This window comes from Delftia sp. CH05 (assembly GCF_009827015.1).
GTDB classification, from domain to species: Bacteria; Pseudomonadota; Gammaproteobacteria; order Burkholderiales; family Burkholderiaceae_C; genus Comamonas; species Comamonas tsuruhatensis.
In genome coordinates this window covers 170,597-228,267 of record NZ_WUMG01000004.1, presented here as the reverse complement: position 1 = coordinate 228,267, position 57,671 = coordinate 170,597, and the positions used below count along the sequence as shown (strand labels likewise).

Below are 57,671 nucleotides of genomic sequence, written 5' to 3'. Positions count from 1 at the left end.
CAGCATTGGCGTTGCGACAGCCCACGCACTGGCCCAGGTCGGGCACGAGGTCACCGTCTACGAGCGCCATGGCACGGTGGCCGAGGAAGCCAGCTTCGGACATGCCGGCTGGCTGGGCCCCAGCCTGCTCCAACCGTGGAGCGTCCCCGGTCTCTCCACCACAGAACGCTCACCCACGCTTCCCGGCCGGCAGGCTTTGCCACGCCCCGGCTCCGGAAACCTCGCAGCCCAGCTGCGCTGGCTATGGCAATGGCGCCAGGCTGGGCGGCGCCTGCGCAAAGCCGGCGAACCCACAGCCACGATGGCGGCACTGGAGACACTCACCCAGCGCAGCCAGCAGTTCCAGCAATCGCTGTGGCGGCAGTGGGAGCTGGACCCGGAATATGTCTCCGGCAGCCTGGTGCTGCTGGGCAGCGAGGCCGACCATGAGCAACTGAAACCTGCACTGGCAGCGCTGGCCGAGGCCGGCACGCGCTGCGAGGCACTGGATGCCGCCCAGACCCGCCTGCGTGAGCCCGCGCTGGGCGAGGAGACCGCACTCGCAGGCTCCTTGTATTTCCCGCAGGCTGGCGCCGCCAACGGCCGCCTGGCCACGCTGATGCAAAGGCAGGCCGCACAGTCCGCAGGAGCACGATTCGAGACGCAACGCCTTGTGCAGCGACTGCAGCCCGGCGGCGCCGGGCGCACCGCTCGCCTGCAGCTGCAAGGCGAAGACACGCCCCGGTCGCACGATGCCATCGTCGTCTGCGCTGGCGCCGAGGCCGCAAACCTGCTCGCGCCGCTGAGCCTGCGCCTGCCCATGGTCGCCCTGCGCGGCTATGGCATCAGTGCTCCGCTGCGCGAACAAGGCTACGCGCCCCGCCACGCCATCGTCGACTGGAGCGAGCAGATGACCCTGGTGCGCCTTGGCCAGCGCATGCGGGTCGTGGCCGGCGCTGAACTGGGCAGCCACGGCCCCATGCACGAGGCCACGCTGCAGCGCATGTACCACCGACTCAACATGGTCTTTCCCGGCAGCGCCGTGCTGACCTCTGGCGTTCAGATCTGGCATGGCACACGCATGTGCACAGCCGATGGACTGCCGTTGCTGGGCGCCAGCGGTTTGCCCGGAATCTGGCTCAACCTGGGCCATGGCAGCTGTGGTGCCGCCATTGCCCAAGGCTGCGCCAGCATGCTGAGCGACCTGATGGACAACCGCACCAGTTTCCTGGACAGCGCATTGCTGGATCCGCGCCGCTTCGGCTGACCGCTGCGGACACCCCGCCCTGCGGCTGGCGGCTATGCTCAGGCCATGCTGCGCATTCCCACATCCACCGCATTGCCACTGTTCGATACAGTGGCCACACGCACCCTGGAACAGCAGGCCGCGGCCCGACTGCCCGAACACTGCCTCATGCAGCGCGCAGGCATGGGGCTGGCACGCCTGGCACGCGCCATCGCCCCTCACGCCAACCGCATCTGGATCGCCTGCGGCCCTGGGAACAACGGCGGAGATGGCTTGCAGGCAGCCGCCTGGCTTCAACAGCACCTGAACACGATGCCGGCACGATCCTGCAATTGCCGCATCCTGGTCAGCTGCGTGCGCGAACGCGACCGCATGCCCGCCGACGCGCGTGCCGCATGGGATGCAGCCCACAAGGCCGGCGTGCAATGGATCGCCCACATGCCCCCTGACATGGGGCCTCAGGATCTGTGCATTGATGCCTTGCTCGGCATCGGCCTGCGCCGACCCGACACGGCAAGCCCACCCACCCGAAAAGATGACCGATTGCTGCCGCTGCTGCGCAGCCTGCAGTCCGGCATCAGCCCCGTCCTTTGCGTGGACATCGCATCCGGCCTGGATGCCGACACCGGGCAATACCTGTCTGGATTCGAGCCCATGAACCTCCCGGTCAGCGCACGGCATACGCTGGCTCTGCTGACACTGCATCCCGGCCTGTTCACAGGAAGCGGCCGCGACGCCTGCGGCCAGATATGGTGGGACGATCTGGACACAGGACTGGCAAGCAGCGCGCCACCCTTCGCCATCTCACCGTGCGCACAACTTTTCTCCCCGGAAGCCCGCGCCCCGCGTCCGCATGCCAGCCATAAGGGGAGCTTTGGCGACGTGGCCATTCTGGGCGGAGAGGGGCTGGAATACCGCGGCCTGTCCATGACCGGCGCCGCCTGGCTGGCCGCACTGGCAGCCTTGCACGGCGGGGCGGGACGCGTGATGCTGGCACTGCTCGATGCCTCGCACGGGTCAGGCCAGGCCATCTCCCCCTGGCCCGAAATCATGTTGCGCAGCCCCGAAGCACAAGACTGGCGCGGCGCCACCGTCGTGTGCGGATGTGGCGGCGGCATGGCGGTGCGCGCCTGGCTGCCCCAAATTCTGGATCAGGCGCCCAGGCTGGTACTGGACGCAGACGCACTGAACGCGGTTGCCGAAGATGAGTCGCTGGCCCTGCTTCTGAAAGAACGCAGCCGACGCAGCCAGCACACGGTGCTGACACCGCACCCGCTGGAGGCCGCCCGCCTGCTGAACATGAGCACTGCCCAGGTCCAGGCCCTGCGACTTTCAGCAGCCAGGCAACTGGCGCTGCAATTCCACTGCACTGCGTTGCTGAAGGGCTCGGGCACCGTGATCGCCGGACCGCAGGGCGACGGCAATGCATCGCCGCCCTGCTGGATCAACCCCACAGGCAACGCCCGGCTGTCCACCGGAGGAACCGGAGATGTTCTCGCCGGGCTGATTGCCGCGCTATGGGCGCAAGGGCTGGACCCCGCGCAGGCCGCAACACTGGCGGCCTGGCGCCACGGCCATGCGGCAGACCAATGGCCTTCGCAAATGCCGTTCAGCGCCAGCGCGCTGGCCCAGCGGCTGGGCCAATAGACGCCCTCAGGGCTTGCGCCGGGGCTTGGATGTCTTGCCTGCCACCTTGGACTTGACGGCCCCCAAGGCCTTCTTACCCAAGGCGCGCAGCGCCTGCACCGGCGATGGCGGCGGCAACTGCGGCAGACCGTGGTCAGCATCGACGGCGACAGACTTGCGCGCTTCAGCCGCCCTGCCCCTGCGGGAGGCGCGTGCCGCAGGTGCGGACGAACCTGGCACCACGGCCGGCTCACTCACGTCGCTTTGACGCACTGGCGCGGCCGGGCGGGACTGGGCACTCGCATATTCAGCCTCCAGCGCGGCCAGGTTCACGCCCTTGACCATGGCCTTCTTGGACGCCTTGCGCCCCTGCTTGCCGGAAGACACCGCGCCGTCGGATTCAGACCGGGCTCCGCCGGCACCACCGGAGTTACGCTGCGCACGCTTTTCCTTGGCGTCGCGGCGCCCCCATTTTTCGCCCTGATGGGCTTCCGTGCGCGCCGGCGCCCTGCCGGAACGACCCGAAGCCGGCTGCTCTTCGCCGTCGCGCACCAGGCGGAAATCGATGCGCCGGCCATCCAGGTCCACACGGCTGACCTGAACGCGCAGCCGCGTACCTATGCCGTAGCGGATGCCCGAGCGCTCGCCCCGCAGTTCCTGGCGCGCCTCATCAAAGCGGAAGTAGTCCCCCCCCAGCTCGGTGATGTGGACCAGACCCTCCACATACATGGCATCGAGCGTGACGAAGATGCCGAAGGTGGTGACCGCAGAGACCACGCCTGCGAACTCCTCCCCCAGATGCTCACGCATGTACTTGCACTTGAGCCAAGCCTCGACATCTCGGCTGGCCTCATCGGCGCGGCGCTCGTTCGCGCTGCAGTGCAGGCCTGCAGCCTCCCAGGCCTGGACCTCGGCGGCGGGCGCGCGCTTGCGCGGCTTCTGGCCGGGTGCACTGACACGCGAGGCCAGACGCTTGGCCAGCTTGGCTTCGGCCTCTCCAGGCGTGGGCAGCTCGGGCAGGCGATAGTGCGTGCCTTCAAGCTCGGCCTTGATCACGCGGTGCACGAGCAAGTCGGGATAGCGGCGAATCGGACTGGTGAAGTGCGTATAGGCATCGAAGGCCAGCCCGAAGTGGCCCGAATTTTCAGGCGTGTAGAAGGCCTGCATCATCGAGCGCAGCAGCATGGTGTGGATCTGCTGGGCATCAGGCCGGTCCTTGGTGGCATTGGCAATGGCCTGGAATTCGGACGTGGCCGGATTCTCGCCAAGCGCCATACCCACTCCCATGGCCTTGAGGTAGTTGCGCAGGATGTCCTGCTTCTCCAGCGAGGGCTTGTCGTGCACGCGGAACAGGCCAACGCGGCCGCTGTGCTCGATGAAGTCCGCGCTGCAGACGTTGGCGGCCAGCATGGCCTCCTCGATCAGCTTGTGCGCCTCGTTGCGCGTGCGCGGCACGATCTTCTCGATGCGGCCGTTCTCGTCACAGACGATCTGCGTCTCCGTGGTCTCGAAGTCCACGGCGCCGCGTGCTTCGCGCGACTTGAGCAGCGCCTGGTACACCCCATGCAGATTCAGCAAGTCGCCCACGCGATCGGAGCGCTTGGCAGCCTCCGGGCCACGCGTATTGGCCAGGATGGCAGCCACCTCGTTATAGGTGAAGCGCGCATGGCTGTGCATCACCGCGGGGTAGAACTGATAGGCATGGATATCGCCCTTTGCAGTGATCAGCATGTCGCAGACCATGCACAGGCGATCCACATCGGGATTGAGCGAGCACAGGCCATTGCTGAGCTTCTCGGGCAGCATGGGGATCACGCGGCGCGGGAAATAGACGCTGGTGGCACGGTCATAGGCATCGATATCGATGGCACTGCCCGTGGTCACGTAGTGACTCACATCGGCAATCGCCACCAGCAGGCGCCAGCCCTTGCCGCGCCCGACCTTGGCAGGCTCGCAGTAGACGGCGTCGTCGAAGTCGCGCGCATCCTCGCCATCGATGGTGACCAGGGGCACATCGGTCAGATCGATGCGATTCTTGCGATCGGCAGGCCGCACCCTGTCCGGCAGGGCCTTGGCCTGTGCCAGGCAGGCATCGGAAAACACATGGGGCACGCCGTACTTGCGCACCGCAATCTCGATCTCCATGCCGGGATCGTCGACCTCACCGAGCACTTCAATGATGCGCCCCACGGGCTGGCCGAACAGTGCAGGCGCCTCGGTCAACTCCACCACGACCACCTGCCCGATCTTGGCCGAACCCGTCGCGTTGGCAGGGATCAGGATGTCCTGGCCATAGCGCTTGTCTTCGGGAGCGACCAGATACACGCCGCTTTCCTGCAAGAAGCGGCCAATGATGTTGTGCGCAGGCCGCTCGATGATCTCGACCACGCGGCCTTCAGGCCTGCCGCGGCGGTCCTGCCGCACGATGCGAACCTTGACACGGTCCTTGTGCAGCACCGCACGCATTTCATTGGGAGGAAGGAAGATGTCGCCTTCGCCGTCATCACGGATGACGAAGCCATGTCCGTCGCGGTGCCCCTGCACACTGCCCCCGATTTCGTCGTTCGCGTCGGCACTTTTTGCGTGAGGGTTCATTTTCTTGGTATACAATCTAAATCTTTCCTGAGATGCCCAGGTGGCGGAATTGGTAGACGCACTAGTTTCAGGTACTAGCGGGTAACTCCGTGGAGGTTCGAGTCCTCTCCTGGGCACCAAGTTTAACGACAACCTGCAGAGGTTGCGGTGAACTGAGGAACTATCTTCACAAGAAGGTGGCTCCCTGGCTTCATGACTTGGCCGATCACAGTCTCAAGAAAAAAATCGAAGATCAGGACTTCGCTGCAAAAAAATGCAGTAGAATTTCAGCTTCAGCAAGCCCAGGTGGCGGAATTGGTAGACGCACTAGTTTCAGGTACTAGCGGGTAACTCCGTGGAGGTTCGAGTCCTCTCCTGGGCACCAAACATGAAAAGGCCGTTGCACATGCAACGGCCTTTTTCTTTGCCGTTTCCGAAAAGCGACGTCACGCGCCTCTCGCCAGAAAAATTTCACGAAAATCTTTGCAAGCCTGCCCGGCACATCGCTTTCGCGCTATATAATTTGCGTACTCTGAAATGCCCAGGTGGCGGAATTGGTAGACGCACTAGTTTCAGGTACTAGCGGGTAACTCCGTGGAGGTTCGAGTCCTCTCCTGGGCACCAAACATGAAAAGGCCGTTGCACATGCAACGGCCTTTTTCTTTTTCGATCCCGATAGTCGACGGACCCGCGCTTCACACCGCAAAAAGTTCACGAAAATCTTTGCAAGCCGGCCCGGCACGTCGCTTTCGCGCTATATAATTTGCGTACTCTGAAATGCCCAGGTGGCGGAATTGGTAGACGCACTAGTTTCAGGTACTAGCGGGTAACTCCGTGGAGGTTCGAGTCCTCTCCTGGGCACCAAACATGAAAAGGCCGTTGCACATGCAACGGCCTTTTTGCTTGGGTGCGTACACGGATGCCTCCATCCCAAGCACCATCAGGTATCGGCAGGGTCAAAAAAAGGGAGCCGACGGCTCCCTTTCTTGACGATGAGGGTCTCAACCCCACCCCGTCACTTGCGCAGCAGTTGCTTGAGCACGTTCTGCAGGCGGCGTGCGGTGGCGTCATCGCGTGCCGATGCCAGCACCCGCGCGGCATCGCTGCCCCAGGTTTCCTGCGGGGCCGGATCGTTGCGGCGCGTCAGCAGTTGCAGCTGCAGGGCACGGCGGGCGCTCAGATGCTCTGCAGGCGTGGGCACGTCGGCAGCCATTTCAAGGCGCAGCAGGGCTTCACCCGCATCACCCTTGGGCGCCTGGGCCAGTGCCTGCGACCAGGCGCTGCGCACTTGCGCAGACACGCGACCGCCGAGCTGCTGGGCCGCCGGAATCTGCGTAGCGTCACGCGATTCCCAGGCTGCCATCAGCTGGGTCAGCGCTTCGCCATGGGCCTGGGCCGCGAGCTTGCGCAGAGCGTCCTGCGCATGCTCCATGGCTTCACGCTGGGCACGGAAGGCCGGATCGGCCAGGCGCGGACCGCGCTCTTCACGCGGTTCGCGGCCAAAGCGGCCATTGTCACGGTTGTCGCGTCCGTCCCTTCCATCGCGGCCACGGCCACCGTCGCGGCGGTCGCCAGGACGGGCAGCGCGCGCACCACCCTCTTCCTTCTTCATGCCGGGACGATCATCCCCGCGCACGGCAATCACGGGGCGCACCGGCGCCGGCTTCGCTTGCGATTCTTCCGAGCCGGCCGCAGCCACTGGCGCCTGTTCCGGCTGGGCAGCGTTGACGGAGGCATCGGCACGGCCGCGCAGCGCCTGCTCCAGAGCCTCCACCGCAGCGCGGATTTGCTGCACGTCACCCGATGTGTTGGCAGCTTCCACGGCCTGCGAAGCCTCCAGTACGCGGCGGTCATGGTCGCTGAGCTGCACGGCTGCGGCCCGGGAACCACGCTCGCTGCCCTTGCGGTTGAAAGCCTCGTCCAGGGGCTTGCGGAAGGCGTCCCACAGCTTTTGCTCGTGCTTGCGATCCAGCGGCACGGCCTGCGCCTCGGCCTGCCAGCGCTGCTGCAGTGCCTTGACGGCATCGATGCGCAGGCTGGGTGCGGCGCCCAGCGCCGTGGCCTCGTCGATCATGGCGTGGCGGCGCTGCAGGCTGGCCTTTTGCGCAGCATGCAGCGGAGCCTCGGCCAGGGCCATGGCCTGCTTGAACTGGGGCTGCAGCTCGGCAAACAGTTTCTCACCGATATGACCGCTCTCGCGCCAGCGTTCAGCGAACTGGCGCAATGCGCGGGCCGCACCCTTGAGATCTTCGCTGGCGGCCTGCTGCGCTGCCCAGGCCTTGATCTCTTCGATCAGCGCCAGGCGCTGTGCCTTGGACTGGGTGGTTTCCGTGCGCAGCTTGTCGTGCCAGGACTCGACCACCTTGTGGGCCGCGTTGCAGGCTTCGTCAAACTTCTTCCAGAGAGCGTGGTTGGCCGCGCTGCCCTGGTCGGCCAGCTTCCACTGCTCACGCAGGCTGCGCAGGGATTCCTGGATCTTGCGACCGCCCAGCGCCTGGCCTTCGGGACGGTTCAGCAGAGCTTCCGCCTTGGCAACCAGCTCCTCACGCAGCTTGTCTGCGTTCTGGCGCGGCCAGCCTTCGGCTTCGCCTGCTGCCAAGAGGGCCTCGTGCACCTTGGTGACCAGTGCGTCGTCCACCAGACGACCATGGGCCTTGATGGCGGCACGCACGGCTTGCACGGCAGCGGAGCCAGCCTTGCTTTCGCCAGCAGCCGTCTCGGCCTGGAGCTGTTCCAGCGCCTGGGTCAGGGCAGCGCTGGCGGCAGCCACCTGCTCAGGCGACGTCTTGGCCTTGGGCTGCGCTGCGCTGCGGCCGGCAGGCGCTGGCTTGGACGGCTCGGCGGCCGCTGCCTCGGGAGGCAGGCCACGCGCCACACGCAGTTCATCGGCCCACACGGGCACGGTGGGCAGCGGGGCTGCTTCGTCCGCTGCGGCGGCCTCGGTCAGCGCAAGGGCAGACTGGAACGCATCCCAGACAAGGATCAGCTGTGCGCTGGCGGCTTCCAGCTGGGGCGGGAAGCGTCCATCCACGCTGGCCCAGTTGGCATCGCCGGTGAGCTCGCCAGCCTGCTCCTGCCAGCGGGCCACGTCGGCGCGCAGGTTGTCGAGCACAGCCTGGGCGTCGCGCCATGGCTTGGTGGACAGGACTTCGATGCGCTGGGCCAGCAAGACAGCCACTTCGCGCTGGACCTGCACGCGATGCTGCAGTTCCTCGATGGCCTTGACGCGCTCGGCCAGTTGGGCCTTGTACTGCGACAGCGGCTCACGCGACAGCGGGGCGCCTGCCTTGGCGGCGTCGCGCTGCCAGGCGATGGCGTCGGCGGCATTGAAGGGCGATGCGACCAGCAGTGCCTGGGCCTTTTCAGCCCATTCCACTGCGATCTTTTCCTGGTCCTTGGTGCGGCGGATTTCATCCAGACGCTCACGCACGGCGCGGGCCGCGCTCTTGTCGCGCGCGCTCAGCTCCTTGAGGACGTCCTGCAATTGCTCGACCGAAGGCTGGGTTGCCAGCCAGTCGCGGATGCGCGAGGCGCGATCACCCGAGGTTTCGGCGGAGAAGGCACCGCCCGTGAGCACATCCAAGGGGTGTTGTTCAGGATTCTTGGCAGAAGCAGGGCTCACTTCAGGTGCATCGGACATGGTGCTGCGGGGGGAAAGAGAAGACATGAATCAATCGTTGAATGCCTGGCTGCCGCGGGCCGCCAGACGCGGCCGGCCGGGCTGCATGCGGGCATGCTAGCCGGGCCGGGAAAACCATATTCTCGCCGTTATTTGAAGCGGAGCCAAAACCGGGCTACTGTGCGGACAGGCTGAGCTGGGCGCGCGGGCTCCATTCCTGGTCGTCGGAATCCAGTTTCGGGGCCCCGAGAAACAGGCGCTCGAGCGGCAACTGCTGCTGCGCCAGATAGTCGCGAACGGCCACACCGCGCGCCAGCGCCAGCTCGCGCATGGCATCGTCGGGCACGGTGATCTGCTCCAGCAGCAGGCTGCGCATCTGGTCGGTGGGCAAGTCCTTGGCCATGCCGATGACATTGCGCGGCTTGGCAAAGTCGGCACGGCTGTAAAGCGCCTTGGTCAAAGCCGGCACTTCGGCAGCAGGCAACTCGGTCACCGATTCTGCCGATTTGCCCTCGCGCAGCACCTGGCGGCGTTTCTGGGCCAGCAACAGGCGGTCGAGTTCGGCCTGCTTCCAGGCCTCCTTGTCCTGGGCCTCGCGCGCCTCGCCGATCACGGTGAGCCTGAGGGCCGGGCGCTCCTTGAGGGAGGCGACCACCTTGTCCAGGCTTTCGCGGGCCTTGGCATCGATCTGGGATCGGCCCGGCGCAAAGGCCACCACGCCCGACTCGCTGCTGCCGCCAAATGCGCCCGACAGCAGCGAGAACGGCGAGGTGACGGCCTTCATGATCAGGTTGCCGATGATCTTGAAGATGACTGGCGCCAACCTGAATTGCGGGTCGTTGAGCGAGCCGCTGACCGGCAGGTCCAGGTCGATGACGCCGTTGCGGTCGGCCAGCAATGCCACGGCCAGGCGCACGGGCAGCGAGGCCGGCGCACCTTCGACGGCTTCGCCGAAGGTGAGCTGGTGCAGCACCAGCTTGTTGCGCGCCGTGAGCTGGCCATCGGGCTCGATCTTGTAGCTGACATCCATGCTGAGCTTGCCGCGCTCGATGCCATGGCCCGCGTACTTGATGGAGTACGGCGATAGCGGCGGCAGCTCCAGATCGCGCATCTGGGCGCGTATGTCCAGGGCCAGCGGCTTGGCCAGCGGATTGACCTGGCCGGTGATCTCCAGCGAAGCCGTGCCCTGGGCGCGGCCGCGCAGCTCCACATCCGCCAGTTGCGGCCCCTGCTCCCCGGCCGGCTGTTCGGACGAGAAGGCGCTCAGGCGGCCGGCCAGCTCGCTGAGGTCAGCCGAGTAGTTGGGCTGGATGAAGTAGTCGGAGAACTGCACCTTGCCGCCCGTCAGCACGATGGGGCCGATCTTGATGACCGGTGCAGGCCCGGAAGCGGCCTTCGGCGGGACGGGCTCGGCAGGAGCCGCCGCGCCATCCGCAGCCGGCGCGGTGTTTTGCTCCAGGGACTGCTGAGACTGGGCCGACTTGACGATGTCCTGCAGATTGATGCGGCCATTGCGCTGCACGATCACGCGTGCGAAGAAGTCGCTGAGCGCCGTCTCGCGCACGCTCAGGCGCAGCGGCTGGGCGGGCTGCATCTGCAGGTCCAGGCCACGCACGGCCAAGGTTTTCCAGGCGACGAGTTCATCGCGCAGGCCCAGGCCCAAGGCAGCCGATCGAGCCTTGGCCCGGTCGGCCGTGGATTCGCTGAGCACGGCTGCCACGGCGCCTGCGGCCGTGCTGGGTGCGCCCTGCCCCGCAGCCTCACCCCCGGCTTGCACGGGCGAGGCCAGCGCGGAACGCATGCGCAGATCCACCAGTTCGACATCGCCCTGCACCATCAGCTCGGGGCCGGCAGGCTGGCTGGCAAAGCGCAGCTGACCCAGGAAATTGCCATCGGCACGCACCAGCTCCACATTGAGCATGTCGGCAAAGTAGGGCTCCAGCGCGTGCAGCGGCAGGCTGCGCGCCTGCAGCCTGCCCTGAAGCGACAGTGGCGCCAGTCCCAGATCGCCGCGCAGGCTCAGCGAGCCTGCCTGGACACGCCGGCCCGAGCCGACCTGGGCGGACAGCTCCAACGGCGTGGGAGCGGACTTGGCCGCCAGCGGCTCGATGGCGCCCAAGCGCAGGCGCAGTGAACTCAGATCCAGGGATACGGTGCGCGCCGAATCGGCGTTGCGCACGGGCGCTTCGTCACGCAGCGCAACGGCACCACCGTCCACTTCCACGGCCTGCAGCCTCAGACCCCAGGGCCTGGGCTTGTCCTTGGCGGGGTCCGGCGTCGCAGGTGCCGAGGATGCGGGTGGCAGCCATTGCTCATACATCCACCGGCCCTGGGCGTCGCGCGACACGCCCAGCTGCGGCTTTTGCAGCGCCAGGCGCCCCACGGAAACCTGCTGGCTGGCCAGATTGACCTGTACCTGCTCCAGCTGCAGGCGCGCGATGTCGACCGGCGCGGCCTTGTCCTTGAGGCTCAACTGCTCCACGCCCAGCTCGGCCACCTGCACCACCATGGCGGAGCCGCTCCAGCCCAGGCCGGCGTCGGTGCTCAGCAGACCGGTCAGCTCCGGCTTGAGATGGGCAGACAGATACGGCGCCGCCAGTTGCAGAGGCAACTGCCGCGCGGAGACGGCCAGTTGCCCCTGCCTGTCGGTCATGGCGCCGCTCAGCCTCAGTTCGGCAGGTTTTGCACCCTCTCCTGCCGCTGCAGACTGCACCTGCATGCCAGCATCAAATTGCAAAGGCTGCTCCAGCGGCCAGCGGACATCACGCACTTCCAATGACAGCTGGCGCGCCTGAAGCGCCGCACCCGACTGGCCTGCGCCGGGCGACGCATCGCGCCAATGCACCGTGGCATCGGCAATGGCCAGCCTGTCCAGGCTCACCTTCCAGGGCTGGGGCGCATCGGAGGCAGGCTTTTCCACTGCCGGACTGGAATCGGAGGCAGAGCGACTGCCCATCGCCATCCAGTTGATGCGGCCTTGCGCATCACGGGCCGCGAAAATCTCTGGAGCGCTCCACTGCACGGACTCCAGCTCCACCACCGACTGCAGGGGCTGCACGTTCTTGAGCACGGCCGCCAGGCGCTCGAAACGCAGCAGGGGCGCCTCATCGCGGTCAAGCAACTCGGCACCGGACAGGCTGACCTCGCCGGTGATCCGCACCACGGCCTGCTCGGCCTGCTCAAAGGAGATGTGCAGATTGGTATCCAGCACGCCGGAGCGCGGCTTGACGGGAGCATTGGCGGGCACATAGCCCAGGTAAGGCGTCAGGTCCACGCCCTGCCAGCTCAGATCGACGGCCGTCTGGCGCTGGTCGGTGAAAGGCGTGCTCTGGGCACTGGATTCAAAGCGGCTGCCGTTGAGTGCGAAGGACAGGTGCGGCAGCACCTTGATCTCGCGCTTGGACTCCAGATTGCTGATGAACGGCAGCTTCAGCTGCAGCTGATCCAGCATGTGCTCACGCTGCTGGACATCGTCCTGCAATTGCACGCGGCCGTCGCGCAGCGCAATGTTGTACAGCGCAAAGCCCAAGGGCTTGGCCGGCGGCGTATCGCTGGGCTCGGCCAGCCGGGCCAGCACATCATCCACATCGAAGTGCCCCAGGCTCTGCTGCGTGAGGCGCAGCACCGGCGCATCGACCTCGATGGCATCCAGGACAGGCGCCAGCCTGAAGAGGGACTGGATACTGGCATTCACATAGATGCGGTCGACCTGCAGCTGTGGCGACGACGGCGCGGGTTCTGCCTGCCCTGCGCCCGCCGACTGGCTTTTGGCAATGCGCAGATCACGCAGGGTCAGCTCCAGCGACCAGGGCCGGAACTCCACTGCCCCCACATGGACCTGGCGACCCAGCTTGGCCGATGCCTGCTTTTCCAGCTGGCTTTTGGCGACAACGGGCACCAGCGCCCACAGCAGCAGCCACAGCAAAAGAAACGCTGCAAAGGCGATGGCCAGCCTGCGCAGCCAGCGGTGCTTGAAGAGAAGTTGCATGGGGCTCTAATAACTAGTACGGCGCCATCCTGGACAGAGGACGCAGCGGTGGCTGCATTGCATCAGAAATTGGGCTGGCAGCAAGGCCTCAACCCGCATCACCGCACATTTCTTGACGTTGCAGTCACCCTGGAACGACAAAGCCCGGAAGCCTTGAACCGGCTTCCGGGCTTTACGGCAGGCACAAGTCCTGGCCGTTTTCCGCAGTCAAGGAGAGGATGGTCCTTGCTGCTCGGAAGCAAGAGATTGCTTCCAGGAAGGCCGCGGAAGAAGACTTGAACGACTGTGCCCGAACCATCGAACACCACTTTTACCCGTCTTCCACCTTGGCGAGACGACTGCAGGAGCAGTCGCCTCCAATATAGAAGGACGCAGGCCAGGCCTGCCAGTGCTTTTGCATTTCATTGCAATTTCATGAAGCCCTGTACAACCGCCGCAAGCGCCCCACATCGGTAGCACGCAACCTGCTCTCAAACACTCAGAAACTGTGTTTGCATCCATGGTTTGTTATTATTCATCGATCTAACAAACGCACTTCATAGTGTTGACCGTGTATTTGGTGAACTCCTAGAATCCGCCAGCGCTCGAATAGAGCGTTTTTTGTTTCTGCTGCCTCACGACTGAGCAGATCCCGCAGGCCTACAACGCAATGGTGCACCAAGCGCCAGCCTCCCGGATCCGCAGCACCCAATCCAGGGTGTCAGCCTCACCGGCCTTCGCTTCGGCGAAGGCCGTTTCGGGTTGGTGCCCCTAGAAAGGAAAAAGCTATGCCAGCGTCAGGAAAATTTTTCGCCGCCGCGCGAACGTTCGCCATCGATGTGGCCAACGGTTTTCTTGCCATCATCCACAACAGCTTCGCCCTTCTGGGCCTGGCTGTGGCCTTCCTGGCCATTACCTTGTTCGCCCGCCCCGACCTGCGCGATGCCGGAGAGAGCCAGCTGCGCTCCTGGCTGACCGCTCGCCAGATGGCCGAGCTGGGTGCGCCCGTCGAACTCGCGGCCAGCGACCGCGCGACGGCGACCAACCCGAAGAACCTGCCCAAGGATCAGGCGGCCGTGGCCTTCTGGCTCAGCAAGAAGTACCGCGTGGCGCCCGAGCCCATCGCGGCACTGGTCAGCGAGGCCTACGACCTGGGCAAGGTCAACCGCCTGGACCCGACGCTGATCCTGGCCATCATGGCCATCGAGTCCAGCTTCAATCCGTTCGCGCAAAGTGCTGTCGGCGCGCAGGGCCTGATGCAGGTGATGACCACGGTGCATACCGACAAGTACGAGAACTTCGGCGGCCAGAACGCCGCGTTCGACCCCGTCAGCAATCTGCGCGTGGGCGTGCGCGTGCTCAAGGAGTGCATTGAGCGCGCCGGCTCCATCGAAGGTGGCCTGCGCTACTACGTGGGCGCGGCCAACCTGCCCACCGACGGCGGCTATGCCGCCAAGGTGCTGGCCGAGCACCAGCGCCTGCGCATGGCCGCCGGCCTGCGTGCCGTGCCGCTGATGACCGCCAAGATCGAGCAGCCCAAGCAGGCCGTCCAGATCGCAGCCACCAAGCCGGCCACATCCACGGCCGAGGCAGCCGGACCTGCGGCCTCGGCAGCGTCCGCTGGCAACCCGGCAGTGCCGGTCAGCTCGAGCAGCATGTCCGCGCGCACCGAACAGGTGGCCCTGCAGACACAGGAGCCGGCGCTGTAGCCGGAACCACCGACATGGCGCACGAAGCTGGCTAAGGCCAGCTTTTTTCATGCCTGCCTGCACCCGCTGATCTGCCAGGCAGGCGGCTTCGCCAACGCCCCTCGCCTGTCTTCGGCTCCATCAGCTCAGCTACACTAGCGGGGTACGCAACTGGCGATAGGCGCAGCCGCTTCACGCACCGCTGCCGCTGACGTGGAAACCAGCAGAAGGCCTGAAAAGAACCACCTTCTGTGAACCACCGGGGAGCGTACCGCCCAGCCTCCATGCGCACGCGGGATCTGGAGTGTTCCGCCGTTCGCCTGGGCAGCCCTTGGCCTCAAGGGAATTTCAAGTTCACAGGACTGCCATGTTTCAACGCACCAATACCGTCGAGAAGGTCGACGCCGAAGTCTTTGCCGCCATCCAGGCCGAGAACCTGCGTCAACAAGAACATATCGAGCTGATCGCCAGCGAGAACTACTGCTCGCCCGCCGTGATGGAAGCCCAGGGCTCCCAGCTCACCAACAAGTACGCAGAAGGCTATCCGGGCAAGCGCTACTACGGCGGCTGCGAGAACGTCGATGTGGTCGAGCAGCTTGCCATCGACCGTGTCAAGAAGCTGTTCGGCGCCGAGGCAGCCAACGTTCAGCCCAACTCCGGCTCCCAGGCCAACCAGGCCGTGCTGATGGCCTTTGCCAAGCCCGGCGACACCATCATGGGCATGAGCCTGGCCGAAGGCGGCCACCTGACGCACGGCATGCCGCTGAACATGTCGGGCAAGTGGTTCAACGTGGTCTCCTACGGCCTGAACGCCGAAGAAGCCATCGACTACGACAAGATGGAAGCGCTGGCGCGCGAGCACAAGCCCCGCATCATCGTGGCCGGCGCATCGGCCTACGCCCTGGCCATCGACTTCGAGCGCTTCGCCAAGATCGCAAAGGAAGTCGGCGCCATCTTCTGGGTGGACATGGCCCACTACGCCGGCCTGATCGCCGCGGGCGTGTACCCCAACCCCGTGCCCCACGCCGACGTGGTCACCACCACCACGCACAAGAGCCTGCGCGGCCCGCGCGGCGGCGTGATCCTGATGAAGGCCGAGCATGAGAAGGCCATCAACAGCGCCATCTTCCCCGGCCTGCAAGGCGGCCCGCTCATGCACGTCATCGCCGGCAAGGCCGTGGCCTTCAAGGAAGCACTGTCTCCCGAGTTCAAGGTTTACCAGGAGCAGGTCGTGAAGAATGCCAAGGTCGTCGCCGAAACGCTGACGGCCCGCGGCCTGCGCATCGTCTCCGGCCGCACGGAAAGCCACGTCATGCTGGTGGACCTGCGCGCCAAGGGCATTACCGGCAAGGCGGCAGAAGCCGCACTGGGTGCCGCCCACATGACGATCAACAAGAACTCCATCCCCAACGACCCCGAAAAGCCGATGGTGACCAGCGGCATCCGCGTGGGCACGCCCGCCATGACCACGCGCGGCTTCAAGGAAGAGGAAGCCCGCCTGACGGCCAACCTGCTGGCCGACGTGCTGGAGAACCCCAGCGACGAAGCCAACCTGGCTCGCGTGCGCGCCCAGGTGGCCGAGCTGACGGCCCGCTTCCCGGTCTACGGCGCCTGATTTGAGCGCATAGAGGCCTGCCATGAAGTGCCCGTTCTGCAGCCACCCGGACACCCAGGTCGTGGAGACCCGTGAGGCCGAGGATGGGGGCTTCATTCGCCGCCGCCGCCAATGCGGCGGCTGCGACAAGCGCTTCACCACCTATGAGCGGCCCGAGGTCAGCTTCCCCGCCATCGTCAAGAAGGACGGGCGGCGCATCGAGTACGAGCGCGCCAAGCTGCTGGGTTCGTTCAAGATTGCGCTGCGCAAGCGTCCCGTGAGCACGGAGCAGATCGATGCCGCCATCGAGCGCATCGAGGAACGGCTGCGCAACCTGGGCGAGCGCGAAGTGCTCTCCAGCCGCCTGGGCGAGATGGTGATGCGCGAGCTCAAGCTGCTCGACAAGGTCGGCTACATCCGCTACGCCAGCGTCTACCGCAGCTTCGAGGACGTGGACGACTTCAAGAACGTCATGGATGAAGTCCGCAATCCCGGCTGATCAGGCCGGCAGGACACAAGAAAGCCGCCCTTGGGCGGCTTTCTCTTTGGCGTCCTGGCAGCGCTTTCAGGGCGCCGCGGCAGGAATCGGCGCCAGGCCTGAATCGACGTCGCCGCACTGGGCGCGGTGGCGCAGGGCGTGGTCCATCACCACCAGGGCCAGCAACGCTTCGGCGATGGGCGCGGCGCGGATGCCCACGCAGGGGTCATGGCGACCCTTGGTGATGACTTCGGTGCTCTGGCCCTGGGTGTCGATGGACTCGCGCGGCGTGATGATGGAGCTGGTGGGCTTGATGGCGATGCGCACCTCCAGATCCTGGCCCGTGCTGATGCCGCCCACGATGCCACCGGCGTTGTTGCTGCGAAAGCCTTCAGGACTCAGCGAGTCGCCGTGCGTGGTGCCGCGCTGGACCACGCTGTCGAAGCCCGCGCCGATCTCCACGGCCTTGACGGCGTTCAGGCCCATCATGGCGTAGGCGACGTCGGCATCGAGGCGGTCATACAGCGGCTGGCCCAGGCCCACCGGCATGCCACTGGCCTGCACGCGCAGCGCGGCGCCGCAGGAGTCGCCCGACTTGCGCAGCGCATCCATGTATTCCTCGTAGCGGGACACATCGGCCACCGGCGCAAAGAAGGGATTGTTGCGCACATGCTCCCAGCTCTCGAAGGGCAGCGACAGCTCGCCCACCTGGGTCATGCAGGCGCGGAACTCGGTGCCGAATTTTTCCTTGAGCCACTTCTTGGCCACGGCGCCGGCCGCCACCGTGGGCGCCGTCAGCCGTGCGGAGGAGCGGCCGCCGCCGCGCGGATCACGGATGCCGTACTTCTGGAAGTAGGCGTAGTCGGCATGGCCGGGACGAAAGCTTTGCGCAATGTTGGAGTAGTCCTTGCTGCGCTGGTCGGTATTGCGGATCAGCAAAGCGATCGGCGTGCCCGTGGTGCGGCCTTCGTAGACACCCGAGAGGATTTCCACCGCGTCCGGCTCGTTGCGCTGCGTCACGAACTTGCTGGTGCCGGGGCGGCGGCGGTCCAGGTCGTGCTGGATGTCCGCCTCGCTCAGTGCCATGCCAGGCGGGCAACCGTCGATGACGCAGCCGATGGCCGGGCCATGCGATTCGCCGAAGTTGGTGACAGTGAATAGGGTTCCGAAGGTGTTGCCGCTCATAGGCCGATGATTATGCCCGGGTCGCCCCCAGGCGCCGCTCCCGCTGCAGCGGTGCATTGCGCAGGCTGCCATCTCCTGCAAAGAAACAATAAAACTATCAAATTACAAATATTGATAGCTAGAATTACAGAACATTGTTCTTCAACCGCCTGCGGACCATCCCTCAGGCACCAGCCGCAACTTGCGGGAGATTCGTGAAATGCAGACCTCTTCCGGCTCAACGCAACGCCAGGATCGCAGCGATCCTGCGAGCAGCACTCCACCGCCCTCACCCATCCTTCAACAGGATGCCGGTGACCAGAATCTTCACCCCACCCTGATGACCATGCTGCTGGTCTCAGCCAGGCCCGATGATTTCAGAACCCGCAACCGGCTTGCCCAGGCCAAGCAGTACATGCGGGCCCGGCTGGATGACCCCGAGCTCAAGCCCCTGCAGGTGGCCCAGGGCCTGGGCATGTCGCTGCGCAGCCTGGCGCGTCTGTTCGCCACCGAGGGACTGACTCCCAGCCGCTGGCTCTGGAACGAGCGCCTGGCCCAGGCCCACCTGCTGCTGCAGGCCGACAATGCGCGGCGCGTGACCGATGTGGCGATGGCCTGCGGCTTCACCAGCTTCTCGCACTTCAGCCGCGTCTTCAGGCAGGCCTATGCCGTGCCGCCCAGCGCCTTGCTCAAGCCCCGGCGCAGCAGCGTGCATTGAACGGGCTTGCGCCCGGCCGTAAAAAGCCAAGGCCTGCGCCGCGTTCTGCGGTCGCAGGCCTTGCTGCATGGGCAGGGACGGTCTTGCCGCGACCGGATGATCAGTCCGCGCCCTGGCGCTCGCCTTCGGGCCAGTCGCGGATATAGGCCTTGAGCATGCGGTTCTCGAAGTTCTGGCTGTCCACCACGGCCTTGGCCACGTCGTACAGGCTGATCACGCCCATCAGCATGCGCTTGTCCATCACCGGCATGTAGCGCGCATGGCGGTCCAGCATCATGCGGCGCACCTCGTCCATGTCGGTTTCCATGGTGCAGGTCATGGGAGCGTCGTCCATGGCCGAGCGCACTAGCGTCTCGCCCACGCCGCCGTGCTTGACAAAGCCCTGGATCACTTCGCGGAAGGTCAGCATGCCGACCACGTCGCCGTGCTCCATGACCACGAGGGAGCCGATATCGCGCTCGGACATCACCTGCACCGCGCTGGCCAGGCTTTCGTCCGGCGACACCGTGTAGAGGGTGTTGCCCTTGACGCGCAGGATGTCACTTACTTTCATGCCGTATCTCCAAGATTGTCTGTGTCGCCGTGGTTGCGGCAAGCCCATGTCTGTCGGGAAATATAGCCCACAATGCCCGCTTGCCTTGACAACCATGGAGACAGGAATGCCCGGCTACTCGGATCCCGGCTTTGACACTCTGGCGCTGCACGCGGGCGCACAGCCCGACCCCGCCACCGGTGCGCGCGCGACGCCCATCCACCTCACGACCTCGTTCGTCTTCGAGTCCAGCGACCATGCGGCCTCTTTGTTCAATCTGGAGCGCCCCGGCCACGTCTACAGCCGCATCTCCAATCCCACGAACGCCGTACTGGAGCAGCGCGTCTCGGCCCTGGAAGGGGGCGTGGGCGCCATCGCCGTGGCCAGCGGCCAGGCGGCGCTGCACCTGTCGGTGGCCACGCTCATGGGCGCGGGCAGCCACATCGTGGCCAGCACGGCACTGTACGGCGGCTCGCAGAACCTGCTGCACTACACGCTGGCGCGCTTCGGCATAGAGACCACCTTCGTCAAGCCCGGCGACATCGACGGCTGGCGCGCCGCCGTGCGGCCCAATACCAAGCTGTTCTTCGGCGAGACCGTGGGCAACCCGGGCCTGGATGTGCTCGACATTCCCACCATCAGCGCCATCGCGCATGAGGCCGGCGTGCCGCTGCTGGTGGACTCCACGCTGACATCGCCCTGGCTGATGAAGCCGTTGGAGCATGGCGCGGACATCGTCTACCACTCGGCCACCAAGTTCCTGTCGGGCCACGGCACCGTGGTCGGGGGCATCGTGGTGGATGGCGGCAGCTTCGACTGGGAAAAGTCGGGACGCTTCCCGGAGCTGACCGAGCCCTACGACGGCTTCCACAACATGGTGTTCAGCGAGGAAAGCAGCACTGGCGCCTTCCTTCTGCGCGCACGCCGCGAAGGCCTGCGCGACTTCGGCGCCTGCATGAGCCCGCACACGGCCTGGCTGATCCTGCAGGGCATAGAGACGCTTCCGCTGCGCATGGAGCGCCATATCCGCAACACCGAGAAGGTGGTGCAATTCCTGGCCAGCCATCCGCTGGTGGGCCGCGTGGGCCACCCGCTGCTCGATACCCATCCCTCGCACCAGCTCGCCAAGAAGCTGCTGCCGCGCGGCGCAGGCTCGGTGTTCAGCTTCGACATCAAGGGCAACCGCAACCAGGGCCGCAAGTTCATCGAGACGCTCAAGGTCTTCAGCCACCTGGCCAATGTGGGCGACTGCCGCAGCCTGGTCATCCACCCTGCCAGCACCACGCACTTCCGCATGAGCGACGAGGCGCTGGCCCAGGCCGGCATCGGCCAGGGCACGATCCGCCTGTCCATCGGGCTGGAAGACGCAGACGACCTGATCGACGACCTCAAGCGCGCCCTCAAGGCGGCCGAGAAGGCCGCGTGAATCGGCAAGGGAGACACCAACAATGAAGATCGATGTTCACGGCCACGCCATCTACGCCTATACCGGCGGCAAGGCCTTCAATCCCGCACAGCCTACGGCCATCCTCATCCACGGCGTGCTGTGCGACCACAGCGTCTGGGCACTGCAAAGCCGTTACCTGGCCAACCACGGCTGGAACGTGCTGGCCATAGACCTGCCGGGCCACTGCCGCAGCGCAGGCGATGCGCCGGCCAGCGTGGAGGCGGCGGCGGATTTCATCGGCCAGCTCATGGATGCGGCAGGCATCGAGAAGGCTGCGCTGGTAGGCCACAGCTGGGGCAGCCTGATCGCCATGGAAGCGGCCGCGCGGCTGGGCGCGCGCGTCAGCCACCTGGTGCTGGTGGGCACGGCCTACCCGATGAAGGTCTCGCCCGCCCTGCTGGACTCCGCACTGAGCGCGCCAGAGCAGGCCATCCGCATGGTCAATGTGTTCTCGCGCGCCACGCTGGCGCCACCCAGCGGCGCAGGCAGCTGGGTGTTCGGCGCCGGCATGGCGCTGGGCCGGCGCGTGCTGGCCAGCAATGACCGCACCAACCTGCTGCACGCCGGCTTCAAGGCCTGCGACAGCTATGCGGGCGGCGAGGCGGCCATGGCGGCGCTGCAATGTCCGGTCCTGTTCGCCCTGGGCGAGCAGGACCAGATGACGCCGCCCAAGGCCGCCAAGGGCCTGATCGAGGCGGCCCGGGGCGCGCAGCGCCAGGTCAGCATCGTGCACCTGCCCAGCGGCCACAACCAGATGACCGAGGCGCCCGACCAGACGCTGTTCGCCATCCGGGATTTCCTGGCGCGCTGAGACCGGCCGGGTCCTGCCCGCAGGGCAGGCACGCACTCACTCACGCACTCACGCCCCGCGCGCGGGGAAGATGCTCTTTTTCACGAGCGCGTGCACGCCCCAGTTGCCATCCACCACCTGGGTGATGCCGAAGTCCACGGCGATCGACATCAGCGAGATGGCCTCGTCCTCTCCCAGCCCCTGGGTGGTCATGAGGAAGTGGCGCATCTTGTGATAGGCATCGCGCAGAGCCAGGTCCACGGAAGACTTCTTGAAGATCTGGTTTTGCGCATCCGGCCCCAGCTCCGCCAGGTAGTTGGCGTAGCTGAAGCCGTGCAGCAGCCATTCGTCCTGGGTTTCGAGCAGCGGATAGGCCAGTTCGGCCAGCGGCGTTCCAGGCAGGTCCGCCTTCTTGTGCAGGATCAACTGGAAGGTGCCGGTCAGCGAGCACTCGATGGCCGTGCCGCACAGCTCGGAGTCCCCCTGCGAGGCATGCGGATCGCCCACGGTGAAGTTGGCCCCTGGCACGGCCACGGGGAAATACATGGTCGCCCCCTTGCCGATGCGCCAGTTGTCGATGTTGCCGCCCGTGTGGTTGGGCGGAATGGAGCTGGCCATCTCCACCTCGGCCGGCGCCACGCCGATGGTGCCGAAATGCGGGCGCACGGGAACGCGGATATTGCGCAGCACGTTTTCGTTCTTGCTGATCGTGCGGTGGTCCACGGGCACGCCCGGATAGTCGATGGTCGGGTGGACCACGCCGAAGGGGTCGGTCTGCGGCGTCCAGCGGTAGTTGTAGACGGCGCGGGCCCAGTTGCGCTCGCCGGTCGCATCCACCTCGTAGATGGTGACCACCTCGCGCTTTCGGGGCTCGGTGAGCGTGTCGCCATAGTGAAAGCCCCAGTTCGCTGCCGCATTGCTGCCGAAGGTCCGGCCCTTGAACTGCGGGTTGCCCGAGGGGCGCGGCACCACATCAATGATGCGTACTTCCAGCACATCGCCGGGCTGGGCGCCCTTGATGCGTACCGGCCCCGTGCAGATGTGCACGCCCTGGCCCCCACCTGCGCCGTTCTTGGCATCCATGGGACCGGCACCCCGGCGATCGACGTTCTTGCGCTGGCTGTCCCAGTGGAACACGCTCTCGGCGCCAGGGTCGCCCCGGACCATGCGTTCGGCATCGTCATTGGCATGGTGGGTCAGCGTCTCCATGGTCACGTAGTCGCCCGATTCGACTTCGACCACCGGCTTGGCCGATCTGCTGAAGTAGCCCCAGAGCACGGTGCTGTCAGAGGCGGGAATGTAGTAGTGGCTGGCCATGCCCTGGCCTGCCCGGGCGCCAGGCGCACCCTGGGCAAAGGCCCGGGACGGTGCCATCGCACCGCTGATGGCGCCGGCCGAGACCGCGCCGCCACCGACCACCATGGCGTCGCGCAGGAAGGAACGGCGTGCAACCTGGAATTCCTCGCGGATCAGCGTCTCATCGGCTGGCGAAGCACCGTGCTGGCAGCCCGGGCCGCAGATATGTTCTTGGTGGGGGATGGTCATCGAAAATACTCCTGCTGTTGTGGATCGGTGCCGGCAGCGCCAGTGTCCAGGCGAGCATGTCCAGGCCGGTTGTTCCTGCGCGCACAAAAACTTGTCGCGGCTGCCATCCGGTGCGCCGGGCTTGGACAGGCAGTACGCGGCAGTTCATAGTTCGCCCCTGATGCACGACGATCCAAGACGCTTTTCCACCCACGCATTTCCCGATGCCTTGCGGCAGGCTGCGCTCAATGAGGCGCTGTCCAGGGCAGACATCCATGGCGAAGCGCCCACGCCACCGGCCACCCACCTGGCGCTGCGCAGCTCGCCACTGGGATCGGTATTCATTACGCTGGCCACCTCGCCGCTGACGCTGCGGGCCGTGGCCAAGCGGCTGCGCGGCCCGGGCCTGCTGCTGTGCGCCTTGCTGCAAGGCAGCGCCGATGCGGTGGTCGAGGACGCCGCGTTCCCGCTCAAGGCCGGCTCCGCGCTGCTGCTGGAGTCAGACCGGGAATGGCAGCTGCAGTTGCCCGGCGACGGCCGCCTGCTGCTTGCTCGGCTGGAGTCCTCGAGCTTTCTGCTGCGCCTGCTGCGCTCGTGCCCGCCCGAGGCCAGGCACATCGGCGGGACAGGCGGTGTGGGGGCCATATGCATGGCGATGGCGGCCTCACTGGCAGAGCAGATCGACACACTGGCACAGGACGATCTGCTGTCGGTGGAGGCCACGCTCACCGACATGCTGGTCACCTGCCTGACACCGCGCGCCGGCAATCCCGACCAGGAGCAGGCCGAGGCGACCGAGCCGCCTAGCGCCGTGCAGCTTGGCCATCTGCGCCGCATCTGCCGCGCCATCGAAACCCGGCTGGGCGATGCCGAGCTGTCCATCGATGCCATCGCCGAAGCCGAGGGGCTGTCCACGCGCTATCTGCAAAAGCTGTTCAAGGGAGCGGCCACCAGCTTCAGCACCTACCTGCGCGAACGCCGGCTGGAGCGCTGCCGCATGGACCTGAGCAACCGCTCGCTGCAGCATTGCTCCATTGCCGAGCTGTGCTTTCGCTGGGGCTTTGGCGATGCCGCCAACTTCAGCCGTGCCTTCACGGCCCGCTATGGGCTGTCCCCCAAGGCCTATCGCGCCAGTCCGGCGCGCGTGCAGGATGCGCCGCCCGGCCAGCGCGGACGCCCCTCGCCCGCAGAGAGCGCTGCGCAGGGTGCAGAACCGGCCGCAGCGCGCCTGGCACACAGCCCGTTCCAGGCCCTGCTGCGCGACCATGCACGCTACGCCCAGGCGCTGGCCCTTGTGCCCAAGCGCTCGGCGCACGCAGACAATGGCGGTGCGTCGCCCCAGCATTACTATCTTCCGGTCTCCGACAAGACCGTGCACTGGGGCTACCTGAGCCGTTCACTCAAGCCCGTGCTTTCGGTGCGCTCGGGTGACGTGGTGACCATGGAGACGCTGACCCAGCATGCCTCGGACGACTGGGAACGCATGATCGAAGGCGATCCGGGCGCCGAAAGCGTGTTCCACTGGACCGCAGCCCAGAAGGCCGTGGACCGGCGCGGCGCGGGCCCGATGGATGCCTCGATCTACGGCCGCGGCGCGGGCGAGGGCTTCGGCGTGCACATCTGCACCGGCCCCGTCTATGTGCATGAGGCCGAACCTGGCGACCTGCTGGAGATACGCATCCTCGACGTGCAGCCACGCCCCAGCTGCAGCCCCGCCCACCACGGCCGTGTCTTCGGCAGCAACGCCGCCGCCTGGTGGGGCTTTCACTACCGCGACCAGATCACGGAGCCCCGCCAGCGCGAAGTGGTCACCATCTACGAAATCGACCACGCACTGCCCGAGGAGCCCACGGCCCGCGCCGTCTACAACTACCGCTGGACGCCGCAGACCGACCCCTTCGGCGTGGTCCATCCGACCATCGACTACCCGGGCGTGCCCGTGGACCCCGCCAGCATCACCCGGCGCTTTGGTGTGCTGGACAAGGCACGCGTGCCGCTGCGTCCGCATTTCGGCATGCTGGCCGTGGCACCGCGAGAGGCCGGCCTGATCGACTCCATACCGCCGAGCTACTTCGGCGGCAACCTGGACAATTGGCGCGCGGGCAAGGGAGCCACCCTCTTCCTGCCCGTATCGGTGCCAGGCGCACTGTTTTCGGTGGGAGACCCGCATGCATCCCAAGGCGACTCGGAACTGTGCGGCACGGCCATCGAATGCTCGCTGACCGGCAGCTTCGAGCTGCGGGTGCACAAGCGCGCCGCGCTGGACAACCGCTTCCTTGCAGAGCTGGACCACCCTTTCCTGGAGACCGGCTCCGAGTGGGTGATACAGGGCTTCAGCTTCACCGACCACCTGGCCGAACTGGGCAGCCAGGCGCAGTCCCAGGTCTATCGCAAGTCATCGCTGGAAGGCGCCATGCGTGACGCCTTCCACAAGGCAAGGCGCTATCTGATGCTGGCCCACGGGCTGGACGAGGACGAGGCCGTATCGCTGATCTCCGTGGCCGTGGACTTCGCCGTGACGCAGGTGGTGGACGGCAACTGGGGCGTGCACGCCGTGATCAAGAAGAAGCTGTTTCCGCCGGAGCTCTCGGCGTCCGCCCAGGCCGGCCCATGAAGCCCACCCGGGATCAGACCCGTGCCAGGAAGCGGGCGATGCGCTGGGCGATGCGCTCGGGCTGCTCGCGGTGGGGGACGTGGCCGCCACCGGCCACGATCTCCACCTCCACAGGGCCGCGCGCCCGGTCGCGGATGCGCTCGGGGTGGACCAGGGAGCCGAACTCGTCATGCTCGCCGTGGATGGCCAGCACCGGGCAGCGCACGCGCTCCAGCGCCTCGTCCAGCCGGTAGTCGGCAAATGGCTGCGACAGCCAGGTATCGACCCAGGCAGACAGCACCCAGGCGGCCTTGTCGCCGTGGTATTTCTCCAGGCGCGCCAGCTGGCCGGGCCGGGCGAAATCCTGTTGGGCCGCACGAATGCCCTGCAAGGTGCGATCTTCCACGAAGGCCTGGGCGGACTCCGTGACCACCGCCTTGCACTGCGCGCCGTATCGGGCCGCCACCATGGCGGCCATGCCGCCGCCCACGCTGTGGCCCAGCACGATGAAATCCCCAAGGCCCAGCCCCTGGTGCACTGCCGGAAACACGGTCTCTGCCTCCCGGGCCACAAAGCCCGGCCCCAGCGTGCCCGGATAGGGGTCGGACTGGCCAAAGCCCAGCCGGTCGTAGGCCAGCACATCGCGGCGCGTGGCCTCGGCCAGTTGCTGCGGGAAATCACGCCACAGCGCCACCGAACCCAGCGAGTCGTGCAGCAGCACGATGGGCGCGCGGGCCAGGGACTCTTCGCCGGCCGCCGGCGCCTGCCAGCGCCTGACGTAGATGCTGCCCTGGGGCGTGGAAATGCGGGTTTCGCTCAGGGATGCGGGGATGTCGGTCATGCAGGAGGAAGGCATCGAAAAACTCCATGCCGGTCAGCGCCGGCCCGGCAGACATCATGCGCCCGCATGCCGCCAGAGGGCGACACCGTGGCGACGCGCAGGGCGGAATGCGGCAGCTTTTGTCTCTCTCGGGGCAGCTTTTGCGAACCTGGGCGCGCGGGTTCCTCCGATGGTGAGCGGCAAGGCAGCAGCGTATAAGTTGACCCTACCCCATGCTTGCGAAGGCCTGCCATGTCACACGCTTCCGCTCCCCTGCCCGGCGCCGCACAGGCTGCCGTGGACCCGCGCCAGTTCAAGAGCTTTGCCGAGTTCTATCCGTTCTACCTGCAGGAGCACAGCAACCGCACCTGCCGGCGCCTGCACTTCGTCGGCTCCACGCTGGCGCTGCTGTGCCTGTTCGCGCTGTTCCTGACCGGCAATTTCTGGTTCCTGCTGGGCGGCCTGCTGTTTGGCTACGGCTTTGCCTGGATAGGGCATTTCGGCTTCGAGAAGAACCGGCCCGCCAGCTTCAAGCGCCCGCTCTACAGCTTTCGCGGCGACTGGGTGATGTGGCGCGACATCCTGACGGGCCGCATCCCGCTCTAGACCGGAGCCTGCGGCCTTTGCTCCAGCAGATCGGCCAGCGTCATGCCTGCCAGCCCCGTGCGATCCCACAGCGGCTGCACGGCCGGCGACGGCGCCAGCAGCAGACGCTGCACCAGCGGCTGCAGCGGCGTGCGATGGGGCTCCACCAGCAGCATGTAGCGGGGCTCGGGGCCTTCGCTGGCCGCCACAGTGCCGGGGGCCTGCACCGTGCCCACCCAGTCCAGCACCGACAGCGCCTGCAGCACCGGATCGATCTGCTGCCAGTCCACACGCAGGCGCCGCGCCAGATCACTGGCGTACAAGCCCTTGGCGGGCGACTCGCGCTCCTGTGCGAGGTACTGCAGGATCTCCACGGCCATCTCGAACTGCCAGCCCTGCTGGCCCGGCATGCGCTGCACGCCCGCCATCACGATGGGCAGGTAGGCCGTGACCACGGCGCCCAGCAGCACGATGACCCAGGCCATGTAGATCCAGATCAGCAGGATGGGCAGCGTGGCGAAGGTGCCGTAGATGACCGAATAGGTAGGCACCGAGGCCAGGTACAGGCCCAGCGCCTTCTTCGCCAGCTCCATGCAGGTGGCCACGAACAGGCCGCCCACCCAGGCATGGCGCCAGCGCACCGCCGTGTTGGGCACGTAGTGGTACAGGCCCGCCATGCCAGCGGCCAGCGCCAGGTACTCGATGGAATCGAAGATGAAGCGCAAGCCTTCGGGCAGCGCATTGACCAGCCCGCGCGAGGCCGACATCACATAGGACGACAGCACCAGGCTCAGGCCCAGCACCAGGGGGCCCAGCGTGATCGCCGCCCAGTAGATCAGCACGCGCTGGCCCAGCGGCCGCAACTGGCGCACGCGCCAGATGTTGTTGAGCGTGCGGTCAATGGTGAGGATCAGCGCCACCGCCGTGATCACCAGAATGGAAAACCCCGCCATGCCCAGCTGGCTGGCCTTGGAGGCGAACTGCGTCAGATAGCCCAGCACCTGGCGCGCGATGGTCTCGGGGATCAGGCTGTCGATCAGCCAGCGCTCCAGCACGATCTGCACGCGGGAGAAGATGGGAAAGGCCGTGAACAGCGCCAGCGCCACCGTGAAGAACGGCACCAGGGCCAGCACCGTGGTGAAGGTCAGGCTGCTGGCGGTCACGCCCAGCCGGTCCTCGCGAAAGCGTTCGCGCAACGTGTGTGCGGTATTGCGCCATGGAAAGCAGCGCCAGCGTTCGCGCCACGATCTCGGCACCGCAGGCTCGGGCGGCTCGGCCAGGGACAGGCTGCGCTCCTGGGCAGGAACGGGCAGCGCCAGGGAGCCATCCTCCAGGCCATCGACGGGCTCCTTTTCGGGGCCGCCGCTCATCGCCCCATCTCCGCCGCAAGGCGCATGTCTGCAGCGGGCGCGGCCATCCAAGCAATCACATGTTCAAAGGTCAAGACCATGGCCGATATGATGCCACCCCGATGACTGATTCCATTTCTCGCCCCGGCGCCGACGTCGCCGCCACCCGCTGGCTGGCGGTCTCCAGCCTCATGGGCCTGATCGTGCTGAGCCTGGCCTGGGAACTGTGGCTGGCGCCCATGCGGCCCGGAGGCTCCTGGCTGGTGCTCAAGGCCCTGCCGCTGGCGATTCCGCTGATCGGCCTGCTCAAGCACCGCATGTACACCTACCGCTGGGTCAGCCTGCTGGTGTGGATCTATTTCACCGAGGGCGTGGTGCGCGCCTGGAGCGACCCGGCGCCCGGCCGCTGGCTGGCACTGCTCGAAGTTTTCCTGTGCCTGATGCTGTTCACCGCCTGCGCCCTGCATGTGCGCTGGCGCCAGCGCAGCGCGCGCCGCGCGGCCCAGGCGGCCGGCGGCTGAGCCCCCGTTTTCATGCCTTCACGTCTTTGAAAGAAGTTGCAACATGACTGCACTGCTTGAACGCCTGCGCCAGATCGTCGGCGAAGCCCATGTCCTCACCGAGGGCGACCTTGTGGCCTACGAACAGGATTGGCGCCGCCGCGTGCGCGGCAAGTCCCTGGCCGTGGTACGCCCGGCCAGCACGGCCGAGGTGGCTGCCGTGGTGCGCGAATGCGCGGCCGCAGGCACCAGCATCATCCCGCAGGGCGGAAACACCGGCCTGTCGGTGGGCTCCACGCCGGACGACAGCGGCACGCAGGTCGTGCTCAGCCTCACGCGCATGAATGCCGTGCGCCACATCGACCGCGACAACCTGAGCTTCACCGTCGAGGCCGGCTGCATCCTGCAAAGCCTGCAGGAGCTTGCCGAGAAAGAGGGCCTGCTGTTCCCGCTGTCGCTGGCCGCCGAAGGCAGCTGCACCATTGGTGGCAACCTGGGAACGAATGCGGGCGGCACCCAGGTGGTGCGCTACGGCAACACGCGCGAGCTGTGCCTGGGCCTGGAAGTGGTCACCCCGCAGGGCGAGATCTGGGACGGCCTCAAGGGCCTGCGCAAGGACAACACCGGCTACGACCTGCGCGACCTGTTCATCGGCAGCGAAGGCACGCTGGGCATCATCACCGCCGCCACCATGAAGCTGTTCCCCCAGCCTGCGGCCCAGCTCACGGCCTTCGCCGCCGTGCCCTCCATGGAAGCGGCCGTGCGCCTGCTGGGCATGGCGCACCAGTACCTGGGCGCGGGCCTGACGGGCTTCGAGGTCATGGGCCAGTTCGCTCTGTCGCTGGTGATCAAGCACATGCCCCAGCTGCGCGTGCCCTTTGCCGGGTTGATCGGCGCGCCGCCCTACTACGTGCTGGTCGAGAATTCGGACAGCGAGTCCGAGCAGCATGCGCGCGAGCGTTTCGAGGCGCTGCTGGAGCTGGCCTTCGAGGACGGCTGCGTGCTCGACGCCGTGGTGGCCGAAAGCCTGTCGCAGGCCCATGAGCTGTGGCACATCCGCGAAAGCATTCCGCTGGCCCAGGCCGAGGAAGGCCTGAACATCAAGCACGACATCTCCATCGCCGCATCGAGCATCCCCGCCTTCGTCGAGCACACCGATGCCGTGCTGCAGCGCGAGATCCCTGGCGTGCGCCTGGTCAACTTCGGCCACCTGGGCGACGGCAACCTGCACTACAACGTGCAGGCGCCCGAGGGCGGTGACGCCAAGGCCTTCCTCAACGAGCGAGAGCACCTGGTCAACCACCTCGTCTATGAAGCCGTGGCCGAATTCGGCGGCTCGTTCTCGGCCGAGCACGGCGTGGGTGCGCTCAAGGTGGACAAGCTGCAGAAGTACCAGTCCCCCGTGGCGCTGGGCATGATGCGCGCCATCAAGCAGGCGCTGGACCCGCAGGGACTGATGAACCCGGGCTGCATCCTGCCAAGGCAAGCCTCCTGAGCGCAACGCCGCCCCTTCTGGGGCAGCGCCGGGTTTGCACGCGCCGTCCTGAGCCAGGAGCGGCACGTGCCTGCCTTGTCAGGAAACCGGTTTGGCCTCGATATTGGCCATCGTCTTGTTGACCTGTTCGGGCCAGGCGATGTCGGCGCCGGCCGCATCGGAGAAGTCGGACTGTTTGCCGCCGGTGAGCAGCCACACGCGCAGGGCATTGCGAGCGGGATCGATCACGATGGCGCCCATTTCCTCGCCGCCCTGGTGCGGGCGCAGGCCGACGATGCTCCAGACATCTCCTTCCTTGGTCAGCGGGCCCACGGTACGCATATTGCTCAGCAGGGTCGGGTAGCTGGTGCCCAGCAGCGCCTTGAGCCGGTCGGCCAGCACGCCCTGCTCCAGGTAGTTGGTGCCGTCGTAGGGATACTTGCCCACGTACTCGGCCAGGCTGTCCAGGCCGGGTTCCCCCGCCTTGGCGGTGGAGGGCATGCGCGTGCGCGCGGGAAACGCCAGCACCAATTCCGGGGCTGGCGCAGCCACATCGAGTGCGACGGACTGCGCGGCCTTGGGAGTCGGGACGGAGGGAGAACGCGGATCGCAGGCTGTCAGCGCCAGCATGGCGACACCCAATGCAACGGCGGCCTGCCAGGGGGAGAGCATGGAAGACATGCGCAAGCTCCTTGTCAAAGCGGATGCGAAAAAAGCGGTGACGCCGGTGCGAAAGCCTGGGCAATGCACCGGCATCAGTCTGCAGGCATTTTCGCACCCGGGGCGCCAGACCTTGTTTCAAGGGGCATGGATACCGTCGGACAAGGCGCCGTATTCATCAAGGGATAATCCGGAAGATGAACACGACTCCTGCGCCCCGCCCAGCCCGCTCCCAGTACGAAGATTTCATGCGCCATGTGTACGAGCACGGCGTGTCCAAGACCGACCGTACCGGCACGGGCACGCGCAGCGTGTTCGGCCACCAGATGCGCTTCGACCTGTCCGAAGGCTTTCCGCTGGTCACCACCAAGAAGGTGCACCTCAAGTCCATCATCCTGGAACTGCTGTGGTTCCTGCGCGGCGACAGCAATGTGCGCTGGCTGCAGGAGCGCGGCTGCACCATCTGGGACGAATGGGCCCGTGAGGACGGCGACCTGGGCCCGGTCTATGGCGTGCAATGGCGCAACTGGCCGACGCCGGACGGCGGCCACATCGACCAGATCGCCGAAGTGGTCAAGCAGCTCAAGAGCAACCCGGACAGCCGCCGCATCATCGTCAGCGCCTGGAACGTGGCCGACCTGCCGCAGATGGCGCTCATGCCCTGCCACGCCTTCTTCCAGTTCTACGTGGCCGACGGCAAGCTCAGCTGCCAGCTGTACCAGCGCAGCGCGGACATCTTCCTGTTTCCCGGCCAAACTGTTCCTGTTCAATGCATGGCGGACCAAGGCTCTCACCGGGTTCTCCACTGAGCAATTCCTAGGTAGTATCTTGTTCACTTGAACAAAGGAACTGATGCGCCTGGATGTCGATAGTTGGAGCAGCATGGCTGCTTGAAGACCTGGTAAGGAAGCCCAGGCTGGAGGTGTACCGTCAGCGTGCATCTCTCAAAGCTCCGGCAGAAATCGCTGCCTACAACCGGACCAAGCCTGCGTTTGCTGGGCATCACATAGGGTCCCGGGTTCGCCCCCCTCACAACCTGACACAAGCTTTTCCAGCCCGGGCCTGGGAGGACGTGCTTTGAATCTTCATTCTTGGATGGGTGGGGATGTGGAGCAGCACACGTTCTTCGATGACCTGGAGCGCGTTGTTGAACTGCCCACTGCGTTTGCAAAGTCGAAGGCAGGTCGGCTAGCACCCGAGTCCCGGCCGCTGTACGCGCGCCGCATTCGAGAACTCTGCCAGTACCTTGAACACCACGCCGTGTATGGTCAAGTGCGGGTAGACGTGGCCATCGGGCAACTGTCGCTGTTCGTGATTGAAGACTTCTACCGCGACCTAGAGCAGCGAGGGCTTGGCAGCAGCACGGTACGAGGCTACGAAATCACGGTGCGAGAGTTCTGTAAGTGGTTGGCAAGCAGTCACGCGGGGTACACGCATAAGCAGAACCTCTACGAAGGTCAAACCTTCCTCACGAAGAAACCATCCACCCGGCTACCCAGCCTCACGGACGTTAAGAAGGTCATCAAGCTTTTGAGCGCGATGAACTTTGAGGAACACCGGCTTCTCGGCCACTTCATGTACGACACCGGCCTGCGCATCTCCGAGGTGCCCCGAGTCATGAAGTCGGACATCCCTGACCCAATGCTGTATCCACGGGACACCATGTACTTCCCGTTGTTTGTTTCGGGTTCCAAAGGTCGGGGTGGCCAGTTCAAGCCTAGGGCAACCATCATCACTCGGGCCATGCTTTCCCGCATCCACAAGTACCACAACAGCAAGCAGTACTTGATGCATTACCGAAAACATGCGCGTCGCTCACCCAACAAGCACTCCGACGACTTTCCGGCATTCTTGAACACGGAAGGAAATCCCATCAACAAGGATGCGATAGAGACCTTCATACGAGATGCCGCTATCCGCGCTGATTTGAAGGTTTCGGGCCATATGCTGCGACATGGCACTGCGTACTCAGTGCTTCGCTCGGAACACGGCAAGACGATGGTCGACAACCTCATCGTCGCCCAGAAAATTCTGGGGCACGCAGACCTCAGTACCACGGAAATCTACACCCGCGTGCCTGCAGCTGCGCTCGTCCGCAGCTCCGTGGGAGCAGCAAACGACCCTGTCATCTTCCGCTTCGAAGAGGCCCAAGTCATCTTCGACGACACCTACATGCCAAGCCACGCCCACAGAAGAAAGCGTCGCGGAATAGGAGACCCGCATGTCAAGAACCCCTACCACTGATGACTCGCTTCCAGTTGATATCCGCGAGCACTACAAGCTGCCTGAGCCGACGAAAGAGTCGCCCTATGCACAGGTGGAATGGGTGTTCGACAGGGTCATCTCAACGAAGACTAAGAAGTCCACACGAAAAAACTACGTAATCGGCAAGTCGTTCTACTTGGAGCATCTTCGCGCTCTAGGGCTTAAAGACCCCTACTACCTCCAAAAAGAATGGGGGGCCCTCGCTCTTCTGAGATTTCGAGAGCAGCTTTCCAAGCGCATCGAGGCTGGGGAGGTGAATTACGCCTCGTATACCTTGGTTGGCATTTTCAGCGCGATGCGATACGTGATGAATTACGCAGCAAAGCGCGGAATGGCTGGCTGCGTTCGCATGCTGGACGTCACGTACGGTTCAGGAACACCAGTGACTAATGTCACGGAGGCATACCCAGACAGCGAGTTAATTGAACTCTTGGATGCCATAGGCAGCGAGCTGTCCATTTCGCGAAAAATTCTTTCCGGATACACACCTCAGCCCCCTGGCGCTGGGCGAGACCCGCGAATTTTCCCGCGTAAAAGTCCGGAAGAAGGCTTTGGATACAGGGTTGAAGCGAATATGCGGTGGTACTTCGAAAACGTGCTCAACTGCGTTCCAGTTATGAATGATGAGGCGGGAAAGCGCGAGCACAACAGCTTTCTCGGCTTTGCCACGCGGGAACACGGAGGCCTTAACGACCTATATCGCAGATGGGGAGTCTCAACCTTCTTCGACTTCGACATGCTCATGCCACATGTCGTCAACTTGGCATACCTTACTGGATTGAACCCTGGCCCGCTGGCTGCGCTCGCACTCGATGCGTATGGTGAGTCTCACCCAGCGACAGGGACGCCCTACCTTCGATACGTAAAAGACAAGGTAAGTAAGGAGCTAGAGCTCTACCTAGAGCTTTTCGACAAGGAAGGCGACAAATCAAGCATTGATGACAGTGTTCTCTTAGAGACCACCGAACGCTTTCTGCCGCGCAAGCAGGCCACACAAATTGCGCGCACCATTGAACTCATCCGCAAGGCCACCGAGCCGCTGCGCAGCAGCCTACCCGAAGACCACCCGTTAAAGAATCGTTTGCTTATCTACACCTCCCGCGGCCCACGCACATTTGGCCAGACCCAGGGGGTGAACTCAAAGAAAACGAGCAGTTGGTACGCTCAAGTTGTAGAGAAATATGGGTTGGTAGGAGAGGACGGTGAAGCGCTCAACTTCAACTTGGTCCGCTTTCGTTCAACGAAGCTCACAGAACTTGCGCTTCAAGGACGAGACATCCTCACGATTCAACTCTTTGCAGGCCACAAGGGGTTGAAGACCACCATTGGTTATCTGTCACGAAAAAAGCTTGAGGTTGAGGCTCGTAAGGTGGTCCGAGATGCGCTCGCGACCATCCACGCCAATCGCATGGAGTTCGACGACCCAGACGCATGCGCGCGAACGAAGAACGCCACAGCAACCGAACAGCCCATTCATTTGTATCGAGGCCTGCTCTCTGACTGCAAGAATCCCTTTGACCCACCTAAACGAGTTCGGGCCTCGAAGAGCTACGTCCCCGGCAGAGCCTGCAGCAGGTTCAACATGTGCATCTTCTGCAAGAACGTGGTCATCTTTCGGCGCAACTTACCAACGCTTGTCGCATACCTGCACCAGATTAATGCAGCAACAGAGACCAACGTCCAGAACCTGCCGAATGCGGGCTTCTATGAGGACTCCAGAGCAATCATCGAGAACTTGCTGGACCCGGGGCGTAGTGAATTTTCGGCGGAAGACATACGCTGGGCGCGTGAGGAAGCGGCCAGCCTGAATCCGCTCGTGGACAACGCCGTGTATCGCGGAGTGGCTTGAGATGCAGAAAGCCAAAAGAATAGCATTATCCGTTGATGACATCGCCAGCCCCAGCTTTCCACCTCAAGACTATCGAGTGTCCAAGCACTCGGTTTATAGCGACGGGAAATGGGACCTCGGCGACGAATCGAACGTCCGGTTGAGGGGTCACTCCGAAGCAAAGCTCTCAATTGATTGGCGCATATATCATTTTGACCGCGAAGCACCCGGCTCTTCACTGAACGACGTCATCGCCAAGAGCCACCTGGACGCTCGTGTAAGCAACGGAATTATCAATGACATACGCTTACTGAGCTTCGTGCAGCTTGAGATGCCCTTTGTGTTTGGTAAGCGTGGCAGGCAAATTGAGCGAAGCAAGCCACCGACTGTCGTCTCTATGGCTCGAGCATTAGTAGTCCTGTTCTCTGTGGTGGATACGGTACGTGCGGAGCGCATTTCTTCTGTCGCACCTGGCCTGCCTTATACCCCACTCCAGTCTGTCATCGAGATTACATTTCAGGACCTTGAGGCAGCATTAAAGAAGTACCCATTTTCGGATGGGAAGACCGTTTATAAAGGCCTGCGAGCGTTCGCATCTCCGGTGCTACGAGGTAAGTTCGCTGGAGCATCTGTTCAGTGGACCGAGGGTGACATTGACAATCTCACATTTCCAAAGCCGACTCCTCGTGATTCTGAAAGCGTAATGCCCGATGCACTGTTTCGGATGCTGAGCAACACCGCAAGCAAGGATGTCGCGTGCTTTCTCTATGCGCTGCAGCTCCATCGATACGACCAAACGGTCCCCGTGCAGTTGTCCGGTCTGCTTCCCCGCGAAATCATCTTGGCCGAGGCTTGGAAAGATTATGTTGCCATTCGCAATGACGACCGGGAATACTCGGCAAAGCTTGGGAGAAGAAGCACAAGGACCGGCGAGCGAAGAAAGGAATTCACACGGAAACACGGGATTTCCACGGATGACTTCTTTCTTTATATCAGTGACGTGCAGCGGGCATGCATGATGCTAATCGGCCTCTACACCGGTGGCAGATTTTCAGACTTCACCTCGTTTGTTGCCGGGTGCATCAAGGAAGTTCACGGCATGCCGATGCTGGTAGGGACGGCGTCCAAGCACCGGCCTTTGAACGCCCCTGTTGGTGATGATGTTTGGCCGGCAATTCCCATTCTTCGCGATGCCGTGACGTGTCTCGAAGAAATTTCGCGGGTGACTTTCAACCCGTATCTAATCTCGAGCACGTACACCGTTGCCATTGGAGAGGAGCCGCAACCTTTATCGCTGAGCGGATTCAGGGGCGCATTAAACATCTACCTGCAGTCAGCAGATGCGGATGGCCGCTGGCGCGATTGGGTCATCAATCCTCATCAGCTCCGGCACACGCTTGCGCACAAATTGGCCCAAGCGGACGTCGGCATCGTCTACATCTCATATCAGCTCAAGCATCTCTACACAGCCCTTGCGGGTCTGCCGGCTGATGTCACCCTGGGGTACGGAAACATTGGGGAACAGAAGGTGGCCCGAGCAATGGCCGTGAAGGACCTGTCGAGGGAGGCAGCGAACGCGCTGTTTAATCCGGATTCACCAATAGCAGGTGGCGGTGCCGAGGAGTTTCGCCAGCGTCGCAAGCTCTATTTTGATGGGCGCATGGCCCAGGGCTGGACGCGAGACGAAATCATCGACCAGCTGGCAGCGTGTGGGTTGCCATTTGTCAACGTTGGACCGGGATATTGTGGTGGCGTAAGAGAGGAAGAACTGGCCGATGGTACGAAGCGGCCCCCACCGTGCATTGGCAACTTGCAGTGCAACACCGGCGACTGCGACAACGCTGTGGTCACGCAAATTCACGTCTCACAGTGGAAAGACATCGTTGTGAAGAACAAAGAGCTCGCGTCGGACCCACGCCTGGCGCATGCAGCGGACAACTTCAAAGCAGCCATCTCCACGGGAGAGCGGGTGCTCCGAGACCTCGGCATCAACCCGGCCACGTTATGACCGGCAAGTCCCGTCCAGATGCCCTCCTGGCAAAGAACGCAAGGCGCTTTGACGCCATGACGCAGGCTATTGAGGATGCGCTCAAGAAGATTGAGAGTGACCGCCGCCTCAAGACAACCGAAGAGTCGTTAGCCGAGCTTGTCGGATGTTCGCGCGGCACCCTTCGAAACCGGGGATGGCCGCTAACCCAGTTGGGCGACATCAAAACTGCAAGAGAGCAGAAACGGGACGCCGATAAGTCAGAGCAGCCGAAGCCGGCCGCAGCGAAAGCTGAATCGGAAACCGACCGGCTCAAAAACCAACTGCAGCTCAGCCGTACCGAGAACGCTAGGCTACACGCGAAGAATGAGCTGCTCCGAAAGGAACTCCAGCAAACCAAGGACCTGCTGGCAGAAGTGACCCGGCTCACCCGGAATACGCGCCTGGACGCTACGCCATCTCGCTCCAAGGGTTCACCAGCAAAGGTGGTGCCGCTCCGCGAGAGAGCTGCGGCCAAGTCCGATGAGGGCCCATCCAAGCGATAGCGCCAGCCGCGCCACAAGGTGCCAAAGAAAGCGGGCCCCGGTGGGGCCCGTCTCACGAAGGGGTCCTGTTTGGAGGCTCAGACCGCGATGGGAGCCTTAATCCCAGGCTCAGGGTCGTAGCCTTCAATCTGGAAGTCCTCGAAGCGGTAGTCGTAAATGGACTCCGGCTTGCGGATGATGTTCAGTTGAGGCAGCTTCTTTGGCGACCGAGTGAGCTGCAGCTCAATCTGCTCCATGTGGTTGGCATAGGCATGAAGGTCGCCGATGCTGACCACAATCTCGTGTGGAATCAAATCGCACTGCTGAGCCAGCATGTGCGTCAGAAGCGCCAATGAGGCGATGTTGTAGGGTAGTCCCAGGAAGCTGTCCGAGCTTCGGATGTACAGCTGGGAAGATAGCTTGCCGTTGGCCACGTAGAACTGGTACAGAAGGTGGCAAGGAGGCAGGGCCATCAAGCCATTCTCAGCATTCTGAACCGGGCTCTTCGACTCGTCGGGCAGGTACTCGGGGTTCCAACCGTGGAACAAGATTCGCCGGCTGTTGGGGTTGGTCTTGAGCGTGTTGACGACGTAGTCAATCTGGTTGATGGTGCCGCCGCCCTTGGTCGGCCATGCAGTCCATTGCTTTCCGTACACGGGACCGAGCTCCCCATCAGGTGTGGCCCATTCATCCCAGATGGAAACACCGTGCTCGTTGAGCCAGGCGATGTTGGTGTTGCCGCTGAGGAACCAAATCAGCTCGTTTGCGATGCTCTTGAAGTGAAGCTTCTTGGTCGTCAGGAGCGGGAACCCGTTCGCCAAGTTGTGGCGAATCTGTCGACCAAAGACAGAGGTAGTTCCAGTTCCAGTGCGGTCACCCTTGACCTCACCGTTTTGAAGAATGTCTTCAAGCAATTCCAGGTATTGCTTCATGCATGCACCAATCTGAACAAGTTATCGTGTGCTTCGGATGCCTCAGGCGGGGCCGTAGACATGCGAAGTTGAGGCGAGCTAGAAGTAGTCCCTCAAGACCCTCGGGGCGGTGTGATGCCCTGGAGCCAGGAGCGCATTTTGCTGCAGGAGCGCTTGCGCCACGTCCGGAAGGGCCTCAGTCAGATGTGTAGGAAGCACTTTTAGTGCCCCACATGAGCCCTTCGGGCTCAATCGTCTACCGAGCAACGGCGGCCTGGGTAGCAAGCGATATCACACTAGAGGAATACAAAAACGTGCAGTTTGTACTACTCTATTGACATGCCAAAGACCGCGAAAGCCATCGAGCAACTACCTCCTTCCACCATCGCTGTTCTTCAAAAGCTTGGGGCAGACCTTGCGGTTGCCCGGCTCCGCCGCAGAGAGTCTCTGCGCACGTGGGCCCAACGACTTGGGGTTACTGTTGCCACGTTGCGGCGGTTGGAGGCTGGAGACCCAACTGTGAGTATGGGCATACTCGCTACGGGTCTGTGGCTCATATCCCGGGATGGGGCACTCGGTCAGCTTGCTGCCCCTGAACATGACCGCGGTGCTTTGGAGATGGACGTGCGCAAAGCCATAGAGCTTGGCCGTGCCCGGGCACAGGCTTCCGCCGAAGCCCAGTTGACGTTATCGGGACGACGCGCATCTCCACCAAAGCCCTGAAGCACCGCGGTGCCGGCGCTCAAGCGTTTCTCAGGCGTGCTCGGGTTGGAGGATGCTCGGCGTCTCGTGCTTCGATGGCCGCCTCTAGCTTCTTTGGATGCTGCATCAGTTTTTCCGCTTCGGCGAACAGAATCGAGGGAGCAATCTCAAGTGCGCCGCACAAGCGCAGTAGGGTCACCAGATTTGGGCTGGTAGCCCCGTACTCAATCCTTTGCATGGTGAGGCGGCCGGTGCCGGCCTTATAGGCGACCTCCTCTTGGGCTAAGTCCGCCTGCTTTCTTTTCTTGCGCAGGACTAGCCCCAGCGCGACGGACCACCTGGCCTCATGCTCGTTCAGTTCGATTCGCATGGCCGCGAGTGTTGAAGAGATGTCACTTTTAAGGAACTTCATAAAAGATACTTCTTCTTTGTGGCATCAAAAAAGATGCATCATTTATGATGCTTATCATTTATACGCAAAGCGCACTGCCAGCTCATCAACCTGCCCTGGCAGCTTGCTGCGCAGAGCAAGTACCCGACAGCTATATGGACACCTTCATACACACACAACGTCGTGCTCAGGTCCTGCCGCCAACGAGCAAGAAGGAGCGTGGTCGCCAGGCCTGGCGGTTTGCAGAGTTCTCGTCTCGAGTGTTCTTTCTGCTGGAGGCTTGCGTTGACCAGCGGCAGGACATTGAAGTGGTGCAGTACGTGACCACCGATGCGGCAGCGGCATACCAGCTCGAACGCGAGCTCACTGGGTGTCGGTGGTCCCGCGTGCACGTGTTCATGCGGTTTCGAGACCATACGAAACAGGACTTGATGTATGAGGAGCTTGAGGCAGCGTACCGCTCCCGGTCCACGGGCACGCATTGGTACCACCTTGTGTCTGGACACCTGATTGCAGAGTCAGGTGTGACTACGAAACAGCTACAGAATCTGGAGAACGACTTCGAGCTTGTCTACGAGCGGCGTGGTTCTTCTTCACAGTTGCACTCGCTCCCATGCTGAGACTCCAGCTTGTTTCGGACCTGCAGCTTGAACTTCATGAACAGAACGGCCTGCAAGTGCCCTTCACCGTGCTGCCCGGTGTAGACCTGGTCGTGCTGGCCGGCAACGTCGGGGGTTGCATGCGCGGGATGGAATTTGCCCGCGAACTCAAGGTCGAGGTGCTCTACGTGCCCGGGACTCAGGAGCATTCAGGGCTCGAAGTCGACCAGACGACGATGGTGATGAAGTTTGAAGCCATCAACTCGAGGGTCAAGGTACTTCAAAACAATTCCGTGGTCATCGGAGGAGTCCGCTTTTTGGGTACCACGCTCTGGCCGGATTTCGGCACCCCGGTACACCCCGGCAGATTGGCTTTGGCCATGGCGCCCTACGCGGATGTTCGGCACAAGAGCCACACCATCCCGTATGCCGCCCTGCTCTGGCATCACAACTGCGCGGTTGCCTGGTTGGCCAAGAAGCTTGCTCAGCCATTCAAGGGGCCAACGGTTGTGGTGTCTCACCATGCACCCCATCCAAAATCGACGCCTTTGCAGGGACCCATAGACCCCATCGCCCAGCCCAACCAAACCCGGTTGACCGAATTGATGCAGTCCACGACCATCTGGCTGCATGGAGGTGTGAGCGTAGCGTGCGACTACCGTATCGGAGCCACGCGTGTCGCAGCCAATCCCTTCGGAAGTCCAGCTGACCGAGGGTACCCCTACTCCGTTGTAGCAGGCTCCAATGGGTACGACCCTGAGCTCGTTATAGACGTCATGGCGCCATGAGCTCGCGCAAGGCCTATCCGGACGATGGCCAGGAATCAGACTCCGCTGGCGGCCGCTCCGTTCTCTTCTTAGACTTCGACGAAGTCATCGCCTTGGGAACGCCTTACGGTGGGAATCATCTGCTGCTGCGTCCACAGCCGGCAGACCTCCATCGTCACCTATGGCACCCACCTGCTCTGGCAGCCCTGCTCTTAGTCGTTGCAGAAGCCAAGCCAGCCATCGTGCTTACGACGACATGGCTACGATTTCTCGACCTTGCCTCAGCCCGACAGCTGTTCCAACGCACAAATGCGGCGCTTCTGGCAGAGCAACTTCACCCGTTCGGGGAGGCACCGCAGACCGTGGGACAAACGAGACTTCAAGCAATCGATGCTTGGATGGAGGTGCATGGCCAGCCCAAGAGCTATGGAATTCTCGACGATGTCGAGAGTGGAACTGGACTGATTGGCTCAAGGCATGACGCTGCCGGGCGGTTGTTCCTGTGTGAACTCGGGCAAGGCTTCCGACCTGAGCAGGTCCCCTCCGTGTTGAGGGTGTTGGGAGGGCCATAACGCGGCGAATGGCCCACCAGGACCTGTTCTCAGGCACAAGATGACCACGGACGAGGGTATTAGCTCCACTGGTCGTGTCCGCGGGTGGCGCTTACGGGCGCCGCACGCCGCGTGGCTTCAGCGTGAAGCTTGGTTGCGACCCGCAGCTGCAGCCATTTCAGCAAGGTATGGGGCCCGGTCACCGGCTTCGGGTTCTGGCTGAGCAATCAAGAAATCGTCGCGGTTCTTATCGAGAATCCAAGCTGGTGGCTTGCCTCGGCCTGTCCATGTCGCATCGGTCTCTGGATTGCGGTACTTCGCCTCACCCTTGTTTTTCGCCTTGAGGCCTACGAGAGGGAAAACGTGCTGGGATGTGAAGCCAAACTCGTTCACGAGTTGGTGGACACGACGCAGCGCTTCCGTAGATTCCGACTTTCTCGCAACGGCAATTTCAGCATCCAGCGCAGCCTTGGCTGCGAGCAACTCTTTCAAATTCATCGGCATACTCGGTTTGTTGGTGAGCCACCTCAAGGGCCCGATAGCCGATTATCGAGCTTACGGAGGGCTGACGAAGACTTCCTGAGAGCCCAAACTTGCAACCAACACAAGGTGGCAGTGACGCACGACGGAACACACATGCAGCCGAGCAAACGGGGTCTTTGGGAGCTTTACTTTTTCCAACTGGCCATGAGCGTCTCAGCAATCGCGTCGGGGCCCTGGTAACCGCCAAGGCCACGGCCGACAAGCATCGAGCCCTCAAGAGCGCCTAACCACAAGGCGCTCAAGTTCGAAGCAGGCTGTTCAGGCCGCAGCTCGCCAGCGCCCTGCCCCTTCGCAATGACGCGTTCGAGCAAATCGGCGTTGAGCTTAAAGAATTTCCCCACCTCTGCCCGGATGCCCTCGCGCAGAGCGTCGGTCTCCGCGCCCAACATGCCGCATACGCAAAGTCTGCGGTCGTTCTCAAAAGTCTTAGCAAAAAGGCGAGCGTAGGCGCGAAGCCGCTCCGTACTGGAAGTGGATGCGCTTTCAATCTCCTCCAGCTGCATTTGGAAGCGAGGTATGTAGCGCTGAGTCATCACCACGACCAACTCAACCTTGGTCTGGAAGTGATGATGAATGCTGGGCTTTCGAATGCCCACCTTATGCGAGATGTCCTCGTACGAAAAACCGTTGAACCCGACATGCTGCACGAGCTCTTCCGCTGCATCAACGATGCGTTCGGCTGCAGGAGATAACTCGGCGAAATGCTTCATGGTCGACTCACAAAGCCATGTGGCAGAGATGCCTCTGCTGACCGAGACGAGGCGTTAAGTCCGTTAGCGGCTGCCTCCGGACAATCCAAAATCATCAACAAAGAAGCGGTTGCAAGGCCTTCGGCTTGCGAAGTCGTGCTCCCATGCGGTATCGACAAAACCTCACAACTAGGCAGACACCACTTATAAGCGTTGACTCTGGCATATAAGATACATGTTGTATCAATTCTTCAAGACCGGGGTAGCCTGCACATGCCCCCGATACACCGTCTACACAAGCACTTGAGGAGAGGCCTTTACGATGGCTGAGACTGGGAACATTGCAGCAATGGCGGAGACGCTTTCGTCCGACTTGTTTTCTGAGTTTTTTTGGGAACGGGCAGGCCCCATGAACCACAACTGGGATTGCATGAAGCCCGAGGTCCATGAAGTCAAAACTCATCCTTCCGACGTCGTCTTCTACTACGACGAACCGTACACGCAACAGCGTACGTTTTTGCAGTGCGACCTGAAGAGCTACGCCCGCGGCTCCATCGTCCTGCCCAAGCTGAAGGGCGCCCTGGAGAGCTTGGCGAAGCAGGTGGCGTGTGCGGAGGTTAGTGAGGAGTGGCAAAACCTTTACGTTCACAAAGGCCAGACCCCAGCAATCGCGGGACTCTTGTTTGTCTACAACCATGATGGAGAGTACGACAAGGACTTCAGCGACAACCTGAAGGCGCTTCAAACAGCCAACCTGGACATCCCTCGTGGTTCTAAGCTGGTGGTCCTGGGTCCCGAAGACATCTACTGGCTAGACAACGTCCGGTATGAAATTGTCCAGATGCGCGGCCGTCGCAGTGGAAGCCGACTGCCCGACCCACAGCACTGCAAGTACTACTACCCACAGCTCACACGCAAGAAAAACTTGCAAATGGATAAGGCGAAGGCTGCAACGCTTGAGATGCTCACGTCTAAGCTCATCGTGCTGGAGTACCTGAGTCCAGACGCTCCGGGCAAGCGGGGACTTGTGCTCTTCTATCGAGGCAAGGGTGAGTCAAGTGATGAGTTCACGTATCTTTTTGACTACCTTCGTCACTACCAATTGCTTGAAAAGGACGTCAGCGTAGAAATCAAGATGTTCGACGCCTCGGCACATGCCAAACCAATGTTTCAAAAGGCTGTCCAAAGCTACATTGAGGGACTGGCAGAGGGAGCGCAACTCACAAGCTTGGCGCAGCGGGTGGAAGAAATTCAGTTCTCCAGCATCTCCCAGGTACGCACGCGTTTTTCTCAAATTGAGATAGGGATGGACTATGAGTGAACAGCTTGCTCAACTCTATGCTACGGACAAGGACCTACATGACTTGCTCGCTTCTGCAAAGCAACGTCTGACGGAGGCCGTGCTTCGTGAGCTGGCCAGCGAAAGGGGAATCTTCTACTCGCCGCATGACACCCGTGACGACTTGGTTGAGTCGATTTCGATACTTCCACACACCTACCAAGAGGTGACCGAACTCATCAGCCGCCGAGAGACCTCCCGGCGCAATGAGAAGACCACATTCGTTGCCTTGGATGGAGAGATTCCACTCAAGGAAATTCGTGATGTGGTGGCTGAGTACCAAGCAGAGATGGGCAAGGCTGAGAAGGTCGACTCACACTACAGAGGTGCTAACGCGGTAGCGATGAATCTCGAATACGATGAAATTGACTACTCTCGCACTCGGCTGATTCAGCGTACCCGCCAAGACGCAACCTTCACCTTCACTCACGAAGACGGAAAAACCATTGTTCGCTTCCCAGCAACGGAGAAGGCCCAACGCGTTGTTGACAATTTGACCGACCGCGTCGAAAAAAACCGCCGCGCTCCGCTGGTACGCAACGCAATCATGCTGGACCCCGACTTCACCGCCCACGAGCGCACGACGTTCTTCACTCGGCTCATGGCCGAGATGGCGGGCCACAAGCTAAACGGCGTGACCAAACTGAGGATTGCCCCCAGCGAGCCTCAGAGCGACGCGGATGAGCCTGTCGAGCTCGACGAAGACGAACGCGCCGAAGCGGAGCGCAACATGCTTGCTGTGGTCGTTCGCAGCATGGGTATGAGCGGCGAAAATCTCATGGCCGCTCCTGAGTATCAAGCTCTTAAGAAGCGCGGCTTCTTCGTCACAGCAGTGACGTGGAAGGGGCTCCAAACTTCGCCGCCCTACGACAAGAATCACCTTCACGCAGAGTTTCAGGACGGTGAGAAGGGCAAAGATTTCAGGCTGGCCATCAAGGGGGTGTACCGTTCTCAGGAAGGAGGACATACCAAGTCTTCCAGGCCCGTTACCGACTCAGAACGAGAACTTTTGACCAAGCTCATCGAGAGGACCGCTCAGGACGTGCTGGCGGACATGCGCACAACTCGTGCCGCTGCAAAGGCACAGGCGGATGAAGATGCCCTGCCGAAAACTCAAGTGGAAGCCAAGACACCAGCGGAGGTTCAAACCAAATCTCCGAATGTGACACCTCCCAACTTGGCGCCTACAGCATGACACGCTACCGCTGGCTTGAGGCGGACTGGCCAGCCGCCATTAAGGGACTCTCCAAGAGAGTACGCCAGAACAACTTTGGCGCGGAAGGGCAGAGTGGATTTCTACTCGACCGGGTTCGCGATGAATATCTCGAGGCTCGATACATCGAACGCTTCGAATTCCAGGAAACGGTCTCTGACCCGTTTGGCAAGGAAGTCACGCTTGACCGGCTGGAGTATCGACAGACTGCGTTTAGAGCAACATCTACGTGGCCAGGGCTGGAGCTAGTTGACGCCTCAAGGTCCGTGCAGCAGCTGCTTAACGAGTTGGTTGAAGCAAGCGACTTTTCTGTGAGCCTCTCACCCTTGAGCGTCGACGTTCTTACTTGGGCCGACGGTGTTCAACGAGAGTTCGGCGGCCTTTTGACGATTTCGTCTATTCAAGTCGGGGGCCTCAGGCTGGAAGATGGCACGGTAGCTAAGGTCGTACTCAAGGGGGAAAAAGACGTACGTGATGCTTGCCGCAAACTTATCGGCGACAGACGACATGTATTGGAAAAGCTGCAGTTCCGCATCTCCATCGGCTCAACAGCCACCACAGTCCTTCTGGCAAACAACGCCACGGCCAAAGTTGACGGTGGAGACGCCGAAGCTGAGTTGCTGGTAGCTATCCGCAAGGCCATCCCCGGGCCTTGAGCTCCTGACTGTCAGGAGCTTTTCCATTCATCGGCACTGCCCTTTAGCTGGCTGCGACCTACGGCAGTCCGCAAGCGCGTCCTTGCTCCACATCTCGCCTGGGTTCTGCCGTGCGTACGGTCAACTCGACACCATCACCCGCGTCGCGTGCTCTCATGGCATCGTCGACCCACCGCAGGCGAAATGACGTGGTGCCTGTATTGCGGGCGGCGTCCCTCTCACAGCAGCATGCCCAGTTGTGATTGGGCACTGGGTTACCACCCGCCAACACGAAAGACAGCGGACCCAGCGACATGAACTGGACCGCCGGGTTCGCCGGGGCCCTTGCCATATCCCCGTCGGATGCAAGTCCTGAGGAGGCGCCTCGAAGCGGCGACCTTGAAACGGCTGAACTGCTGGGTGCGCGTGTAGCCGCGCTGACACTGCACTTTTCTCGGAATACTGCGTAGTCGATAGGGCAAAGGCCATTCTTTCATGCGGATGGCCTCTTGCCCGGAACTATGGAACCATCAGTTCGTCCGTGAAAGTCTTCGTCACGGCATCTATCGTGATTAGTCGGCCGCGTTGGTCTGGGAGTCGTACCTCGGGTACTTCCACGGCAATCGCGATTTCAAACAATCGCTCATTGAAAAGTCGTACACCAGTGACCACCGTATGCCCAGAAACGAAGCAGACAATGTCATGCTGCGTCGGCCTACCAGGGCGCTTGAACACCGAGCTGTCAAGCGCTTTGAGACCGGCCTTGGACAAGGCATCCGACGACGGAGCTGCATCAATCCAACTGCGGTAAAGAGCACCAGCAGCAGTTCCGATAAAGCCGTCTCCCAGTGCCCACACCGTGGCCAGATATGCAATCTTCGTCAGGCCCTGAGCCGCTTCAGCCAAGTTGTGTTCGAAATGGCCACGTACAGCCGAACCGACGTTTTGAGTGCCGGTGACCTCCAAGCGCCTACCTTTGCGCTGGAGGTCTTTTGATACGCGCTCGACCTCTTTATCTAGGCCTGCCCCGAAGCCCTTTATGACCTGACTCCCGGGGGACGAGCCATCTACAGCGACAGGCTTTCTAAACCGAAAGGACGCAGTGCTGTACGCCCCCGTGATTTCAACAGGTGACCCATCAGCAACGAGCTGACCTTGCACGGTCCAGCTCGCCGGTCCGTTGCGCGTCTCGACGTCTGCTGCCGCAGCCAACATCCCCATCAATGGGGATTTCGTAAGGCGCACATCCACTGTCGCGCCGTACCGTGAGTTGTACTGCTTGCAGGCCGCCAAGCTGAATTTGTCTGGCCCTCCTATGGCATCGGGCACGATATGTTCGCGGCTAGCCTCGATGTTGCCGACCGGCCGGCTCGTGTAGGGACAAATCTGATTTGGATAGCGCATACGGTGGTGGCATGTATTCATCAACAGCAACAACGCCTGTTCAGCACGATAGCGCAGACAGATGCGTCTCATCGTACCGGTAATGCTCACATGTCGAGCGGAGGCGCCAGGATTGGCGGGTCAGCTCGCATCAGAGTGGCTATCCAAAGCAAGTAGATTCCGGTAACTTCCAGTTACCTACCGACTTGAAGCACAGGACGTACCGATGCAGATTGCACGCGTTGAGGTCAAAAACTTCCGAGGCATTGAAACTGGGACGGTCAACCTTAGTGGCCACACTGTGTTCCTCGGGGACAACAACGTGGGCAAGTCCACTTTGCTGGAAGCTGTAGATTTGGTCCTGGGGCCAGAACGTCTGTCTCGTCGACCTGTCATCGATGAGCACGACTTCTATGCAGGTAGGTACTTGGACGAAGCTGGCAATGCTGTGCCGATACACATTGAGGTCGTTGTCAGTGACCTTTCAGAGGAACAACAGCGCCACTTCTATGAGCACATCGAATGGTGGTCTGCTGCAGAACAAAAGCTGCTGGAGGGACCGCCTGCTGAAGGCACTGATGCGGATGGTGTGGCGGCAGCTTTGAGGCTGTTCTTCCAAGGAAGTTATGACGTGGAGGAAGACGATTTCCGCGGTAACACGTTCTTCGCGTCCCCACCACTTCTTGACGGTACTTACTCAACCTTCAAGACAACAGACAAGCGCAAATGCGGGTTTCTCTACCTACGAACACTTCGCACCGGTGCCCGAGCGCTTAGTTTAGAACGCGGCTCTCTCCTGGACGTCATCTTGCGCCTCCAGGACAAGCGGGTGACGATGTGGGAGGACCTCCTTAAAGAGCTTCGAACCCTCCCTGTTGCGGATAAGGAAGAGTTGGGCATCGCGCCATTGCTCAAAGATGTTCAGGATGCAGTTCGACGCTTTGTGCCTTCTGACTGGGCAGAGCAGCCACACATGCGTGTCTCGGACCTCACGCGGGAATCGTTGCGCAAGGACCTGACAGTGTTCATGGGCACGGGGGCGAAGCGGGCCGATGGCTCAACCTACTCTGCCCCCTACCAACACCAGGGCACCGGCACCATCAATACCTTGGTACTGGCGCTTCTCTCCATCATCGCCGGCCTCAAGCAGAACGTCATCTTTGCGATGGAGGAGCCCGAGATTGCGCTCCCACCCCATACGCAGAAACGCATCGTCAACAGCGTACGAGGCACATCGGCACAAGCGCTCTTCACGTCGCACTCCCCCTACGTCCTGGAAGAATTCAAACCGTCCGAGTTGCAGGTTCTGCGGCGAACTCAGGGGAAGCTGTCAGCCGTGCCTGCGAGCTATCCACCCTCAATCAAGCCGAAGACCTACAAGGCAAATTTTCGTGCACGGTTCTGTGAGGCCTTGCTTGCGCGCTACGTGCTCATAGTAGAAGGACGAACAGAGTTCGATGCTGTACCTGCGGCGGCGCGCCGACTAAACGAGCTCAACCCCGTTATGTACAAGACGCTTGAGGCGCTGGGAGTCGCTGTCATTGACGCGGGGTCTGACGCACAGGTGGCTCCGCTGGGTCAGTTTTTCCGGGGGCTTGGCAAGACCGTTTTCGCCGTGTTCGATAAACAAGCTCCCGCAGCATCCTTGGCCATCAAGCAAGCTGTGGACTACCCGTTTGAGTCGGCCGAAAAGGGGTTTGAAAACGTGGTGCTGCTGCAGACGGGAGAAACTGCGCTTCGCAGGTACGCCCTAAGTGTTGTCAACGAGGGCAGTTGGCCGCAGCACTTGGAGGCGCGAAAGCCAACGGCCGCAAGCACCATCAATCAAGTGCGGGAAGTGCTGTGGGATTTCTTTTCTTGGGCAAAGGGCTCCGGGGACGCGGGCGACCTCTTGGGAAACTGCCTCGAAGCGGAAATGCCAGAATACCTGAAAGCGGCGCTCCACAAAATCCATGTCGTTGTCGAGCCTCCCCAGCTGCCACCCTTACCCCCAATTCCCCGCCTGCAGCCGGCTCCTCCAGTCGAGGATGATGACGAGCTATGACTGCGATGGAGTGGACAAACACCAAACAGGCCTTCTTGGCCAGCACTGGGAACGTCCTTGCCATGGGAGGTCCCGGCTCAGGTAAGACGCATGTAGCCCTTGTAAAAGCCAGAGACGAGATTCGTTCGGGCGCTCTGCAGCCGGGTCAGCGCATCCTGTTTCTAAGCTTCGCGCGCCCCACCGTGGCGCGTATCGTCGAGAAAGCCAAAGAACTTATAAGCGCAGCCGACTTCAAGCTGTTGGAGGTCAACACCTATCACGGGTTCGCGTGGGACGTTCTTCGCAGCCACGGCTACTTGCTCAACGATGGCAAGCGCCTGAAATTACTGCCACCTCCGGAAGGTGCGGCCCGACTCGCGCACATTGCGAAAGAGGAACATCACGCAGAAAAGCTACGGCTGTTTCATGAAGAAGGCCTGCTCCACTTCGACCTATTTGCACAGTTGACCGCTCAGCTTTTTTCTCGAAGCCAGAGGCTGACAGGCGTTTACGCCTCTACCTACCCTCTACTTGTCGTTGATGAGTTCCAAGACACCAACGCCGACGAATGGGCGATGGTCCGGGAGCTTGCTTCTAGATGCCGCGTCATCGCGCTAGCAGACCCTGACCAGCGCATCTACGAATTCCGGGGAGCCGACCCAAATCGGCTCAAAGAATTCTCAGACCAGTTTGCCCCTCAGGTCGTGGAATTTCAGGGCGAAAACCACCGTAGCCCAGGCACCGACATTGCGACTTTCGGGGCAGACCTTCTGACTGGCAAGAACCGTGGAGCCCTCTACAACAACGTAAGCGTCGTGGAGTACGGGTTCTTGCCTGGTAGAAGTGCCCACTTTCAGATGAAGGCACAGCTGATTCAGTCAATCAGACGGCTCAAAAAATCTGAGAACTGGTCGGTTGCTGTATTGGTGCCATCTAAAGCGCTCATGCTGCAGGTCTCCGACTACCTCTCGGGGGAAAAGGACGGGTTTCCCACCCTCTACCATGATGTCGCGATGGATGCCGAGTCGCCAGCACTTGCAGCAGACGTCATCGCCACCGTTCTTGAAGGTGGTCACCCCGATGCCCTCAAGGTCCACCTTATCAACGCTATACACACCCACATCCGGGGTCGCAACGGTAGTAAGGGGCCGGCTCAGGCTGAACTGGGTTTGGCAGACGCGATGATTGGGTATCTGGGCTCGGGGAAGATTAGGGGGAAAAATCGAGAGGCGTTAGTTGCCGACTGCGGGAGGATTGCAGAGCATCGACAGGGTCTTGCCTTCAGTGGTGGTCCCGAGGAAGACTGGCGCACCGTCAGAGAGCTGTTTGCCCAATCAAAGGTTGAGCAACTCTCACGCATCGCAGCCGATGCGAAGTATCTCCGGCTGCTTCACAAAGGCTCGGCGCTGCGCGCCTCTCTAGCTGATGTGTGGAGGCGACAGGGCAAGTATGTCGGCGCGGTCGAGGCTGTGAGGAACGCTCTTGTACAAGAGCACTTCACAGCTGCCTTGAAAGAGTGGCGAGGCATACACCTGATGACCATCCACAAAGCGAAGGGTAAGGAGTTCGACGAAGTCCTCATCTACGAAGGGCTGTACACCGGACGCATCGTCCCCACCGGCGCAGACGAGGCGAGAACCGGTCAAGCCAGACTTGCCCTCCGCGTGGCAGTTACTCGGGCGATGAAGAGGGCTACCATCCTGTCCCCGCGCAACGAACCCTGCATTTTTCTCTAGTCTTACCTCCACTGGAGCAGAGGCCCACCCAGAGCACCTTCGAGGTGAGCCCAGAAGAGCCGCATCAAACACCGTAAAGCCGCAGTTCTGAAGACAGCTTGTATTGATAAGAGACAATCGAGGCACCGGCCCCTTGTTGGGCGCTTGCAACATCACGTACGCCAACTTGCGCTGCCAAGTTAAGGCTGGACAAATGCTCAATACAGAATCGGCTACCGCACCCCTTAAATCGATGAATTGGACAGAATTTGGCCGGCGAACGGGTTTGGGCGTTCCCTTCAACATCGCCAGCTACGCGCTGCTGACCCACATGCTGGCCCAGCAATGCGACCTGGAGGTGGGCGACTTCGTCTGGACCGGTGGCGACTGCCACATCTACAACAACCACTTCACCCAGGTCGAGACCCAGCTGGCGCGCCAGCCCTTCGCCTACCCGACGCTGCAGATCAAGCGCCGGCCCGACTCCATCTTCGGCTACGAGTACGAGGACTTCGAGGTCGTCGGCTACCAGCACCACGAGCCCATCAAGGCCCCCGTGGCCGTCTGAGGCAGCAGAAAGACCCGCCCGATGGCCATCCATCTCATCTACGCACGCGCCGCCAACGGCGTCATCGGCAAGGACAATGCCATGCCCTGGCACCTGCCCGAGGACCTGGCGCACTTCAAGCAATTGACCCAGGGCTCGGCCGTGGTCATGGGCCGCAAGACCTGGGACTCGCTGCCGGCCCGCTTCAGGCCGCTGCCCGGGCGCACCAACATCGTGGTCACGCGCCAGGCGGACTGGGCGCCCGAGCCGGCCGCCCCCGGCGTGCTGCATGCCACCAGCCTGGAGCAGGCCCTGGCGCTGGGCCGCCAGGCATCCGCCGACGTGTGGGTCATGGGCGGTGCCCAGATCTACGCCCAGGCCCTGCCGCTGGCCGACAGCATCGAGGTGACTGAAATCGAACGCGACTACGAAGGCGACGCCTTCGCGCCCACGCCGGGCCCCGAGTGGCAGGAAGTCTCGCGCAGCCGCCATGTGGCAGCCAATGGCCTGCCCTACAGCTTTGTGCGCCTGCAACGGCGCTGACCCGGTCCTGTCGCAAACGGGGCTGGCGGGCACGGCGGGTCTGTGCAAATAATGTCGGTTTTCCAAGCCTGCGCCGTCTTTTGCATCTTTCCGCCATGAGCCTCGTCCAGCCCCTGCCCCCCGGTCCGCTCGACATCGTCGGCGACATCCATGGCGAAGCCGAAGCGCTGGAGCATCTGCTGGGGCACCTGGGCTACGACGCGCTGGGCCGCCATCCCCAGGGTCGGCGCCTGGTCTTCGTCGGCGACTTCTGCGACCGGGGTCCCGACAGCCCGGGCGTGCTGGCCCGCGTGGTGCCCATGCTGGAGTCGGGCCATGCGCTGGCCGTGCTCGGCAACCACGAAATCAACCTGCTGCGCGAGGATGCCAAGGACGGCTCCGGCTGGTTCTTCGACAGCCGTGTGGCCTCCGACACACCCAAGTACGCCCCGTTCGCACGCATGCCGCTGTGCGATATCCCCGACACCCTGGCCTTGCTGGAGCGGCTGCCCATCGCCATGGAGCGCGAGGACCTGCGCGTGGTCCACGCGGCCTGGCGCCCGCAGCAGATCGCCATGGCGCGCGAGCTGCCGCCAGGCAGCGCGCGCAGCGCCTATGACCACTTCGAGGCCGTGGCCGCCCAGCAGGCCCAGGTCAACAAGGTGGCCGAGCGCATGCGCGCCGAGCGCCGGCAATGGCCGCACGACCTGGAAGACCGCAACTGGCTGCCGCCCTTCCTGCCCGCACACAGCGAAAGCGAACTGGCCAAGGCCATGGTCAATCCGCTGAAGGTGCTGACCTCGGGCGTGGAGCGCGAATGCCGCAATCCCTTCTACGCGGGCGGCAAGTGGCGCTTCGTCGAGCGCGTGGCCTGGTGGAACGAATATGAGGATGCCCAGGCTGTGGTCGTGGGCCACTACTGGCGGCGCCTGAACCGGGGCGGCCCGTCCTTCCACGGCGCCCAGGCCGAGAACCTGTTCGGCCAGACGGGCCCACTGTCCTGGCACGGCCGGCGCGGCAATGTGTTTTGCGTGGACTACTCGGTCGGCGGCCGCTGGAATGCCCGCCTGGCGGGCGAGGACCCGCAGCAGCGCTTCAAGCTTGCCGCCATGCGCTGGCCTGAGCGCCGCCTGGTGTTCGACGACGGTGCCCAGGCGGACAGCGAGGAGTTCGGCGTTGCGGCGGCCGCTGCCGCATAGCACGCGCCAGATACGCGGCGCTTAGCGTCAGCAGCAGCGAGCGCGGTGCGCCGTAGCAGTTGTTGCCCGACACCGTGTTGAACGAAGGCGCGTAGCAGCGCTTGTCCAGCAGGTTGCTGGCGTTGGGCGCCACGCCCAGAGGGTGTCCGCCCCCCTCCGAAGAGAGGGGGAAGCGGCGCAGCCGCTCAGGAGTGCCTCAGAACGTTCCGCGCAGCGTCAGCATCACATTGCGAGGCTCGCCATACCAGTTGTTGCCGCCGCTGGTGCCCACTGTGCGGTAGTAGACCTTGTCGAACAGGTTGTTCAGGTTGAGCACGGCCTGCCAGTTGCGGTTGATGCGGTACTGCACGCTGGCATTCCACACGGCATAGCCGCCCTGGCTGAACTTGAAGGGCACGGCCGCGCCGTCGAACTTGCCCGTGTCAGGATTGAAGGCATTGGCCGAGCCGCTGACGAAATGCGCGCTCTGGATATTGGCGCCGCCGCCAATCGTCCATTGCGACAGCTCGCCGGGCAGGCGGTAGGTGCTCCACAGCTTGAACAGATGCTTGGGCGTGACGGAGTGGTAGATGCCTTCGATGCCCGGCGTCTTGTTGTGGTTGCGGTTGAAGGTGTAGCCGGCAAACAGCTGCCAGCCGCGCGCCAGCTCGCCCGAGATCTCGCCTTCCACGCCCTGGCTGACCACCTTGCCCTTGCTCAGCCAGCAGCAGTTCAGGCCCGCGTCGCCGATGTCGGTGTTGGGGTAGGAGGGATCGGCCACGGCCTCGCCATTGCGCTCTATGCGGTACAGGGCCATGGAGGCCATCAGCCGGCCCTCGTTGAACTCGCCCTTGGCGCCCAGCTCGAAATTGCGGCCCTTGATGGGGTCCAGCGGCGTGCCGGGAAAGGGCCCGCCCAGCTTGTCGGCCTGGGACTTGTGGATCTCGGCGACGCTGCCGTAGGCAGTCCAGCGGTCGTCGATGTCGTAGACCAGGCCACCGTAGGGCGTGAAGATGCCGCTCTCGCCATAGGACGACACGATGCGGCTGGTGAGATTGCCGGCCCGGTCGAAGCGCAGCCAGGGCGTCTGCGTGTCGTAGCTGGCGCGGCGCGCGCCGACGATGGCGGTCAGGCGGTCCGTCAGGCTCAGGTTGAGCCGGCCGTACAGTCCTTTCTGCGTGGCGCCATAGCCCGCGAAGCTGCGCGTCTTCCAGACGAAGCTGGGCAGGGGAATGGCGCCCGGGTCGAAGCCGAACACACTGATTCCCCCCGCCGGCGTATCCACCTCGGAGAGAAAGGTGTCCTGCGTGTCGCGGATCTTGACCCAGTCCGCGCCCAAAAGCAGCCGGTGCCTGCGCCCCAGCAGGGAGAACGTTCCGCTGACGTTGGCATCCAGCGCCTTCTTGGTGGAATAGAAATCGTTGGAGAACCCGCTGAGCGCCGCGCCCAGGCCGGTCGAGGGGTCCACCGCCCCGGACATGTCCGCCAGACGGCTGTCGCTGTCGACCTTGACGTAGTTGGCATGGGCACGGACGCGCCAGTCGCCTTGCAGCCGTTGCTCCAGCTGCGCAAACAGTTCCTTGTTGGTTCTGTCGTAGTGGCCCCAGCCGGCCATCAGCGCCGTGCTGCGCGGCAGGTGCAGATCGTCGCCATTGGCCGCGCGCGGCAGGCCGCTGCGCCAGGGCAGGCTGGCCGACTTGTCGTAGCTGCCGCCCAGGGTCAGCTTGGTCGCAGGCGTCAGATCGGCTTCCACGATGCCGTAGAGCAAGGTGTTGCGCGCATCGGCGTAGTCATAGAAGAACTCGCGGTCGCTGTGCGCCAGCACGGCGCGGCCGCGCACCCGGCCATCGGCGGCCAGGGGGCCCGCCACATCGACTTCGGCCCGGCGCTGGTTCCAGCTGCCCACCGAGGCCGAGGCCAGCACCTGCGGCTGTACCGTGGGGCGCTTTCTCACCAGGTTGATGGAGCCGCCGGGCTCGCCATTGCCGCTGTACAGGCCGTCCGCGCCGCGGATCACCTGCACGCTGTCGTACATGGCCATGTTGGGGTCGAAGGTGCCCTGGCTGAAGGCGTCCACCGCCGCTCCGTCGATCTGGACATTGCTGATCTGGAAGCCCCGCGCGTAAAAGCTGTTGGCCGTGCCGCCCAGGCCACCCGAGCCCGCGTAGTCCACCGTCACGCCCGTGGTCTGCTGCATCACGTCGCCCACGGAGACCAGGCCCTGGTCCTCGATGCGCTGGCGCGTGACCACGGAGATGGACTGCGGCGTCTCGCGCACGCTCTGCCCCTTGCCCAGCGACACGCGCGAGGCCGCATAGGAGCCCGAACCCTCCGTGGTATCGCCAGCGTGCGCCTGGGCCGTGACCAGCACCGTGCCCAGCGCAGCATCGGCTGCCGGCGACGGCTCCCTGGCCGGTGCCTTCAGCGTGTAGGCGCCCGGTACGGCATCGATCACGGTCACGCCCGTGCCGGCCAGCAGCCGGTCCAGCGCCTGGCGCGGCGTGAAGCGGCCCTGCAAGGCCGGCGAAGTGCGGCCTGCAACGATCTGCGGATCGAACAGCACCTGGTGCTGGGCCTGCTGCGTGAACTGGCGCAGCGCGCCGGCCAGCGGCTGGGGCGCAATGCTGAAGGCCAGCTCCCCTGCCTGGCCCGCCTGCCCCGCCTGCACGGACGATGGCTGCTGCGCCTGCACCGCCGGCTGCGCCAGCGCAACCAGGGCTGCGGCCACCAGCGAAGGCATCCTTGCCCGCCGCCATGGCCTGCCCCTGTGCTGAAACTCTCCTCCCCAAATGCCCGCGCCCATGGCGGCGCTGCCGTGTTCTTTTCCTGCTTGCATCCCTGCTCCTGCTGCACTGTGTCCATTGCCCGCTGTCGCGGTGTGCGCGGTGGGTGGCAGGCAGACAGTTGAGCGTCCACCCGCCACGCGCGTGCGCGGCCGTCGCGGTTGTTGGCTGAGCTGTGCACTGGGCAGCGGCCTGGCTGGCAACCATGGAGGCGCGAGAAAACCCGGCCTCCATGAAGGTAAAACCCGCTACCGCGCCAAAGTGGGAACGTGGCCGAACCGAGAAAGCGAGTTGTTTACATTAATTTACAAATAGCCAAGATACTCAGTTCGCCGAGATCCGCCAGCCGCCTTGCGCATCGCCCTGCACACGCACCGGCAACAAGTGCGGCAGCGAGCGCAGAAACACCTCGGGCTTGCCGGTCAGCGCCACGCCGGACACGGACAGCGCGGCCAGCCGCGCATCGCCGTCCACGCGCACGGGCCGGCCCAGGTAGCGGGCCAGATCGGCTGCCACCTGGGTCAGCGGCGCCTGCTGGAACACCAGCTGGCCGCTGCGCCAGTCACCCACGGTGTCCGCGCCCGCGGCCAGCGGCTGCCGTGTGCCGTCGCGGGCATCGACGGACATGCCTGCGCCCGCGCCCAGCAGCAGGCGCCGGTCGTCCGCCGCATGGCGATCGGGGCGCAGCTCCACCTTGCCCTCCAGCACCTTGACCACCAGCGCTGGCGGCCCGGCGCGCACATTGAAGGCCGTGCCCACCACGCGGATCTGGCTGGCGCCGCTGTCCACGGTGAAGGGCCGCGACCGGTCGGCGGCGACCTGGAAGAAGGCCTCGCCCTGGTCCAGCACCGTCTCGCGGCGGCGCGGGTAGTAGCGCACCTGCAGCCTGGAGGAAAAATTCAGCGTGACCCGCGTGCCATCGGGCAGTTCGGCCTCGCGCACCTCGCCGGGGCCGGTGGCCATCTCGATCACATGGCTTGCGTGGTTGTCCCAGGCATACCAGCCGCCGCCCAGGGCCAGCGTCGTGACCAGAGCCACCGACAGCAACGCAGGCATCAGGCCGCGGCGTGTGCGCTGACGTGCCGGCGCGGGCAAGTGGGCCTGTGTCTGCGCACGCGGCCCGCTCGCCCTGGCTTGCGGCGCAGCAGCCGCGTCGCAGGCCAGCGCCGGCCTGGGCAACTGCTGCAGGTCCAGCACCGTGCGCCCCAGGCTCTCGAAGATGCTGCGGTGCTGCGGGTCGGCGGCCAGCCAGGCGTCGAGTTCGCGCTCGTCGGCGCCGGTCCAGTCGGCTTCACGGCGGCGGGCGAAGTAGTCGGCGGCGCGGGCATGCAATTGCAGGCGTTGCGGGGTCAGCGTCATTCCCGGCCCTCCCCGTCCGTCGCGGCCTGCGCCAGCAGGCCCTGCATCAGGCGCATGTCTTCGGCGCTGCCGTACTGCACGCGCAGTTCGCAATAGGCCATGGCCAGCGTCACATGGTTGTGCACCATGCGGCGCGAAATGCCCATGCGCTGCGCCACCTCGGTCTGCGTGAGCCCGTCGATGCTGTGCAGCACGAAGGCCTCGCGGCGACGCTCGGGCAGCTCGGCCATGGCCTGCTCCAGCCGGCACAGGCGCTCGCGGTGGTGCGCCGCCTGCAGGGGGTCCGAGCC

43 protein-coding genes, 4 tRNA genes, 2 pseudogenes and 1 riboswitch (2 of these 50 running past the window's edge) are annotated in these 57,671 nt (G+C 63.3%); of the genes and pseudogenes, 32 read left to right on the top strand and 17 right to left on the bottom strand.

Going from position 1 to position 57,671, the window contains the following annotated elements:
- Together GRX31_RS06065 and GRX31_RS06060 are read left to right on the top strand one after the other, a co-directional pair.
- Positions 1-1,246: the 3' portion of an FAD-dependent oxidoreductase gene (locus GRX31_RS06065; protein ID WP_160851893.1), read on the top strand. It extends 26 nt beyond the left edge of the window; the window shows 1,246 of its 1,272 coding nt (coding positions 27-1,272); the start codon falls outside the window, past its left edge; the stop codon is at positions 1,244-1,246.
- Between the two features lie 45 nt (positions 1,247-1,291).
- The gene (locus tag GRX31_RS06060) at positions 1,292-2,872 is read left to right on the top strand and encodes an NAD(P)H-hydrate dehydratase (protein WP_160851892.1); all 1,581 of its coding nucleotides are present in this window, start codon (positions 1,292-1,294) and stop codon (positions 2,870-2,872) included.
- A gap of 6 nt (positions 2,873-2,878) precedes the next feature.
- Here GRX31_RS06060 and rnr read toward each other — a convergent pair whose 3' ends face one another.
- On the bottom strand, positions 2,879-5,446 hold the full coding sequence (gene rnr / locus GRX31_RS06055) for a ribonuclease R (protein WP_017404495.1): 2,568 nt from the start codon (positions 5,444-5,446) through the stop codon (positions 2,879-2,881).
- 34 nt (positions 5,447-5,480) lie between these two features.
- On the opposite strand from rnr, the gene GRX31_RS06050 reads away from it, so the two are divergent.
- The 4 genes from GRX31_RS06050 to GRX31_RS06035 all read left to right on the top strand — a co-directional run bounded on the left by GRX31_RS06050 (position 5,481) and on the right by GRX31_RS06035 (position 6,289).
- A tRNA-Leu gene (locus tag GRX31_RS06050) sits at positions 5,481-5,565 on the top strand.
- A 160-nt stretch (positions 5,566-5,725) separates the two neighbouring features.
- A tRNA-Leu gene (locus GRX31_RS06045) sits at positions 5,726-5,810 on the top strand.
- 154 nt (positions 5,811-5,964) lie between these two features.
- Positions 5,965-6,049, top strand: a tRNA-Leu gene (locus GRX31_RS06040).
- 155 nt (positions 6,050-6,204) lie between these two features.
- Positions 6,205-6,289: transfer RNA gene (locus GRX31_RS06035), tRNA-Leu, on the top strand.
- Between the two features lie 151 nt (positions 6,290-6,440).
- Here GRX31_RS06035 and GRX31_RS06030 read toward each other — a convergent pair.
- Positions 6,441-9,065 carry a DUF349 domain-containing protein gene (locus GRX31_RS06030; protein ID WP_160851918.1) on the bottom strand — a complete coding sequence of 875 codons (2,625 nt, stop codon included), beginning with the start codon at positions 9,063-9,065 and terminating at the stop codon, positions 6,441-6,443.
- Between the two features lie 154 nt (positions 9,066-9,219).
- Positions 9,220-13,032, bottom strand: a complete 3,813-nt coding sequence (locus GRX31_RS06025) for a DUF748 domain-containing protein (RefSeq protein WP_160851890.1) — start codon at positions 13,030-13,032, stop codon at positions 9,220-9,222.
- Positions 13,033-13,799: 767 nt separating this feature from the next.
- Between GRX31_RS06025 and GRX31_RS06020 the strand changes: the two genes are divergently transcribed.
- From GRX31_RS06020 to nrdR, 3 genes are all read left to right on the top strand, one after another.
- Positions 13,800-14,720 (top strand): lytic transglycosylase domain-containing protein, encoded by a 921-nt coding sequence (locus GRX31_RS06020; protein ID WP_074921369.1) that lies wholly within the window; start codon positions 13,800-13,802, stop codon positions 14,718-14,720.
- 136 nt (positions 14,721-14,856) lie between these two features.
- A riboswitch (ZMP/ZTP riboswitch) is annotated at positions 14,857-15,032 on the top strand.
- Between the two features lie 34 nt (positions 15,033-15,066).
- The gene (gene glyA, locus GRX31_RS06015; RefSeq protein ID WP_160851888.1) at positions 15,067-16,314 is read left to right on the top strand and encodes a serine hydroxymethyltransferase; all 1,248 of its coding nucleotides are present in this window, start codon (positions 15,067-15,069) and stop codon (positions 16,312-16,314) included.
- Positions 16,315-16,336: 22 nt separating this feature from the next.
- A complete protein-coding gene (nrdR, locus tag GRX31_RS06010) occupies positions 16,337-16,792 on the top strand; it encodes a transcriptional regulator NrdR (RefSeq protein ID WP_012206755.1) in 456 nt (151 codons plus the stop codon).
- A 66-nt stretch (positions 16,793-16,858) separates the two neighbouring features.
- Here the strand turns inward: nrdR and aroC are convergent, their stop codons facing one another.
- Positions 16,859-17,956, bottom strand: coding sequence for a chorismate synthase (gene aroC / locus GRX31_RS06005; RefSeq protein WP_016447498.1), 1,098 nt, complete (start codon positions 17,954-17,956; stop codon positions 16,859-16,861).
- 325 nt (positions 17,957-18,281) lie between these two features.
- On the opposite strand from aroC, the gene GRX31_RS06000 reads away from it, so the two are divergent.
- Positions 18,282-18,653: a helix-turn-helix domain-containing protein gene (locus GRX31_RS06000; protein WP_231574343.1), complete on the top strand. Its 372-nt coding sequence runs from the start codon at positions 18,282-18,284 to the stop codon at positions 18,651-18,653.
- A 100-nt stretch (positions 18,654-18,753) separates the two neighbouring features.
- On the opposite strand, the gene GRX31_RS05995 is transcribed toward GRX31_RS06000, so the two are convergent.
- Positions 18,754-19,206, bottom strand: coding sequence for a CBS domain-containing protein (locus GRX31_RS05995; protein WP_012206758.1), 453 nt, complete (start codon positions 19,204-19,206; stop codon positions 18,754-18,756).
- Between the two features lie 106 nt (positions 19,207-19,312).
- Here GRX31_RS05995 and GRX31_RS05990 point away from each other — a divergent pair, with 106 nt between their 5' ends.
- Together GRX31_RS05990 and GRX31_RS05985 are read left to right on the top strand one after the other, a co-directional pair.
- Positions 19,313-20,611 carry an O-acetylhomoserine aminocarboxypropyltransferase gene (locus tag GRX31_RS05990; protein ID WP_017406117.1) on the top strand — a complete coding sequence of 433 codons (1,299 nt, stop codon included), beginning with the start codon at positions 19,313-19,315 and terminating at the stop codon, positions 20,609-20,611.
- Between the two features lie 22 nt (positions 20,612-20,633).
- Positions 20,634-21,443: an alpha/beta fold hydrolase gene (locus GRX31_RS05985; protein ID WP_046985229.1), complete on the top strand. Its 810-nt coding sequence runs from the start codon at positions 20,634-20,636 to the stop codon at positions 21,441-21,443.
- A 48-nt stretch (positions 21,444-21,491) separates the two neighbouring features.
- Here GRX31_RS05985 and GRX31_RS05980 read toward each other — a convergent pair whose 3' ends face one another.
- The gene (locus GRX31_RS05980; protein ID WP_160851886.1) at positions 21,492-22,967 is read right to left on the bottom strand and encodes an acetamidase/formamidase family protein; all 1,476 of its coding nucleotides are present in this window, start codon (positions 22,965-22,967) and stop codon (positions 21,492-21,494) included.
- A 160-nt stretch (positions 22,968-23,127) separates the two neighbouring features.
- Here GRX31_RS05980 and GRX31_RS05975 point away from each other — a divergent pair, with 160 nt between their 5' ends.
- Positions 23,128-25,560, top strand: coding sequence for an acetamidase/formamidase family protein (locus GRX31_RS05975; RefSeq protein WP_160851884.1), 2,433 nt, complete (start codon positions 23,128-23,130; stop codon positions 25,558-25,560).
- A 13-nt stretch (positions 25,561-25,573) separates the two neighbouring features.
- Here the strand turns inward: GRX31_RS05975 and GRX31_RS05970 are convergent, their stop codons facing one another.
- Positions 25,574-26,395 carry an alpha/beta fold hydrolase gene (locus GRX31_RS05970; RefSeq protein WP_016451331.1) on the bottom strand — a complete coding sequence of 274 codons (822 nt, stop codon included), beginning with the start codon at positions 26,393-26,395 and terminating at the stop codon, positions 25,574-25,576.
- Positions 26,396-26,611: 216 nt separating this feature from the next.
- Here GRX31_RS05970 and GRX31_RS05965 point away from each other — a divergent pair, with 216 nt between their 5' ends.
- Positions 26,612-26,965, top strand: a complete 354-nt coding sequence (locus tag GRX31_RS05965) for an Mpo1-like protein (protein ID WP_016447505.1) — start codon at positions 26,612-26,614, stop codon at positions 26,963-26,965.
- Here GRX31_RS05965 and GRX31_RS05960 read toward each other — a convergent pair.
- Entirely contained in the window at positions 26,962-28,314 is a 1,353-nt protein-coding gene (locus GRX31_RS05960) for a YihY family inner membrane protein (protein WP_016447506.1), read from the bottom strand. The two genes, GRX31_RS05965 and GRX31_RS05960, sit on opposite strands and share 4 nt — an antisense overlap.
- A gap of 101 nt (positions 28,315-28,415) precedes the next feature.
- Between GRX31_RS05960 and GRX31_RS05955 the strand changes: the two genes are divergently transcribed.
- Both GRX31_RS05955 and GRX31_RS05950 read left to right on the top strand, forming a co-directional pair.
- Complete coding sequence (locus GRX31_RS05955) at positions 28,416-28,814, top strand: DUF2069 domain-containing protein (RefSeq protein ID WP_016451330.1); 399 nt, start codon at positions 28,416-28,418, stop codon at positions 28,812-28,814.
- A 43-nt stretch (positions 28,815-28,857) separates the two neighbouring features.
- Entirely contained in the window at positions 28,858-30,288 is a 1,431-nt protein-coding gene (locus tag GRX31_RS05950) for an FAD-binding oxidoreductase (RefSeq protein ID WP_160851883.1), read from the top strand.
- A gap of 78 nt (positions 30,289-30,366) precedes the next feature.
- Here GRX31_RS05950 and GRX31_RS05945 read toward each other — a convergent pair whose 3' ends face one another.
- On the bottom strand, positions 30,367-30,948 hold the full coding sequence (locus tag GRX31_RS05945) for a hypothetical protein (protein WP_016447509.1): 582 nt from the start codon (positions 30,946-30,948) through the stop codon (positions 30,367-30,369).
- Positions 30,949-31,124: 176 nt separating this feature from the next.
- Between GRX31_RS05945 and GRX31_RS05940 the strand changes: the two are divergent.
- From GRX31_RS05940 to GRX31_RS05920, 5 genes and pseudogenes are all read left to right on the top strand, one after another.
- Positions 31,125-31,670, top strand: a pseudogene (locus tag GRX31_RS05940) (thymidylate synthase); the annotation flags it as partial.
- A gap of 334 nt (positions 31,671-32,004) precedes the next feature.
- Positions 32,005-33,171, top strand: coding sequence for a tyrosine-type recombinase/integrase (locus tag GRX31_RS05935; protein ID WP_160851881.1), 1,167 nt, complete (start codon positions 32,005-32,007; stop codon positions 33,169-33,171).
- Complete coding sequence (locus GRX31_RS05930; protein WP_160851879.1) at positions 33,149-35,041, top strand: site-specific integrase; 1,893 nt, start codon at positions 33,149-33,151, stop codon at positions 35,039-35,041. Before GRX31_RS05935 ends, GRX31_RS05930 begins: the two co-directional genes overlap by 23 nt.
- A gap of 1 nt (position 35,042) precedes the next feature.
- Positions 35,043-37,028 carry a hypothetical protein gene (locus GRX31_RS05925; RefSeq protein ID WP_160851877.1) on the top strand — a complete coding sequence of 662 codons (1,986 nt, stop codon included), beginning with the start codon at positions 35,043-35,045 and terminating at the stop codon, positions 37,026-37,028.
- The gene (locus GRX31_RS05920) at positions 37,025-37,552 is read left to right on the top strand and encodes a hypothetical protein (RefSeq protein ID WP_160851876.1); all 528 of its coding nucleotides are present in this window, start codon (positions 37,025-37,027) and stop codon (positions 37,550-37,552) included. The genes GRX31_RS05925 and GRX31_RS05920 overlap by 4 nt, the downstream gene beginning before the upstream one ends.
- A 77-nt stretch (positions 37,553-37,629) precedes the next feature.
- Here the strand turns inward: GRX31_RS05920 and GRX31_RS05915 are convergent, their stop codons facing one another.
- Positions 37,630-38,463, bottom strand: a complete 834-nt coding sequence (locus GRX31_RS05915) for a thymidylate synthase (RefSeq protein ID WP_160851874.1) — start codon at positions 38,461-38,463, stop codon at positions 37,630-37,632.
- 721 nt (positions 38,464-39,184) lie between these two features.
- Entirely contained in the window at positions 39,185-39,556 is a 372-nt protein-coding gene (locus tag GRX31_RS05910; protein ID WP_160851872.1) for a helix-turn-helix domain-containing protein, read from the bottom strand.
- A gap of 44 nt (positions 39,557-39,600) precedes the next feature.
- Here GRX31_RS05910 and GRX31_RS05905 point away from each other — a divergent pair, with 44 nt between their 5' ends.
- Genes GRX31_RS05905 through GRX31_RS05895 form a run of 3 tightly spaced genes read left to right on the top strand, consistent with a single transcriptional unit; the run spans position 39,601 to position 41,473 of the window.
- Positions 39,601-40,155, top strand: coding sequence for a hypothetical protein (locus GRX31_RS05905; RefSeq protein WP_160851870.1), 555 nt, complete (start codon positions 39,601-39,603; stop codon positions 40,153-40,155).
- Positions 40,149-40,922 (top strand): hypothetical protein, encoded by a 774-nt coding sequence (locus GRX31_RS05900; RefSeq protein WP_160851869.1) that lies wholly within the window; start codon positions 40,149-40,151, stop codon positions 40,920-40,922. Before GRX31_RS05905 ends, GRX31_RS05900 begins: the two co-directional genes overlap by 7 nt.
- On the top strand, positions 40,919-41,473 hold the full coding sequence (locus GRX31_RS05895) for an HAD domain-containing protein (RefSeq protein WP_160851867.1): 555 nt from the start codon (positions 40,919-40,921) through the stop codon (positions 41,471-41,473). The genes GRX31_RS05900 and GRX31_RS05895 overlap by 4 nt, the downstream gene beginning before the upstream one ends.
- A gap of 117 nt (positions 41,474-41,590) precedes the next feature.
- Here the strand turns inward: GRX31_RS05895 and GRX31_RS05890 are convergent, their stop codons facing one another.
- Both GRX31_RS05890 and GRX31_RS05885 read right to left on the bottom strand, forming a co-directional pair.
- Positions 41,591-41,950 (bottom strand): H-NS histone family protein, encoded by a 360-nt coding sequence (locus GRX31_RS05890; protein WP_337193866.1) that lies wholly within the window; start codon positions 41,948-41,950, stop codon positions 41,591-41,593.
- Between the two features lie 170 nt (positions 41,951-42,120).
- Positions 42,121-42,705, bottom strand: coding sequence for a TetR/AcrR family transcriptional regulator (locus tag GRX31_RS05885; protein WP_160851863.1), 585 nt, complete (start codon positions 42,703-42,705; stop codon positions 42,121-42,123).
- 301 nt (positions 42,706-43,006) lie between these two features.
- Here GRX31_RS05885 and GRX31_RS05880 point away from each other — a divergent pair, with 301 nt between their 5' ends.
- The 3 genes from GRX31_RS05880 to GRX31_RS05870 are packed head-to-tail and all read left to right on the top strand — an operon-like array spanning position 43,007 to position 45,892.
- Entirely contained in the window at positions 43,007-44,005 is a 999-nt protein-coding gene (locus GRX31_RS05880) for a hypothetical protein (RefSeq protein ID WP_160851861.1), read from the top strand.
- The gene (locus tag GRX31_RS05875; protein ID WP_160851860.1) at positions 43,998-45,218 is read left to right on the top strand and encodes a hypothetical protein; all 1,221 of its coding nucleotides are present in this window, start codon (positions 43,998-44,000) and stop codon (positions 45,216-45,218) included. Before GRX31_RS05880 ends, GRX31_RS05875 begins: the two co-directional genes overlap by 8 nt.
- Positions 45,215-45,892 (top strand): hypothetical protein, encoded by a 678-nt coding sequence (locus tag GRX31_RS05870; RefSeq protein ID WP_160851858.1) that lies wholly within the window; start codon positions 45,215-45,217, stop codon positions 45,890-45,892. Before GRX31_RS05875 ends, GRX31_RS05870 begins: the two co-directional genes overlap by 4 nt.
- A 498-nt stretch (positions 45,893-46,390) precedes the next feature.
- Here the strand turns inward: GRX31_RS05870 and GRX31_RS05860 are convergent, their stop codons facing one another.
- Positions 46,391-47,347, bottom strand: coding sequence for an HNH endonuclease (locus tag GRX31_RS05860; protein ID WP_160851856.1), 957 nt, complete (start codon positions 47,345-47,347; stop codon positions 46,391-46,393).
- A 133-nt stretch (positions 47,348-47,480) separates the two neighbouring features.
- On the opposite strand from GRX31_RS05860, the gene GRX31_RS05855 reads away from it, so the two are divergent.
- The 5 genes and pseudogenes from GRX31_RS05855 to GRX31_RS05835 all read left to right on the top strand — a co-directional run bounded on the left by GRX31_RS05855 (position 47,481) and on the right by GRX31_RS05835 (position 53,260).
- A complete protein-coding gene (locus tag GRX31_RS05855) occupies positions 47,481-49,298 on the top strand; it encodes an ATP-dependent nuclease (RefSeq protein ID WP_160851854.1) in 1,818 nt (605 codons plus the stop codon).
- Entirely contained in the window at positions 49,295-51,013 is a 1,719-nt protein-coding gene (locus GRX31_RS05850) for a UvrD-helicase domain-containing protein (protein WP_160851853.1), read from the top strand. The genes GRX31_RS05855 and GRX31_RS05850 overlap by 4 nt, the downstream gene beginning before the upstream one ends.
- Positions 51,014-51,278: 265 nt before the next feature.
- A pseudogene (thyA, locus tag GRX31_RS05845) lies at positions 51,279-51,560 on the top strand (thymidylate synthase); the annotation flags it as partial.
- A gap of 21 nt (positions 51,561-51,581) precedes the next feature.
- Entirely contained in the window at positions 51,582-52,082 is a 501-nt protein-coding gene (locus tag GRX31_RS05840) for a dihydrofolate reductase (protein WP_016447511.1), read from the top strand.
- Between the two features lie 95 nt (positions 52,083-52,177).
- Positions 52,178-53,260 (top strand): metallophosphoesterase, encoded by a 1,083-nt coding sequence (locus GRX31_RS05835; protein WP_016447512.1) that lies wholly within the window; start codon positions 52,178-52,180, stop codon positions 53,258-53,260.
- A gap of 196 nt (positions 53,261-53,456) precedes the next feature.
- On the opposite strand, the gene GRX31_RS05830 is transcribed toward GRX31_RS05835, so the two are convergent.
- The 3 genes from GRX31_RS05830 to GRX31_RS05820 all read right to left on the bottom strand — a co-directional run.
- Positions 53,457-56,075 carry a TonB-dependent siderophore receptor gene (locus GRX31_RS05830; RefSeq protein ID WP_160851851.1) on the bottom strand — a complete coding sequence of 873 codons (2,619 nt, stop codon included), beginning with the start codon at positions 56,073-56,075 and terminating at the stop codon, positions 53,457-53,459.
- A gap of 271 nt (positions 56,076-56,346) precedes the next feature.
- A complete protein-coding gene (locus GRX31_RS05825) occupies positions 56,347-57,381 on the bottom strand; it encodes a FecR family protein (RefSeq protein WP_160851849.1) in 1,035 nt (344 codons plus the stop codon).
- Positions 57,378-57,671 carry the end of an RNA polymerase sigma factor gene (locus GRX31_RS05820; protein WP_016451324.1) on the bottom strand. Its footprint extends 327 nt past the window's final position, so only the last 294 of its 621 coding nucleotides appear in the window; the start codon falls outside the window, past its right edge; it ends in the stop codon at positions 57,378-57,380. The genes GRX31_RS05825 and GRX31_RS05820 overlap by 4 nt, the downstream gene beginning before the upstream one ends.

Bases quoted from the DNA above. Each gene is read 5' to 3' on its own strand.
- GRX31_RS05955 (WP_016451330.1), top strand. From the start codon at position 28,416: ATGACTGATTCCATTTCTCGCCCCGGCGCCGACGTCGCCGCCACCCGC.
- GRX31_RS05835 (WP_016447512.1), top strand. From the start codon at position 52,178: ATGAGCCTCGTCCAGCCCCTGCCCCCCGGTCCGCTCGACATCGTCGGC.
- GRX31_RS06000 (WP_231574343.1), top strand. From the start codon at position 18,282: ATGCTGCTGGTCTCAGCCAGGCCCGATGATTTCAGAACCCGCAACCGG.
- glyA (WP_160851888.1), top strand. From the start codon at position 15,067: ATGTTTCAACGCACCAATACCGTCGAGAAGGTCGACGCCGAAGTCTTT.
- GRX31_RS06020 (WP_074921369.1), top strand. From the start codon at position 13,800: ATGCCAGCGTCAGGAAAATTTTTCGCCGCCGCGCGAACGTTCGCCATC.
- GRX31_RS05830 (WP_160851851.1), bottom strand. From the start codon at position 56,075: ATGCAAGCAGGAAAAGAACACGGCAGCGCCGCCATGGGCGCGGGCATT.
- GRX31_RS06030 (WP_160851918.1), bottom strand. From the start codon at position 9,065: ATGTCCGATGCACCTGAAGTGAGCCCTGCTTCTGCCAAGAATCCTGAA.
- GRX31_RS05895 (WP_160851867.1), top strand. From the start codon at position 40,919: ATGAGCTCGCGCAAGGCCTATCCGGACGATGGCCAGGAATCAGACTCC.
- GRX31_RS06060 (WP_160851892.1), top strand. From the start codon at position 1,292: ATGCTGCGCATTCCCACATCCACCGCATTGCCACTGTTCGATACAGTG.
- GRX31_RS06025 (WP_160851890.1), bottom strand. From the start codon at position 13,032: ATGCAACTTCTCTTCAAGCACCGCTGGCTGCGCAGGCTGGCCATCGCC.
- GRX31_RS05840 (WP_016447511.1), top strand. From the start codon at position 51,582: ATGGCCATCCATCTCATCTACGCACGCGCCGCCAACGGCGTCATCGGC.
- GRX31_RS05825 (WP_160851849.1), bottom strand. From the start codon at position 57,381: ATGACGCTGACCCCGCAACGCCTGCAATTGCATGCCCGCGCCGCCGAC.
- GRX31_RS05980 (WP_160851886.1), bottom strand. From the start codon at position 22,967: ATGACCATCCCCCACCAAGAACATATCTGCGGCCCGGGCTGCCAGCAC.
- GRX31_RS05985 (WP_046985229.1), top strand. From the start codon at position 20,634: ATGAAGATCGATGTTCACGGCCACGCCATCTACGCCTATACCGGCGGC.
- GRX31_RS05960 (WP_016447506.1), bottom strand. From the start codon at position 28,314: ATGAGCGGCGGCCCCGAAAAGGAGCCCGTCGATGGCCTGGAGGATGGC.
- GRX31_RS05990 (WP_017406117.1), top strand. From the start codon at position 19,313: ATGCCCGGCTACTCGGATCCCGGCTTTGACACTCTGGCGCTGCACGCG.
- GRX31_RS05850 (WP_160851853.1), top strand. From the start codon at position 49,295: ATGACTGCGATGGAGTGGACAAACACCAAACAGGCCTTCTTGGCCAGC.
- rnr (WP_017404495.1), bottom strand. From the start codon at position 5,446: ATGAACCCTCACGCAAAAAGTGCCGACGCGAACGACGAAATCGGGGGC.
- GRX31_RS05905 (WP_160851870.1), top strand. From the start codon at position 39,601: ATGATGCTTATCATTTATACGCAAAGCGCACTGCCAGCTCATCAACCT.
- GRX31_RS05855 (WP_160851854.1), top strand. From the start codon at position 47,481: ATGCAGATTGCACGCGTTGAGGTCAAAAACTTCCGAGGCATTGAAACT.
- GRX31_RS05880 (WP_160851861.1), top strand. From the start codon at position 43,007: ATGGCTGAGACTGGGAACATTGCAGCAATGGCGGAGACGCTTTCGTCC.
- GRX31_RS05885 (WP_160851863.1), bottom strand. From the start codon at position 42,705: ATGAAGCATTTCGCCGAGTTATCTCCTGCAGCCGAACGCATCGTTGAT.
- nrdR (WP_012206755.1), top strand. From the start codon at position 16,337: ATGAAGTGCCCGTTCTGCAGCCACCCGGACACCCAGGTCGTGGAGACC.
- aroC (WP_016447498.1), bottom strand. From the start codon at position 17,956: ATGAGCGGCAACACCTTCGGAACCCTATTCACTGTCACCAACTTCGGC.
- GRX31_RS05965 (WP_016447505.1), top strand. From the start codon at position 26,612: ATGTCACACGCTTCCGCTCCCCTGCCCGGCGCCGCACAGGCTGCCGTG.
- GRX31_RS05950 (WP_160851883.1), top strand. From the start codon at position 28,858: ATGACTGCACTGCTTGAACGCCTGCGCCAGATCGTCGGCGAAGCCCAT.
- GRX31_RS05915 (WP_160851874.1), bottom strand. From the start codon at position 38,463: ATGAAGCAATACCTGGAATTGCTTGAAGACATTCTTCAAAACGGTGAG.
- GRX31_RS05910 (WP_160851872.1), bottom strand. From the start codon at position 39,556: ATGAAGTTCCTTAAAAGTGACATCTCTTCAACACTCGCGGCCATGCGA.
- GRX31_RS05945 (WP_016447509.1), bottom strand. From the start codon at position 30,948: ATGTCTTCCATGCTCTCCCCCTGGCAGGCCGCCGTTGCATTGGGTGTC.
- GRX31_RS05860 (WP_160851856.1), bottom strand. From the start codon at position 47,347: ATGAGACGCATCTGTCTGCGCTATCGTGCTGAACAGGCGTTGTTGCTG.
- GRX31_RS05900 (WP_160851869.1), top strand. From the start codon at position 40,149: ATGCTGAGACTCCAGCTTGTTTCGGACCTGCAGCTTGAACTTCATGAA.
- GRX31_RS05870 (WP_160851858.1), top strand. From the start codon at position 45,215: ATGACACGCTACCGCTGGCTTGAGGCGGACTGGCCAGCCGCCATTAAG.
- GRX31_RS05995 (WP_012206758.1), bottom strand. From the start codon at position 19,206: ATGAAAGTAAGTGACATCCTGCGCGTCAAGGGCAACACCCTCTACACG.
- GRX31_RS05920 (WP_160851876.1), top strand. From the start codon at position 37,025: ATGACCGGCAAGTCCCGTCCAGATGCCCTCCTGGCAAAGAACGCAAGG.
- GRX31_RS05970 (WP_016451331.1), bottom strand. From the start codon at position 26,395: ATGCCTTCCTCCTGCATGACCGACATCCCCGCATCCCTGAGCGAAACC.
- GRX31_RS05975 (WP_160851884.1), top strand. From the start codon at position 23,128: ATGCACGACGATCCAAGACGCTTTTCCACCCACGCATTTCCCGATGCC.
- GRX31_RS05875 (WP_160851860.1), top strand. From the start codon at position 43,998: ATGAGTGAACAGCTTGCTCAACTCTATGCTACGGACAAGGACCTACAT.
- GRX31_RS05930 (WP_160851879.1), top strand. From the start codon at position 33,149: ATGTCAAGAACCCCTACCACTGATGACTCGCTTCCAGTTGATATCCGC.
- GRX31_RS05925 (WP_160851877.1), top strand. From the start codon at position 35,043: ATGCAGAAAGCCAAAAGAATAGCATTATCCGTTGATGACATCGCCAGC.
- GRX31_RS05890 (WP_337193866.1), bottom strand. From the start codon at position 41,950: ATGAATTTGAAAGAGTTGCTCGCAGCCAAGGCTGCGCTGGATGCTGAA.